The organism is Myxococcus sp. AM011, from assembly GCF_013372595.1.
Classification (GTDB): Bacteria; Myxococcota; Myxococcia; order Myxococcales; family Myxococcaceae; genus Myxococcus; species Myxococcus eversor.
Window position 1 is genome coordinate 1 of the sequence record NZ_JABXEM010000047.1, and the last position, 50,078, is coordinate 50,078.

The 50,078-nt window shown below is 68.4% G+C and carries 40 protein-coding genes and 1 pseudogene; 19 read left to right on the forward strand and 22 right to left on the reverse strand.

Going from position 1 to position 50,078, the window contains the following annotated elements:
- Both HUW62_RS48075 and HUW62_RS12565 read right to left on the reverse strand, forming a co-directional pair.
- A pseudogene (locus HUW62_RS48075) lies at positions 1-182 on the reverse strand (ATP-dependent helicase); the annotation flags it as partial.
- Positions 183-310: 128 nt separating this feature from the next.
- Positions 311-1,159: a metallophosphoesterase gene (locus tag HUW62_RS12565; protein WP_163867153.1), complete on the reverse strand. Its 849-nt coding sequence runs from the start codon at positions 1,157-1,159 to the stop codon at positions 311-313.
- A 192-nt stretch (positions 1,160-1,351) separates the two neighbouring features.
- Here HUW62_RS12565 and HUW62_RS12570 point away from each other — a divergent pair, with 192 nt between their 5' ends.
- Positions 1,352-2,812: a hypothetical protein gene (locus HUW62_RS12570; RefSeq protein ID WP_163867154.1), complete on the forward strand. Its 1,461-nt coding sequence runs from the start codon at positions 1,352-1,354 to the stop codon at positions 2,810-2,812.
- Between the two features lie 15 nt (positions 2,813-2,827).
- Here the strand turns inward: HUW62_RS12570 and HUW62_RS12575 are convergent, their stop codons facing one another.
- Complete coding sequence (locus HUW62_RS12575) at positions 2,828-5,584, reverse strand: phospholipase D-like domain-containing protein (RefSeq protein ID WP_176434573.1); 2,757 nt, start codon at positions 5,582-5,584, stop codon at positions 2,828-2,830.
- A 405-nt stretch (positions 5,585-5,989) separates the two neighbouring features.
- On the opposite strand from HUW62_RS12575, the gene HUW62_RS12580 reads away from it, so the two are divergent.
- From HUW62_RS12580 to HUW62_RS12605, 6 genes are all read left to right on the forward strand, one after another.
- A complete protein-coding gene (locus HUW62_RS12580; protein ID WP_176434574.1) occupies positions 5,990-6,490 on the forward strand; it encodes a hypothetical protein in 501 nt (166 codons plus the stop codon).
- Positions 6,491-6,629: 139 nt separating this feature from the next.
- Positions 6,630-7,139, forward strand: a complete 510-nt coding sequence (locus HUW62_RS49650) for a hypothetical protein (RefSeq protein WP_303626836.1) — start codon at positions 6,630-6,632, stop codon at positions 7,137-7,139.
- A 128-nt stretch (positions 7,140-7,267) separates the two neighbouring features.
- A complete protein-coding gene (locus tag HUW62_RS12590) occupies positions 7,268-8,020 on the forward strand; it encodes a PHB depolymerase family esterase (RefSeq protein WP_163867157.1) in 753 nt (250 codons plus the stop codon).
- A gap of 237 nt (positions 8,021-8,257) precedes the next feature.
- Positions 8,258-9,454, forward strand: a complete 1,197-nt coding sequence (locus HUW62_RS12595) for a TolC family protein (protein WP_176434575.1) — start codon at positions 8,258-8,260, stop codon at positions 9,452-9,454.
- Positions 9,444-10,517, forward strand: coding sequence for an efflux RND transporter periplasmic adaptor subunit (locus HUW62_RS12600; protein WP_163867159.1), 1,074 nt, complete (start codon positions 9,444-9,446; stop codon positions 10,515-10,517). Before HUW62_RS12595 ends, HUW62_RS12600 begins: the two co-directional genes overlap by 11 nt.
- The gene (locus HUW62_RS12605; protein ID WP_176434576.1) at positions 10,514-13,543 is read left to right on the forward strand and encodes an efflux RND transporter permease subunit; all 3,030 of its coding nucleotides are present in this window, start codon (positions 10,514-10,516) and stop codon (positions 13,541-13,543) included. The genes HUW62_RS12600 and HUW62_RS12605 overlap by 4 nt, the downstream gene beginning before the upstream one ends.
- On the opposite strand, the gene HUW62_RS12610 is transcribed toward HUW62_RS12605, so the two are convergent.
- From HUW62_RS12610 to HUW62_RS12635, 6 genes are read right to left on the reverse strand one after another with little or no spacing between them, the layout of a single operon-like run.
- The gene (locus tag HUW62_RS12610) at positions 13,540-14,550 is read right to left on the reverse strand and encodes an MlaD family protein (RefSeq protein WP_163867161.1); all 1,011 of its coding nucleotides are present in this window, start codon (positions 14,548-14,550) and stop codon (positions 13,540-13,542) included. The genes HUW62_RS12605 and HUW62_RS12610 overlap by 4 nt on opposite strands.
- Positions 14,543-15,301, reverse strand: coding sequence for an ATP-binding cassette domain-containing protein (locus tag HUW62_RS12615; protein WP_368670396.1), 759 nt, complete (start codon positions 15,299-15,301; stop codon positions 14,543-14,545). Before HUW62_RS12615 ends, HUW62_RS12610 begins: the two co-directional genes overlap by 8 nt.
- Positions 15,298-16,044 carry an ABC transporter permease gene (locus HUW62_RS12620; RefSeq protein ID WP_163867163.1) on the reverse strand — a complete coding sequence of 249 codons (747 nt, stop codon included), beginning with the start codon at positions 16,042-16,044 and terminating at the stop codon, positions 15,298-15,300. Before HUW62_RS12620 ends, HUW62_RS12615 begins: the two co-directional genes overlap by 4 nt.
- Positions 16,041-16,847, reverse strand: a complete 807-nt coding sequence (locus tag HUW62_RS12625; protein ID WP_240356531.1) for an ABC transporter permease — start codon at positions 16,845-16,847, stop codon at positions 16,041-16,043. Before HUW62_RS12625 ends, HUW62_RS12620 begins: the two co-directional genes overlap by 4 nt.
- A complete protein-coding gene (locus HUW62_RS12630; protein WP_176434577.1) occupies positions 16,844-17,542 on the reverse strand; it encodes an ABC transporter ATP-binding protein in 699 nt (232 codons plus the stop codon). The genes HUW62_RS12625 and HUW62_RS12630 overlap by 4 nt, the downstream gene beginning before the upstream one ends.
- A gap of 19 nt (positions 17,543-17,561) precedes the next feature.
- Positions 17,562-19,523, reverse strand: coding sequence for a putative metal-binding motif-containing protein (locus HUW62_RS12635; protein ID WP_176434578.1), 1,962 nt, complete (start codon positions 19,521-19,523; stop codon positions 17,562-17,564).
- A gap of 202 nt (positions 19,524-19,725) precedes the next feature.
- Between HUW62_RS12635 and HUW62_RS12640 the strand changes: the two genes are divergently transcribed.
- The 4 genes from HUW62_RS12640 (at position 19,726) to HUW62_RS12655 (ending at position 26,191) form a co-directional block, all read left to right on the forward strand.
- Positions 19,726-21,183 carry a TolC family protein gene (locus HUW62_RS12640; RefSeq protein WP_176434579.1) on the forward strand — a complete coding sequence of 486 codons (1,458 nt, stop codon included), beginning with the start codon at positions 19,726-19,728 and terminating at the stop codon, positions 21,181-21,183.
- A gap of 5 nt (positions 21,184-21,188) precedes the next feature.
- The gene (locus tag HUW62_RS12645; RefSeq protein WP_163867167.1) at positions 21,189-22,403 is read left to right on the forward strand and encodes an efflux RND transporter periplasmic adaptor subunit; all 1,215 of its coding nucleotides are present in this window, start codon (positions 21,189-21,191) and stop codon (positions 22,401-22,403) included.
- Complete coding sequence (locus HUW62_RS12650) at positions 22,400-25,534, forward strand: efflux RND transporter permease subunit (protein WP_176434580.1); 3,135 nt, start codon at positions 22,400-22,402, stop codon at positions 25,532-25,534. The genes HUW62_RS12645 and HUW62_RS12650 overlap by 4 nt, the downstream gene beginning before the upstream one ends.
- 198 nt (positions 25,535-25,732) lie before the next feature.
- On the forward strand, positions 25,733-26,191 hold the full coding sequence (locus HUW62_RS12655) for a DUF2267 domain-containing protein (protein WP_163867169.1): 459 nt from the start codon (positions 25,733-25,735) through the stop codon (positions 26,189-26,191).
- 61 nt (positions 26,192-26,252) lie between these two features.
- On the opposite strand, the gene HUW62_RS12660 is transcribed toward HUW62_RS12655, so the two are convergent.
- Both HUW62_RS12660 and HUW62_RS12665 read right to left on the reverse strand, forming a co-directional pair.
- Positions 26,253-26,804 (reverse strand): glutathione peroxidase, encoded by a 552-nt coding sequence (locus HUW62_RS12660; RefSeq protein WP_163867170.1) that lies wholly within the window; start codon positions 26,802-26,804, stop codon positions 26,253-26,255.
- Between the two features lie 47 nt (positions 26,805-26,851).
- Positions 26,852-27,976: a hypothetical protein gene (locus HUW62_RS12665; RefSeq protein ID WP_176434581.1), complete on the reverse strand. Its 1,125-nt coding sequence runs from the start codon at positions 27,974-27,976 to the stop codon at positions 26,852-26,854.
- Positions 27,977-28,155: 179 nt separating this feature from the next.
- Here HUW62_RS12665 and HUW62_RS12670 point away from each other — a divergent pair, with 179 nt between their 5' ends.
- From HUW62_RS12670 to HUW62_RS12680, 3 genes are all read left to right on the forward strand, one after another.
- A complete protein-coding gene (locus tag HUW62_RS12670; protein ID WP_163867172.1) occupies positions 28,156-28,851 on the forward strand; it encodes a response regulator in 696 nt (231 codons plus the stop codon).
- Positions 28,852-28,854: 3 nt separating this feature from the next.
- Complete coding sequence (locus HUW62_RS49955; RefSeq protein WP_163867173.1) at positions 28,855-30,141, forward strand: ATP-binding protein; 1,287 nt, start codon at positions 28,855-28,857, stop codon at positions 30,139-30,141.
- A 261-nt stretch (positions 30,142-30,402) separates the two neighbouring features.
- Positions 30,403-30,771: a hypothetical protein gene (locus HUW62_RS12680; protein ID WP_163867174.1), complete on the forward strand. Its 369-nt coding sequence runs from the start codon at positions 30,403-30,405 to the stop codon at positions 30,769-30,771.
- A gap of 188 nt (positions 30,772-30,959) precedes the next feature.
- Here HUW62_RS12680 and HUW62_RS12685 read toward each other — a convergent pair whose 3' ends face one another.
- The 5 genes from HUW62_RS12685 to HUW62_RS12705 form a co-directional block, all read right to left on the reverse strand.
- Positions 30,960-31,313: a DUF2019 domain-containing protein gene (locus tag HUW62_RS12685; protein ID WP_163867175.1), complete on the reverse strand. Its 354-nt coding sequence runs from the start codon at positions 31,311-31,313 to the stop codon at positions 30,960-30,962.
- Positions 31,313-32,416, reverse strand: coding sequence for a hypothetical protein (locus HUW62_RS12690; protein WP_368670397.1), 1,104 nt, complete (start codon positions 32,414-32,416; stop codon positions 31,313-31,315). The genes HUW62_RS12685 and HUW62_RS12690 overlap by 1 nt, the downstream gene beginning before the upstream one ends.
- Positions 32,417-33,237: 821 nt before the next feature.
- On the reverse strand, positions 33,238-34,179 hold the full coding sequence (gene hflC, locus HUW62_RS12695) for a protease modulator HflC (protein ID WP_176434582.1): 942 nt from the start codon (positions 34,177-34,179) through the stop codon (positions 33,238-33,240).
- Positions 34,176-35,243, reverse strand: a complete 1,068-nt coding sequence (gene hflK / locus HUW62_RS12700; RefSeq protein ID WP_163867177.1) for an FtsH protease activity modulator HflK — start codon at positions 35,241-35,243, stop codon at positions 34,176-34,178. The genes hflC and hflK overlap by 4 nt, the downstream gene beginning before the upstream one ends.
- A gap of 103 nt (positions 35,244-35,346) precedes the next feature.
- Positions 35,347-36,090, reverse strand: coding sequence for a hypothetical protein (locus tag HUW62_RS12705; protein ID WP_163867178.1), 744 nt, complete (start codon positions 36,088-36,090; stop codon positions 35,347-35,349).
- Between the two features lie 237 nt (positions 36,091-36,327).
- Between HUW62_RS12705 and gspG the strand changes: the two genes are divergently transcribed.
- Both gspG and HUW62_RS12715 read left to right on the forward strand, forming a co-directional pair.
- Positions 36,328-36,747, forward strand: a complete 420-nt coding sequence (gene gspG, locus HUW62_RS12710) for a type II secretion system major pseudopilin GspG (protein ID WP_163867179.1) — start codon at positions 36,328-36,330, stop codon at positions 36,745-36,747.
- Between the two features lie 241 nt (positions 36,748-36,988).
- The gene (locus HUW62_RS12715) at positions 36,989-37,318 is read left to right on the forward strand and encodes a hypothetical protein (protein WP_163867180.1); all 330 of its coding nucleotides are present in this window, start codon (positions 36,989-36,991) and stop codon (positions 37,316-37,318) included.
- A 543-nt stretch (positions 37,319-37,861) separates the two neighbouring features.
- On the opposite strand, the gene HUW62_RS12720 is transcribed toward HUW62_RS12715, so the two are convergent.
- Positions 37,862-38,011, reverse strand: a complete 150-nt coding sequence (locus HUW62_RS12720; protein WP_176434583.1) for a hypothetical protein — start codon at positions 38,009-38,011, stop codon at positions 37,862-37,864.
- 81 nt (positions 38,012-38,092) lie between these two features.
- Between HUW62_RS12720 and HUW62_RS12725 the strand changes: the two genes are divergently transcribed.
- Positions 38,093-42,796, forward strand: coding sequence for an AAA domain-containing protein (locus HUW62_RS12725; RefSeq protein WP_176434584.1), 4,704 nt, complete (start codon positions 38,093-38,095; stop codon positions 42,794-42,796).
- Between the two features lie 207 nt (positions 42,797-43,003).
- On the opposite strand, the gene HUW62_RS12730 is transcribed toward HUW62_RS12725, so the two are convergent.
- From HUW62_RS12730 to HUW62_RS12740, 3 genes are read right to left on the reverse strand one after another with little or no spacing between them, the layout of a single operon-like run.
- Positions 43,004-43,657 (reverse strand): polysaccharide deacetylase family protein, encoded by a 654-nt coding sequence (locus tag HUW62_RS12730; RefSeq protein WP_176434585.1) that lies wholly within the window; start codon positions 43,655-43,657, stop codon positions 43,004-43,006.
- Positions 43,654-44,196 carry a VOC family protein gene (locus HUW62_RS12735; RefSeq protein WP_163867184.1) on the reverse strand — a complete coding sequence of 181 codons (543 nt, stop codon included), beginning with the start codon at positions 44,194-44,196 and terminating at the stop codon, positions 43,654-43,656. Before HUW62_RS12735 ends, HUW62_RS12730 begins: the two co-directional genes overlap by 4 nt.
- 30 nt (positions 44,197-44,226) lie before the next feature.
- On the reverse strand, positions 44,227-45,054 hold the full coding sequence (locus HUW62_RS12740; RefSeq protein WP_368670398.1) for a fumarylacetoacetate hydrolase family protein: 828 nt from the start codon (positions 45,052-45,054) through the stop codon (positions 44,227-44,229).
- Positions 45,055-45,246: 192 nt separating this feature from the next.
- Between HUW62_RS12740 and HUW62_RS12745 the strand changes: the two genes are divergently transcribed.
- Positions 45,247-45,996, forward strand: coding sequence for a GntR family transcriptional regulator (locus HUW62_RS12745; RefSeq protein WP_163867186.1), 750 nt, complete (start codon positions 45,247-45,249; stop codon positions 45,994-45,996).
- Complete coding sequence (locus tag HUW62_RS12750) at positions 45,996-46,841, forward strand: alpha/beta fold hydrolase (RefSeq protein WP_176434587.1); 846 nt, start codon at positions 45,996-45,998, stop codon at positions 46,839-46,841. The genes HUW62_RS12745 and HUW62_RS12750 overlap by 1 nt, the downstream gene beginning before the upstream one ends.
- An 8-nt stretch (positions 46,842-46,849) precedes the next feature.
- Here the strand turns inward: HUW62_RS12750 and HUW62_RS12755 are convergent, their stop codons facing one another.
- Together HUW62_RS12755 and nhaA are read right to left on the reverse strand one after the other, a co-directional pair.
- On the reverse strand, positions 46,850-48,541 hold the full coding sequence (locus HUW62_RS12755; RefSeq protein ID WP_163867188.1) for an AarF/ABC1/UbiB kinase family protein: 1,692 nt from the start codon (positions 48,539-48,541) through the stop codon (positions 46,850-46,852).
- Between the two features lie 35 nt (positions 48,542-48,576).
- Positions 48,577-49,932, reverse strand: coding sequence for a Na+/H+ antiporter NhaA (nhaA, locus tag HUW62_RS12760; protein ID WP_163867189.1), 1,356 nt, complete (start codon positions 49,930-49,932; stop codon positions 48,577-48,579).
- Positions 49,933-50,078: the final 146 nt, after the last annotated feature.

Below are 50,078 nucleotides of genomic sequence, written 5' to 3' on the forward strand. Positions count from 1 at the left end.
CCGGTGCCGGTGGCGGCGATACCGAGAAGGTCCTTCCCTTCGAGCAAGGGGGGAAGGGCTGCCAGCTGAATGGGCGTGGGCTCCTCGTATCCGAGGGCACTGAGCGCCTCCACGAGCTGGGGCTTGAGGCCCAGGGATTCGAAGGAGGCGACGGGGGGCGAAGACGGCGGTGCGGAAGTCACGTCGGGGCTTGTACCACCGGCGTCCACCCTCGTGGATCTAAGAATCACCGTTCTGTCCCACATCTATCGCGGCCCTGGTGGGCGTTGGTGGGTGCGCGGGGCCGCGAGCAGCCCCTCCCGCGAGGGCCTCAACCCTGCTCCGGAGCCCCGAGCCGGGTGACCTCGTGGAGCCCCGTCGGGGTGGCGTGGAAGACGGCGAAGCCGTCCGCGCCCTGCTCGACGCTGGCGAGACAACACACCTGGGAGACACGACCCGAGGCGTGGGTGAGCGTGCCCCGGTAGCGCTTGTGCAGATGTCCACAGAGGACGAGCCGGGGTTCGAGCGCTTCGGCCACCAGCCGCGCGTAGTCATTGCCCACGGCCTCCGCGTTGGGACTGCGGCGCTGCTGCTCGAAGTCCCCGCGGTCCTCGGTGGCGATGATGCCGGAGGGCCAGTCATGCACCAGGAGGACATCCGCCCGCTCCAGGGACAGCGCGCGGTCGATGTCCTCTTCGTTGAAGCAGGTGAAGTCCTTGGAGGAGACAGTGCCCAGCAGGGACAGGGGCGGATGCGGCTTCTGGAAGCCGGCCTCGTCGTGGATGCCGGAGACGCCGACGACGCGCAGCCCCCTGGGCTCGATGACGCCCACGCGGCCCAGGTATTGGCAGTTGGTGGCGACCAGGGCGCCCTCGGGGGTGGTGTCCAGGTGGCCATGCGGCTCGTGGTTGCCGCCGATGAAGTAGACGGGCCACGGGAAGCGGCGGCGGTGCTGGTGGTAGTCCGCGAAGTCGCCCAGGTGCTTGTAGCGGGCGGGAGCGGCCATGGTCTCCAGGTCCGCCTCGTCTCGGTGCGGCTCGAAGTCTCCGACCTGGAGGACGAAGGCCAGCGGGCGGTTCGCGTTCTTCGTCCAGGCCTGGAGGAAGGACACCATCCGGTTCATCCGTCCGTGCACGTCGCCCACGGCGGCGAAATAGAAACCAGCGGAGCCCAGGGCCATGGTCGCCTCCCAGCATGACGCGTCCTGGCGTCGAGTGGCGCAGCGACGTGACCCTGGGGTGACGGCTGACCGGGAGTGGGAGTTGTCCGGGTTTCGCAACTTCTCCGAGGGTGCGGAGATAATCCCCTTGAGAAGTCGCGGCCGAGGTGTCCCTGGCGCCCGGCCGCCATTCAGACCTCCGGAGCTCCTCCCATGACGCGCATTTCCTCCACTGGCAGCACGCCCCCCCGTGCGTCCCGCAGCGAGACGTCCGTCCCCGTGGCGCAGCCGAAGCCGGAGGTTCGCAACGCCGTGGTGGCGTCTCAAGACAGCTTCTCCCGTCCGACGCAGAAGGGCCTGGAGCGAGCCGCGGTGGCCATCAACCCGGATGAGTTCGTTCCAGGGCCCACGCGTCGGGATGTCTACAACGACCTCGACGTCCAGAAGCTCCGCCAGCAGTCGAACGTCAAGAGCTTCCACGAGGGCGAGACCACCCCCCGCACGCGCGAGGACGCGCTGGCCAACGCGGACCGCCTCCTGGGTGGCGCGGACTTCCTGCGCTTTCGGGAGACCGCGCAGGGGGCCACCATCCTCCGTGACGCCAAGGACGTGAACGACGCGGCGGACACGGACCCGACGTCGGCGCGCCACCAGGCGGCCCTGGCCGAAGTCGAAGCCAACACGGCCCTGGAGCAGGAGGCGCTTCAGAACCTCTCTCCCGAGGAGCAGCAGCAGTACCAGGCGGTGCGCGACGGGTTGATGGCGGTGGCGCCCGCGGGCGATCCGGTGGCGGCGCTCGCGCTCCAGAAGCTGCTCCTGGAGGGCAAGCTGCCGGGGGCGGAGGCGATCGGCGGAGAGGGAAATCTGCTGGATCAGCTCCACACGCTGCAGACGCAGGAGCTGGGCGAGGGGATTGACCGGGGCGCGCTGCTGTCGGACGTGGTGCAGGAATTGGCGACGCCCGAGTCCGTCAACCAGCGCAACAAGGGCACGTGCGCGGCCACCGCGGCGTCCATCCAGCTCATCCTGGAGAATCCGGCGGAGTACGTGCGCCTCGTCGCGGGGCTGGCGAGCGCCTCGGGCGAGGTGACGCTGGCGGACGGCAAGACGGTGATGAAGCGCGAGGAACTGGGCGCCGAGGTCAAGGATGGCGAGGACGTCCGCTCGGAGAGCCAGGAGCTGATCGCGCCGGCGTTCATGGAAGTCGCGAACGGTGGCGAGTTGGACTACCAGGACAAGCCGGACGCCCACTACATCGACGGCAAGGAGACGCACAGCGGCCTGTACCCGGTCGAGTTCGACAGGCTCGCGGAGGCGGTGTTCGACCGGAAGGTCGACACGGTGTCTGGCATTGGCGGGCCCGAGGAGGAGGCGGAAGCGTGGGACCTCATCCAGGAGCGCACGGCCGCGGGTGAGACGGTGGCGGTGGGAATGACCTGGAGCACCGGAGGCCACCAGGTGGTGGTGACGGGCACGGGCGTGGACCCGGAGACGGGAGCCGAGTTCGTCGAGTACACCAACCCCTGGGGCCGCACCGAGCGCATGCCGAAGGACGAGTTCCTCAGCCGGCTCAACAGCATGCACACCCGCCCCGAGGAGAAGGTGAAGGAGAAGGACCTGGACCGCGCCCCGAGGCATCCGGAAGCGCCGGACCGCATCTCGAGGACGGGGTAGTCGAGCGGGCGAGGCTCAGCCGACGAGCGAGGGCCAGTTGCGGCCGACCCAGGCGCGCTGTTCGACTTCGTCGCGCCAGCTCCGGTCCTCGCGGTCGATTCTTCGCGACGTGGCGAAGAGTCCTTCGAGGGCCGTGAGCAGCCGCTCGGCGAAGGGCGCATCCTCCACGACGAGGAGCGCCTCGCTCTCCCAGTAGGCGGCGGTGACGTCCAGGTTGGCGCTGCCAATGGCGACGGCCGTGGTGTCGCAGACCAGCAGCTTCGCGTGGACGTGGGGAAAGAGCTGCTCCAGCTCCGGCTCCCACTCCGGCATGGCGGGCAGGGCCCACTCGTAGGCGATGCCGCCCGCCTCGATGACGGCGTCCAGCCGACTGCGGACGTAGCGGTCGGCGACCTCCCGAAGCGCGCCACCGGGGAAGTACGTCCGCGCGGAGCCGTAATGCGGCCGGACGCTGCCGAACAGCACCTCCACGCGGACGCCTCGGCGCACGGCGGCGATGAGCGCGTTCTGAAGCTCCAGCAGCAGGGGGAAGGTGTTCACCAGCACGAGCCGTGAGCGCGCATGGCGGATGAGCGCGAGCTGCGTGTCGAGCGTGTGCGTGTCCTTGAGTCCTTCGTGCAGGGCGACGCGGGCCGCCATCGTCCCCACGGGGGCGGTGGGCGGGAAGGCGTAGGGCTCGCCGCCCGCGCGAGTCCACTCGGCCAGGAACGCGCTCTCGAGGACGCTGACCAGCGGTCCCTCCAGGCGCGCGCCACAGTCGAGCCAGGGGATGTCGCGGTAGTGGGAGGTCCGCCGCAGGCCCACCTCGTCGAAGCCCGTGTAGTAGGGCGCGCCGAGATTTCTCCCCGAGACAAAGGCGCGAGCGGAGTCGATGACGGTCAGCTTGCGGTGGTTGCGCTGCTTGAGCTCGGAGAGGCTGGGCACGCCGACCAGGGGCGCGATGGCGCGCACCTCGACGTTGGGTGTCTTGGACAGCGTCACGAGGGCGGGGTTGAGCGCGCCGAAGGAGTCATGGCCGCTGTAGAGCGCGTCCGCGAGGAAGCGCACCAGGACACCACGCGCGGCGGCTCGCTTCAACGCGTCGGTGATGCGGGCGGTGACGCTGTCGTCCTCGACGATGTAGCACTGCCAATGGATTGAGGTGCGCGCCGCGTCGATGGCCGCGAGCACGGACTCGCGCGCCAGGCCGTTGTCGAGTTCGAAGTCGATGTCGTGCCCCTCCAGGCGAGGGCTGCATCCCGCGAGCGTCAGCTCCCGAGCCCAGGTGTTCGGCGCATCCGGAATGGGGAGGGGCTCCAGGAGGGTGGCTCTGGGCAGGGCCAGGCATTCCTGGGGACTCAGCGTGCGAAGGAGCGGGTGAACGGGTTTGAGCTCCTCTCGAGTCACGACGGCGGCGATGGCGATGCCCGCGGTGGCAAGACGCGTGGCGACTCGGAGGAGGCGCTGTCCATCGACCTGCTGGGGCACGTCATCGGCGCGAGCGTCGTCGAGCCATGCGCTGGCATCGAGCAGCAGGGGCCAGGGCGTCTCGGGCAGCAGCTCGCGGAGGTGGGCGCGCTGAGCGTCGAGCGAGTCCGTGTCGCGCAGCCGGACGAAGACCAGGTGATAGCGGTCCATCGCCAAGGCATGGGCCGCGGCGAGCGAGTCCTCGTCGAGCAGGCTGTCCACGAGGAGCAGCGGCTGCTCGGGCCCGAGCACGTAGCACGGCGACAAATCCCTGGGCGCGGTGGTGCCGGAGAAGGAGAACGCGAGCGGATGGAGTCCGCGCACGTGCTCGAGCCAGGACTCGCTCAGCGCGGCGGTGCCTCCTTCGTGTGGGGTGGTCCCCAGGGAGACACCGCCCTCGAACACGGACAGCGTGCCCGCCTCGGGGACGGAGATGTTCGACATGAAGCCGACGCGCTCGACAGAGAAGCGGGGCGCGAGGCCAGGGACGGCCACGGAGTCGGAGACCGCGTAGTGGTCCTCGAACAACACGGACGAGGTCTGCGTGCGGGGCAGCAGCAGCGTCGGGACGCGGGCGTTCTGGAGCGCCTTGGCGCCGAGCATCCCGAGCACCAGCGCCTCCATGTCCGCGAGCGCGTCGGCGGGGATGACCAGCAGGTCCGCGCCGGAGCGGACGGCCGCGACGTCGAAGGCCTCGACCCGGCTGTCGGCGGGGTTCTCGGTGAGCGCTTCGACGTGAAGCGTCTGGGAGATGCCCAGCGCGAGGGAGAGGGCCTGGAGGCGTGAGGCCTGCTCCGGGGCCGAGCCCGTGGTGAGGGCGATGAGCTCGGAGGGGAGGGGGCAGTGGGAGAGGACGGTGGCCATCGCGCCGAGGCCTCGCCCGTCCGGGGTGATGGCCACGGCCATGCGTGACGGCGTCGCCAGAGGAGCGGAGGGCACCCGCCCGATGGAGAGCACGGGGATGTGCTCCCTCAGCGCGAGCATCAGCATGGCCCCGACGCGGGCGCGTGGGGACGTGTCGAGGTGGGGCCCGAGGACAACGAGGTCGGCGCCGTGCTGCGTGGCGGCCTGGACGACGGCGCTGGTGTCGAGGTGCGTTTCGAGAGAGCCGCGAACGTCGATGGAGGGGCTCCAGTCGCGGAGCGCGTGCCGGAGGCGGTCCAGCACGGTGAGGCTGGCGGGAGGAGGGGCTTCCAGTTCGCTGCGCTCGGGGACCAGGCCGTACAGGTAGACGGCCTCGGGCGCGGCGCTCAGCCGCCTCGCGGCGTGAAGCACCACCTCGGACTCCGAGCCGGCATCGAAGACGATCATCAGACGACGGAACATGGCGCGCGCGGTTCCCGGAGTATCCGGTCGCCCGCCTTCACCGACTCACGGCTCCATCGGTCGACCCGGGAACCATCATGCCGGAGTTGGGGCCGGGTGGCGTCCCTGATGGGGGCTGTCCCCGTCGTGCCCCGCAGCGAGTGCTCTCATGCGGGGACCCGATATCAGTATCGAGCATGTGGTTTGTCTGTGATTTGCGGGCACGGTGTTTCAGTGTCGGCATGAATCGCCTTGTCATCCGGATTGGACGAGAGGGTGATTGTCCTTGGGGACAAGGAGTGTGTTGACTCGTCAGAGGGGTCTTGAGTCTTGAGTTGTGATGATTTGAGCAGGCTCCTACGGTTCAGCCAGGGAGTTGCCCGGCTCTCTGTGATTTATTTCGCCTGAGCGGGCATTGGAGATCGTATGACGTCGACTGGAGTTCGTGTTCTTGTCCTGGCGGCGGCGTTGAGTGTGGGGCTCGTGTCCACGCAGGCTCATGCTCAGCTCCGAATTCGAATCCCCGTGCCTGATGTGAGCGTCGTGGATTTGACCGTCAGGCTCGAGGTTACCGCGTTGGGGATTGTGGCCATCGAAGTAGGGCCAGAGGTGTTCGTGAATGACGCGGGGTTCCCGGCTGATACGCAGTTCCATGGGCAGGTGGAGACAATCTACCCCGCGGGTTGGGTGCTCTCCTCCGCCGATCCAAATTGTTCTGTGTCGGGAAATGTCGTCACCTGTGACGTGGACTCCGTTACGCAGGGCTCGGGCGTCTCCTTCAGGAGCATGGCGACCCCGCCGTTGCTCTGGATGGGTGTGAATCATCCCATCACGACCCGCCTGGTGACCGGCACCTCTGAGCCGAGCCCCCTCTCCGTGACCCGATACTGCACGGCAATCACATCCCTGATCGTGATCTGCCAGTAGCGTGGCCGCATCACGGAGTTGCCCCGGAGGCGTGCCGAACAGGGGACCGAGGTTGCCGAACTCTGCCCCTGCCGCGTTGCGACCTGGACGACGTATGTCGTGTTGAGGGACAGGGACACCGCCAGAAGAAGTCCAATCGATGGGCGTGGCCTACCCGGGCTTCCACACCTTCGGCTACGGCTTCCTCACCATGCTCCAGCAGCGGCTGGGCGTGCCCTGTTCGCAGCGCGAGCTGGAGCTCATCAACACCCTCTACCAGCAGCGCAAGCAGCACGCCGGCAACGCGACGAGGCAGGCCGAGCTGGACCAGGCCTTCCAGCACCTGGTCGCGCTCCAGGTCACCCAGGCGGAGGCCATCCTCAGCGGGGGCTCTACGCCGACCACCGTTCCGCTCACCAACCCCAGCTTCGAGTCGGGCATGACGGGCTGGTCCACGTGGTCCCCCAATGGCACGGAGTGGGCGGCCTTCATCGAGACGTACAACGGAGCGCGGTCCGGGGCCTACCACCGGAGGCACGCTGGAGCTGGGCTTCCACACGCAGGCCCCGGCCCAGAACGGCGCCAACTTCATCCACATGGAGTGCGTCGATCTGCGCAGGCAGTGAGACACGGCGCTTGCCCTGGTCTCCCCACATGGAGGCCAGGGTGAGGCGTGTCACGGAGGCGTGACGTCTCGATCTTGATTTATCTGCTTAGACTGGAAATCATGAGGACGCTGGATGTGATGCAACTCGGTGGCTAAAGTATCGGCTCCCCCCAAGTTGAAGAGGAGTTGCCATGTCGGCATCGCAGCGCATCTTGTTGGGTTGTGTCCTGCTCTTCGCGCAGGGCGCGTGGGCCGCGCAGGGGCAGATTCTCGCGCGTCCCAGGACGACGGTGCCAGGCATCAACTACGGCTATTGGGAGTACCTGCCGCAGGACTACGATGACAATTCCCAGGCGAGCCATCCGCTGGTCATCTTCCTGGGCGGTCTGGGGCAGGAGGGTGATGGAACGGCTTCGGCGACGGGTCTGGAGAAGCTGATGGAGGTCACCGCGCCGCCCCGACTCATCCGGAACGGACGGCACTTCCCGTTCATCCTCATCTCGCCCCAGCGTTTCAATGCGTGGTGGGGCAACAGCGAGATCGACGGCATCATCGGGTTCGCGAAGACGCGCTATCGCGTCGACCCGAACCGCGTGTACCTGACGGGGCTCTCCGCGGGAGCCATCGTCATCTGGTCCTACACCGTGGCGTTCCCGCAGAAGATCGCCGCCATTGTTCCCATCGCGGGGAACGGCAACGGGCTTCCCATCTGCGACATGTGGAACGTCCCGGTGTGGGCCTTCCACGGCACGGTGGATGCGACGGTGTCCCAGTATGGGTCCATCGAGCCGGTCAACAAGTTGAACAACGTCTGCAATCCGGCGGCGAATCCGCCCGCGCAGCTCACGCTGTACCCGGGCGTGGGACATGACTCCTGGTCCCGGACCTACAACGGCTCCGCGGGTCATGACATCTACACATGGATGTTGAGCCACTCGCTCTGAGCAGTCGTTGATGGCTCCAATCGATGACCACGCCCTGGCTCTCGACCTGAAGTGGTTGGGGGGGCCAGGGCGAAGTCGCGCCTTGTGTCGGAAATGCCATGGGGAAGTGATGGCGCGCCGACACCCCGCACGACTGCATGGCAAGGCCGTGCATGCTTCTGGATGCCTCGTGCGCGAAGAGGCATTGGGCGATGGCGGTTGCCGTAATCTCCGCCCTTTGCCGCGCACGAGAGGAGAATGTCGCCCATCGTCGTCACCCTGTTGGTGCTTCGTGGACTCGCCCCCATGGGCGAGCCGCTCACGTTGCGCGCGGCGCTCGGTGAGGCGCGGACGCAGGCTCCGGCGCTCGCACGGGCACGCGCACAGGAAGCGGTGGCCCGAGGAGAAGAAGAGGTCACTCGGACCTTCGCTCCATTGACCTTTTCGGTGGCCGGCGGCGGAAATGATCCTCGCTGGGCCGTGGGACTGACGCAGAGACTCCCGGTTCCAGGGGCCCGCGCCGCACGCGTCCTCGCCGCCGAGCTGACGACACGAAGCGCCGAGGATGAACGGCGCGCGAGCGAGGCCACGGTTCGGGCGGATACCCGACGCGGTTACTTCTCCCTCATGCGAGCCCGGCAGCTCGTGGAAGTCTCCGAGCGGGCCCTCTTGCTCGCGCGTGAATCCGAGGCGGCCGCCGCCTTGCTCTTCGAGACCGGCGCGGCTCCAGAGCTGGACCTCCTCCAGGCCCGCATCGCGCGCGGCACCGTGGAAGTCCAACTGCTGACACGCCAGGCGGAGCTGACCACGGAGTCGGCGGCGCTCGCCTTGTTGCTGGGGCGGGCGCCGGGCACATTGCTGGTGCCAGCCATCGAGCCTCCTCCTCCGCTGGTCTCGTTGGACGACGTGCTGGCGCGCGGCGCGCACTCGCCACTCGCCCAGGCACGCACAGCGGACGTGGAGGCGGCCGACGCGACGCTGCGGGCCGCGCGGCGTGAGCGTTGGCCTGTCCCCGTGGTGGGCGTCTCCGTGGAGGGGGATGGCCCGGGTGGGCGCGCGGCGTTTCTCCGCGGTGCGCTCGACCTGGACCTGTCCCTGCCAGGCCTGGGACGCGGTGAGACGGTGCGTGCCTCGGCCGCGCGCGAGGTCGCGCTCGCGGCCCAGAACGAGGACCGACGCTCCCGACAGACACAGGTCGTCTCCTCCCATGCCCGGTTGGCCGCCGCGCTCGCGGGCGCCGCGCTCTACTCGAAGCAGATCCTCCCCGACGTGGCGCGGACGGAGCGCATGGCCCTGGAGTCCTATCGCTCGGGTCGCAGTCCCCTGGTCGCGCTCACCGCCGCTCTCCAGGCGGCGGCCGATACACGCACCCAGGCCATCGAGGCCACCTTCGCCGCCCAGTCCGCCTTCGCCGACCTCGAACTCGCCGTGGGAGGTCCGCTGGATGAGCCCTAGACTCGCGCTGCTCTCCTGTCTGCTGGCCATCGGCGCGGGATGTTGGCGGACGCCGCCCGAGAACAGCGCGCCACCACTCCCACGCGTCCGGGTGGCCCCCGTGGCCCAAGGGCAGGCCGTGCGCGGGCTGCGCGTCACGGGCCTGCTGTCAGCTCTGCCTGGGAGAGAGGTGAGGCTCGCGCCTCCGGCGCCCGGTCGACTGTCGCTGTTGAATGTCTCGGAGGGCGACCGGGTGCGTGCTGGACAGGTCCTCGCGCAGGTGGACACGGGCCCCGCCACCGCCGAACTCCAACAAGCGGAGGCCACCCTTCGCGAGGCCACTTCAGCGCTCGCGGCCGCGCGGGAGAAGCGGGAGCGCACGGACCTCCTCGTCGAGCGCGGGGTGGCGGCCCGCCAGGAGTCGGAGCAGGACCACAGCGCGGAGGCAGCCGCGCGCGCGGCCCGGGCGCGGGCCAGGAGTGCCCTGGACCTGGCCCAGCGTGGCGTGGGGCGCACGTCGCTCCAGGCTCCCTTTGATGGCGTCGTGACGACGGTGTGGGTGAGACAGGGGGAGATGGTGGATGGGACCGCGCCGGGCGTGGTCCAGGTCTCGGCGACGGACCCGCTGGAGCTGCGCGCGTTCGTCACCCAGGAAGAAGCCGCGTCGCTCCACGCGGGCCAGCGCGCGAGCCTCACGGTCGACGGCCTGGAGGGAACGCGTGACGGCGAGGTCGTCGCGGTGGCCCCCTCCGTCGACTCGCAGAACGGAAACGTGTCGGTCCGCCTGCGCTTCGCCAACCCGAAGGGAGAGCTGCGACTGGGGGCGGCCGCGCGAGCCCACGTCGTCCTGGAGGACCTGGGCCCCGCATTGGCCGTGCCTTCCTCCGCGCTCCTGCCACTGGAAGATGGGGGTGTGGCCGTCGCGCGGGTCGTGGAGGGCCGCGTCCACACCGTGCCCGTCCACGTCGCGTCCGAGGACCAGGGCCGCGCGGTCATCCAGGGCCCGCTCGCGGTGGGGGAGTCCGTCGTCGTGGAGGGTGGCTACTCGCTGCCTGACGACGCCGGGGTGGAGGTCCTGAAGTGACGTGGCTCGCACTGCTGCGGCGCAACGCGCCCGGAGTGGTGGTGCTCCTGTTGGCCCTGTCACTGGCGGGAGTCTACGGGGCGACGAAGCTCCCTGGCGGGCTCTATCCGGAGGTGACGTTTCCGCGCATCGTCGTCGCCGCGACGCTGAATGGCGCCAGCGCGCAGACGATGCAGTTGTCCGTGACGCGCCCGGTGGAGGAAGGCCTCTCCACCGTCATCGGCGTGCGACAGGTGCGCTCCCGCACCATCCGCGCGGCGTGCGAAATCTCGCTCTGGTTCGACTCGCGCACGGACATGGAGCGGGCCCTGGGGCTGGTGAATTCCCGGCTCGGCGAAGTGCGCGCCGCGCTGCCACCGGACGTGGTGCTCACCGCGGAGCGGCTGACTCCGTCGTCCTTTCCCATCCAGACACTCGCCGTCACCGGGACGGTGGAGCCAACGCGGCTGCGCGACTTCGCCCTGTCGACGCTTCGTCCAGCGCTCGCGAGCCAGGCGGGCGTGGGACGGGTGGATGTGGTGGGCGGGGACGTGCGTGAGCTGACCATCACCGTCGACGCACGGCGACTGGAGCAGGCGAAGCTGGACCTGTCCGCGCTCGCCACCGCGGTGGGCAGCGCGCTCGTGCTCGAGCCCTCGGGCAGGGTGGACATTCATTACCAGCAGGAGCTGGTGGTGGTGCAGGGGCCGGTGGATTCCCCGGACCAACTGGCCGCGCTCGTGGTGGGCGGGACGCCCGATGCTCCCGTGCGCCTGGGCGACGTCGCGAAAATCGAGGAGGGCCATGCGGACCGGCTGTCGCTGACGTACGCGAATGGCCGGCCCGCGGTGCTCGTCAACATCGGCCGCAGACCGCAGGCGGATGCCGTCACGCTGGCCCGGGACATCCAAGTTGCATTGGACCAGGTCCGTGCCGGTGCGCCGCCGGGCATCGACGTCGAGCTGTCGTATGACCAGGCGGGACTCATCGCCCGGTCCGTGGCGCATGTGCGCGACGAGGTCGTCCTGGGCGGCCTGCTCACGCTCGTGGTGGTGGGCCTCTTCCTGCGCTCCTGGCGGGCCATGGTCGCCGCCGCCCTGGTGCTCCCCGCCGCGCTGGCGATGACCTTCGGCGCGCTCTGGCTCACAGGGGGAACGCTCAACCTCATGTCGCTGGGCGGGATGGCGGTCGCCATCGGGTTGGTGGTGGATGACGCCGTGGTCGTGGTGGAGGCGGTGTACCGCAGGGTCGCGGCGGGAGTGGAACGGTGGCAGGCGACCGCGGAGGCCCTCGGGGAGGTTGCCTGGCCCGTGACGAACTCCACGCTGACCACGGTGGTCGTCTTCGCGCCACTGTCGTTGCTGCCAGGAGTGTCCGGCCAGTTCTTCTCCGCGCTCGCCTTCACGCTGTGCTCCGCCGTGTTGTTCTCCCTGCTGCTGGCCGTCACGTTGACGCCCCTCTTGTGTGGGTGGCTGCTCGTCGCGCGCGGTGCCCATCATGCGCCAGAGCCGCGCGTTCCACGGCGCTTGTGGACGCTGTGGCATCGGAGGCCCGGTGTGCTCGTCGCGGGCGTGGCGCTGGTCACCGTGGTGCTGGCGCTGCTGGGGCGCGGCGTCGCCACGGGGTTCCTGCCCGAGTTGGATGAAGGCGCCTTCGTCGTGGACTACTTCACGCCGACGGGCACCTCCGTCAGCGAGGCGGACCGCCTGGGCAGGTCGCTGGAGTCATTGCTCGCGGAGGTCCCCGAGGTGGTCGGCACCAGCCGGCGTCTGGGCGCGGAGCTGGGGCCCCCGGCGGCCACGGAGTCCTCGCGCGGCGACATCACCGTGTCGCTGTCGCCGCTGCGAAAGCGTCACGGTGATGTCATCATCGAGGAGACGCGGGTGCGGGCCGAGTCCGCGCTTCCGGGCGTGCGACTGGAGTTCATCGAGCTGCTCCAGGACGTGCTCTCAGACCTCGAAGGCTCTCCGGACCCCGTCGAGGTCAAACTCCTGGGGCAGGATGTCCAGGTGCTGCGCGACTTCGCGCCACGGGTGGCCGAGCGGCTTCAAGACATCCCAGGCCTCGTGGACCTGTTCGACGGCGTCGCGGGATGCACACCGGAAGCCCACCTGGACGTGGACCTGGTGCGCGCGGGACGTTTGGGCTTCACGCCACGCGACGTGGCGACGCAGGTCCGGACGGCCCTGCTGGGGGAGGTCGTCGGCGCCATTCCTCGCGCGGGGCGACAGATGGACGTCCGCGTGCGGTTTCGCGATGCCGACCGCCTGGACTCCCAGGTCCTCCAGCACCTGCGCTTGCGGACCGCCTCGGGGCAGGTAGTGCCACTGATGCAGGTGGTGCGCCTGCGCCAGGAGTGCCAGCCGGCGGAGCTGGTGTCCGACGACCTGCGTCCGCTCGTGGCGGTGACGGGACGGTTGGAGGCGAGGGACCTGGGCAGCGTGACGGCGGATGTCCAGGCAAAGCTCGCCACGCTGAGCCCGCCCGCGGGGGTGGAGGTGCGGTTGGGAGGACAGCGCGAGAGCCAGCGTCAGTCCTTCCAGGCCCTGGTGCTCGTGTTGGTGCTGGCCACGTTGGGGGTCTTCCTGGTGCTGACCTTCCACTTTCATGGCGTCGTGTTGCCGCTGCTCATCCTGGGAGCGGTCCCCGTGTCCCTCGCCGCGGGGGTCGCGAGCCTGCGACTCACCGGCACGCCACTCAATGTCTCGTCCCTGATGGGCTGCATCCTGCTGGTGGGGCTCGTGGTGAAGAACGGCATCCTCCTGCTGGACCGCGCGGAAGTGGGCCGTGCCGAGGGGCTGGCCCCCGCCGAGGCCATCGCGCGCGCCGCCGCGGTTCGCCTGCGCCCCATCCTGATGACGACACTCGCGACGTTGCTGGGGCTCGGTCCGCTCGCGCTAGGCCTGGGAGAGGGCGGGGAGTTGCAACGCCCGCTGGCCATCACCGTGCTGGGAGGGTTGTCCCTCTCCACGTTGATGGTCCTGGTGGGGCTCCCGGCCGCGTATGTGCTGGTGCGCCGGCCCGCGACTCCCCCTGCGCCACGTTAGTCCTTCCACAGCATCTTCCACGGATGCTTGCGCAGGTCCGTCACCAGGGTGCGCAGCTCGTTGTAGAGGGTCGGGTCCTTGAGCACCGCGCCCACGGTGCCCTCGCCAGCCTCAATCTTCGCCAGCACGCGGTCCGCTCGGGCCGCGATGCTGTCGAGTTGCCCCACGGCGGTCGTGAGCCTCTCCAGGGCCAGCTTCACGCGCTTCCCATCCTCCGGGCCCAGCTCGCCCGTGACGGCCGCGAGTCCATCCAGCGTCGTCCCCGCCGACTTCGTCAGCCCGGGCAATTCGCTGCGCAGCACCGCCGCCGAGGCAGCCGCGTCGTCCAACAACCGCGCCGCCTTGCCTCCCGGCTGGAGTGACTCCCTCGCGAGCTGCGCAAGCTGCCGCATGTCCTTCGACGCCGCGGCCAGCTCCGACATGAGCACCTTCACGTCGCCCTTGTTCTCCGTGAGCAGCTCATCCAGCGTCCTGGACAGCCGGGAGATATTCGTCACCAGCCCCGTCACCGCCTCCGGGTCCTTCTCCAACATCCCAGACATCGTCTCCACGAACTTGGACAGGTGCTCCGCCAGCAAATCCAGACGCGGAGCATCCGTTCCCCGCAAGGCCTCTCCCGCGGGCCAGGGCCCCGGCTGAACCCCGGGATTCAATTCCAGATAGGGCTCGCCCAACAGGCCCACCGAGGCCACCGTCACCCGAGCATCCGAGCGCAGCGCCGCCAGCGACTCCGGCGTCACCGCCAGCTCCATGCGCACGGGCAAGGGCTGTCCACGGGCATCCCTGCGCTCCGGCTGCAGTCGAATCGCCTGAACCCGTCCCACCTGGACGCCGCCCAGCTTCACCGGCGCGCCCTCCACCACGTTGCCCGTGTGCCCGAAGTCCACCGGCAGCACCGTGGACGAGCCCAATGACAGCTCGCCCATCAACCACAGCAACACCAGCACGCCCACCACCGCCGCCAGCACCAGGGCGCCCACCTTCAATTCCAGCCGTCGCTCATCCATCCGTCGCACCCTCCATGAACGGCGCCGTCAACACCCGCAGCTCTGGCGCGGAGGACTCCAGGAAACCCGCCGGAGGCCCCAGGTACGCACACCGGCCTCGCGCCACCACCAACACCCGGTCCGCCAACCCCTTGAGCTGTCGATAGTCATGCGTCACCACCAGCCCTCCCAGTCCCCGCGTCCGTAGCGACGCGATGACCTCTTCCACCTGCGTCGCCGCCCGCCGGTCCAACCCCGTGGTCGGCTCGTCCAGCAGCAGATATCGCGGCTTCAATACCAGCGCCCGGGCAATCGCGGCCCGCTTCTTCGCCCCAGGCCCCAGCTCCGGTGGCAGCCGGTCCGCCCACTCCAACAGCCCCACCTGCGCCAGCGCCGAGTCCACCGCGTCCTCCGGCGCCTTCGGGTCCGCCAGTCGCACGTTCTCCCGCAGCGTCCGCCAGTCGAGCAGGGCAGGGCCCTGCACCAGATAGGGCGCGCGACGGCGCAGGCGGACCAGCTCGCGCTCCGGCTGCGTGTCCACCCGCTCGCCCCACAACTCCACGCGGCCCGCGTCTGGCTTCAGCAGGCCCACCGCCATTCGGCACAACACGCTCTTGCCCGAGCCGCTCGCCCCCGCGATGAACGTCAGCTCGCGAGTCGACACCTCCGCCGTCACCCCGTCCAGCACGCTCCGTCCGCCCTCGAACGCGACCCGCACGTCCGTGAAGCGGAGCGTGTCCTCGGGGCTCGTGGGGGAGTCGGTCGTGCTCACAGGCGCAGCAGTTGGAATGCGAGGGAGACGCCAAAGTCAATCAACAGACACCCCAGGCTCGCGGCCACGACGCCCTCGGTGGTGGCCTGGCCCACGGCCTCCGCGCCACCCCGCGCCCTCAGGCCCGCCACCGCCGCCGCCAGGGGAATGTACAGCCCGCACGCCACCGCCTTCATCCCCGCCGCCAGCAAATCCCAGCCATCCACATATCGGGGGTCCATGAAGGCCCGGCCGTCCACGCCGAACACCAGGCTTGCCACCAGCGCCGCCGACAGCGTCGCGGCCACCGTCCCCAGCGTGCTCAACAGCGGCACGCCCAGGAGCCCCGCCACCATGCGCGGTGCCACCAGGTCCGCGTATGGATCTCCAGCGGACATCTCCAGCGCCTCCACCTGCTCGTTGACGCTCATGGTGGACAGCTCCGCCGCGTGGCCCGCTCCCGCGCGCGAGGCTGTCAGCAGCGCGGAGACCACGGGCCCCAGCTCGCGAATCAGCAGCTCGAAGTACGCGGGCCCGAGCACCGCCACGTTGCCGACGAATCGCCGCGCCTGACTGTTGGCGATGGTGACCAGCACCGCGCCGAAGAAGGCCATGCCCGACACCACCAGCCACACGCTGCGCCCACCCAGCTCGTGGAGCTGCACCGCGCACTCGCGCCAGGACACGCCCTCGCGAGCCCCGGCGCGCACCGTGCGCGCGAAGAGCACCACCGGGGCTCCGAAGAACGACAGCACCCGGTTCATGCCATCCACCCCGCCAGCGCGAGCGTGAGCAGGAAGTCGATGACGAAGATGGCGGCGCACCCTTGCACCACCGCGCTCGCCGCGGCGCGCCCCACCGCCTGGGCGCCACCTCGCGCGGACAGCCCCACCGACGTGGACACCAGGGAGATGGCCAGGCCGAAGGCCCCCGTCTTCACCACGCCTCCGAGGATGTCGAGCGGGCTCAACATCTGCGCGAACGTGCCGAAGAAGATTCGCAGCGGCAGGCCGAGCGTGAAGAGGGCCGCCACGGACTCGAAGAGGATGGCGACCAGGAACGTGAAGGTGCTCATCGCGAGCATGCTCAGCTCCATCGCCACCACGCGCGGAGCCACGAGGATGGCGAACGGGTCCAAGCCGATGCCCCGCAGGCCCTCTATCTGTCCACCCACCTGCATGGTGGCCAGCTCCGCCGCGTTCCTCGCTCCAATCCGCGCGGACATGATGAGGCCCAGCAGCAGCGGCCCGAACTCCCACAGCACCCCGTAGCCCGCGGCCCAGCCGAGGAACGCCCGCGCGCCGAAGCGCTGGATGTAGAGCCCCGACTGCAACACGACGATGACCCCCGCGAGCGCCGCCGTGGCCAGGGCCAGGGGCAGCGAGTCGTAGCCGAACTGCACCAGCGCCCGCACCAGCTCGCGCCGCTCCAGTCGGGGGAGGCCGAGCACCGTGCGCGCCGCCACCAGCGCGAGCGCCCCGGTGCCTCGCACCGCCTCCAGTCCGAGGCTGCCCGCGCCGCGCACCGTCTTCAGCCCGAGGCTCGCGACGCGCGGCGGTGGGCTCACGGGAGCACCTCGTCCTGTTCGCGCTCCAACTCCGGCGCGGGAGGCCCGTCGTACACCAAGCGCCCACCGCGCAGATAGAGCCAGCGGGGCAGGGGAACGTCCAGCGGGGCCTCGGGCGCGGCGACAATCAACGTACTGCCCCGGGAGACCTCCAGAAGCACACGAGCCACCTGCCGGGCCGTGCCCGGGTCCAACCCCGCGCAGGGGTCATCCGCCAGCAGCACCGAAGGCCGCGCCGCCAGCGCCCTCGCGAGGCCCGCACGCTTCTTCATGCCCCCGGACAGTCGCTCCGGCATCGTGTCCGCGGCGTCGCGCAGGCCCACCGCGAGCAGCACCTCGTCCGCGCGCGCCTCGGCCTCCGCCTGTGGCACCCGTCGTCGGACGAGCGGCAGGAGCACGTTCTGCCGCACCGTCATCGAGTCGAACAGCGCATCCGTCTGGAACACCATTCCGAACGAGGACTGCCGCTCACGTCGCGCCGAGGGAGACAGGCGCGCCACGTCCTGGCCATCCCACAGCACCTGTCCGCCAAACGGAGCGACGAGGCCCGCCAGGGATTTCAGCAGCGTCGTCTTCCCCGAGCCCGAGCGCCCCAGCAGCAGCGCCTGGGTCCCCGGTGGCAGCGCACAGCGCACGTCCGCGAGGACCGTGCGCGCGCCGTGCTTCACCGTCAGGGCTTCCGCGCGCAGGTCCATGGGCCGTGGGTCCTCTGTCTCACGGCGTCCAGCGAAGCAGGGTGCCGTGGTGCCCCGTGGCCCAGACATCTCCGGGCCCCGAGCCTCCCAGCGCATTCAGCGTCGCCGGAGACGGCGTGACGGTGCTCCACGTCGTCCCGTTGAAGAAGTGCACGTCGTTCACCTCGGACGACACCGCGTAGAGCGCGGTGCGACCAAAGGCCCGGAGCGCTCGGAGGTTGGGAGTGGCCCCGCCCGCCACCGTCGGCGCCGGCAGGCGAGTCCATGCGTCCCGCGAGTGCTCCAACAACAGCGCGCCGTCACCCGCCACATAGGCCAGCCGAGGCGTGAGGACCTGGACGCCGTTGAGGAAGCCCGAGGCGTTCGAGACCCCCAGGTCCTCCTTTGTCCACGTCGTCCCATTCGCCGACGCGCGATACACCACGGGGCGCGGCACTCCGCTCACCGTCTCCGAGCCCACCGCGAGCAGTGTCGTCACGTCCAGGCCATGGATGGCCCTCAGGTTGGCGGGCACCTGGGCGAGGACCGTGGGCTGCTGCTGCGTCGAGCCGCCGTCGTCATAGCTCCAGCGCAGGATGCGGCCCTGGCTGGTGACGGCGTACAGGGTGACGACGTTGTCCTCCTCGTTCTCGAAGCCGACCATGCCGTTGATGGCTCCGGCATGGCCACTGCCGAAATCCTCGCAGGGGGCGGGCAGCTCATCGGGCCTCACCGTCCCGAACCGCCCCGCGCCGGAGCCCAGGAACACGCGGCCGTTGTTCGCGGCCCAGGCCGACTTCCATTCGCCCGGGCAGCCCGTCACGGAGGTGACGTTGCCATCCACCACGTGGAGCACCTGACTGGCCGCGCCAGCGAGCCATCCATGGCCCCGCGAGTACACCGCCACCGCGTCGAACCGCGCATCCACATCCCCCAGTTCCGTCTGCTCGTTCCACGACGTCGCGGCACAGCCCGCCACCCCGTCGTCCGTCTGGCCGTTGCAGTCGTTGTCCAGACGGTCACATGCCTCGGTGCGCCCCTGGCGCACAACCAGCGAGCCCTCGTCACAGTCGGTGTTCATCCGTGTCGCGCCCGCCTCGGGCGGCGTACAGCCGAGCCCCACGGAGTACCCGGCCTGGCCATCTCCGTCGTCGTCGACGAAGTGCTCCACGGGCTGCTCACTGCTGATGCAGGTGGAGGCGGACGCGCTCTGACACGTGAGCACTCCCGCGCAACCCAGCGGCGCCGTGCACGCCGTGCCCACGAGGAACGGGTCGTTGTCCGTCACGCCGTCGCAATTGTCGTCCCGTCCGTCGCAGCGGAACTCCGCCTGACCGGGATGCACGTCGTTGTCCGTATCGTCGCAGTCGTCATCGCTCGGCGCATAGCCCGCGGGAGCGACACAGCCGAAGGCCTGGAGTCCGCCCACGGCGCCGTGGCCGTCTCCGTCCGCATCCACCCAGAACGGTGTCTCGCCCGGGGCATCGGTCTCGCCCGCGGCGCAGTTGTTGTCGATGCCATCGCACAGCTCCGTGGCGCCGGGGTGGATGGCCGCGTTGTCGTCGTCGCAGTCCGTGCCGGGGTAGGGCTGCTTCGCGGCGAAGTAGCCGTCGTCATCCAGGTCCTCGGCGCGCAGATCCAACCCGAGGTCGGTGACGTTCTCCGTGGGGAACCGGGCCTCCGCGGACTGGCGCGCGATGATGGGACCGGCACACGAGCCCTCGTGCGCCTCGGCGGTCACCCGCAAGTCCCGGCTCCAACCCGCCTGCTCCAGGATGACGCCGGTGCGCGTGTCGCTCAGGCGCCCCGCCTCCACCTTCACCTCGCCCGACACGGTGTGCGACGCGTCGTGCACGTCGACCACCGTGAGCGTCAGGCACTTTGGCCGGAAGGTCGCATACGTGATGAAGACCCGGAGCGCGCCTTCGGTGACGGGGGTCTCCGTCTTGCAACCGAAGAGCGGAAGTGTCAGCAGCAGCACACCCACCTGGAATAAACGCATCGCCCGTGCATTCCTCGGCGCGCCGAGGCGCGCGCTGTCGTGACGTAACGCCTTAAAACTCAAGGACCTCTGGAACTCCCCCATAGACCGCCGCGCTGGCCATCGTCCAGAAGCCCCCGTCACCGGGTGCATCCTTTCGCTCGTCGGGCCCCAGCGCGCGCACCACCTCGTCTCCCCTGGCCCGAGTCCCGCCTCCTCGCTCATGTCCCTTGTTCGAACCGCCCTCGTCGCGCCCCTGTGTGCCTGGATGGTCTTGTCCCCGTCCGAGTCCCGGGCGGCCCAGAGCGACGCACCCGTGGCTCCCACCCCCTCGCGCAGCGCTGCGGATTCCGCACCCGGGGCTGCTGATTCCGCACGGCCCGCTGCGGATTCCGCACCCCCTCCGCCGACCGAGGCCACCGCATCGAGTCCACCCGGTGACACCGCGCCGCTGACGTTGGAGCGCGCCGTGTCCATGGCGGCCGAGCGCAACGAGTCCGCGCTCGCGGCCCAGCAGCGCGCCAAGGCCGCTGACGCTCGGGTGTCTCGCGCCCGCGCGTTCTTCTTCCCGGAGCTGACGGCGACGGGCACGTATACGCGCCGCTCCAACCAGTCGACGCGCGAGGTGGGCGGACAGCAGGTGGTGCTCCAGCGCTACAACGCCTTCGGCGCCAACATCGTCGCTCGCGTCACGCTCTTCGACGCGCGCGGCTTCCCCCTCTACCGCGCGGCGCGCCTGGATGGCGAGGCTGCGGGCCTGGAGGCCGTGGAGGCCCGGCGGCAGATTTCTTTCGAGGCCGCCAACGCCTTCCTCATCACGCTCCAGGAGCAGCAGGTCTTCCAGGCCGCCGAGCAGCGCATCGCCTTCGCGAAGCAGTCGCACGCGGATGCTTCAGCGCGGGCCAAGGCGGGCCTCGCGAGCACCAACGACGTGACGCGCGCGGAGGTGGAGGTGGCCACCGCTGAGGTGGATCTGATCAGCGCTCGCAACGCCGCCCAGACGAGCCGCCTGGAGCTCGGCTATCTGCTGGTGGAGCCGGTGGACGGGGCGCTCGTCATGCCGCGGACGCTGCTCGACGACGCGGCCCGGCCGCTGCAAACGCACGACGGCATCATCCCCGGCGCGGTGGAGCGACGCCCGGACATCCTCGCGTCGCGGCTGCGGGTGGAGTCGCTGGAGGCCAGCGCGCTGGAGCCCCTGGCGCGCACGTTGCCCGCGCTCAATGTGGGCGCGACGTACCGGCTCACGAACGAGGCGGGCCTTGCGGGCCGCACGGGAGATGGCTTCCTGTCCGCCGACCTCACCTGGAACCTGTTCGATGGCGGCGAGCGCTATGCGGAGCGCCACGAGCGCGTCGCCCTGGCGCGCGCGGCGCAACTGGAGCAGGAGGCGGGCACGCGGCGCGTGGACGTGGACATCCAGCGGGCCCGGGTGGCCCTGGAGAACGCGCAGGCGGCGCTCACCCAGAGCGAGCTGGCGACCCGCGCGGCAAGGCAGAACGCGGAGGAGCAGGGCATTCTCTACCGCCAGGGATTGTCCACGGCGCTGACATTGGCGGATGCCTCCCTCCGGTTGTTCGAGGCGGAGGTGGCCCTGGCGCGCAGCCGGTATGCGCTGGGCGTGGCCCTTCTGGGCCTGAGGGCGGCAGTCGGACTCGATCCCCTGGGGAAGGAACCGTGAAGGCGATGCGACGCGCAGGAACGCTGACGCTGGCCGTGGCCATGCTGGCCATGGGGGCATGCAAGAAGGACGGGGAGGCGGCGAAGGGCGGGGACGCTCCGGCGACCGGCAAGGCGGGCGGTCGTCCCGGCGGCGGCGGTGGCGCGGGGGGCCGAGGCCCCATCCAGTTCCCCGTCGAGGTCGCTCCCGTCGAGGCACGCGACGTCGAGTACGTCGTGAACGCGGTGGGCTCCGTGGAGGCCTTCGAGCGGGTGCAGATCACCGCCCGGGTGCCGGGCGCCGTGGAGCGCGTGCTCTTCATGGAGGGGCAGACGGTGAAGAAGGGCGACGTGCTCGCGGAGATCGAGCCCGCGCGCTACGCCATCGCCGTGCGCGCGGCCGAGGCCTCGTTCGCCAAGGCGAAGGCGTCGCTGACGGAGGCCCAGTCCGGCGCCGACCGTCGCACCGCCGTCAACCAGGCGAGCCCCGGCCTGTTGCCCGCCGAGCAGCTCGACACCTTCCAGGCGCGAGCGCGCACGGCCGAGGCGGATGTCGCCTCCGCGCGCGCGGCGTTGGATCAGGCCCAGCTCAACCAGCGCGACGCGTACGTGCGCGCGCCCATGGACGGCGTGCTCCAGACGCGCACGGTGCAGACGGGGCAGTACGTGCAGCCCGGCATCGTCATGGCGACGCTCCTGCGCAAGGACCCGCTGCTCCTGCGCTTCACGGTACCGGAGGCGGACGTGGGGCGGCTGAAGCCGGGCCTGTCCGCGCGGTTCTCGGTGCGCTCCGAGAGCGGCACGTACACGGCGAAGATCACCCACGTGGCGGAGGCCGCCGACGATGCCAGCCGCATGGTGCCGGTGACGGCCGAGGTCTCCGGTGAGGACGCGCACCGGCTGCGGCCGGGCGTGTTCGCCTCCGTGGCGGTGCCGGTGGAGACGCGCGGTGGCAGCCCGGTGGTGCCGCAGACGGCGGTGCGCGCCAGCGAGCGCGGCTTCATGGCGTTCGTGGTGGAGGGTGACAAGGCGCGCGAGCGCATCCTGGAATTGGGCATGCGCACGGCGGATGGACGGGTGGAGGTCCGTGAGGGACTCAAGGCGGGGGAGATCCTGGTGGTGCGTGGCGGCGAGGCCCTTCGCGAGGGCGTTGCGGTGCGCGTGGCCCAGGAGAAGAAGCCCGCGCTGACGGCCGAGCCCCGCGTCGAAGACGGCGGTGGCGGTGAGGGAGCGGGTCGATGAGCCTGACGGAAGCCTGCATCAAGAAGCCGGTCCTCGCCTGGATGATCATGGCGGCGACCATCGTCTTCGGCATCGTGGCGTCGCAGCGCATTGGCATCAGCCAGTTCCCGGACGTCGACTTCCCCACCATCAACATCAGCGTGACGTGGGAGGGCGCCAACCCGGAAGCAGTTGAAAGCGACGTCATCGAGCCGATTGAAGAGGCGGTGACGCAGGTGGAAGGCGTCACCAGCATCACCTCGAACGCCCGGCAGGGCGGCGCCAACATCACGGTGGAGCTGGACCTGTCGCGCAACGTCGACACGGCGCTCGCCGACGTGCAGACCAAGGTGAGCCAGGCGCAGCGCCAGCTCCCCGAGGACATCGACCCGCCCATCGTCACCAAGACGAACCCGGAGGACCAGCCCATCATCCAGGTGGGTGTGTCCGGGCCCTTCTCGCAGCAGGTGGTGAGTGACTTCGCGCGCTACCGCGTGAAGGAGAAGCTCCAGACGGTGCCGGGCGTGGGCGAGGTCCAGATTGGCGGCTCGCTGGAGCGCAACGTCCGCATCTGGGTGGACTCCAGCAAGCTGGACTCGCTGGGCCTCACCGTGATGGACATCTCCGCCGCGCTCCAGCGCGAGCACGTGGAGCTGCCAGCGGGGCGCATCGAGACAGCGGGCCGGGAAGTCAACGTGCGCGTGCTGGGCGAGGCGTTGGATTTGGAGACGCTGCGCAACATCATCATCCGGGAGCAGGGCGGCCAGCCGGTGTACCTGCACGATGTGGCGCTGGTGGAGGACGGCTTCGAGGACATCCGCCGCATGGCGCGGGTGAACGGCACGCCCGCACAGGGCCTGGGCATCAAGAAGCAGCGCGGCGCCAACGCGGTGTCCGTGGCGCAGGGCGTGCGCGCGGCGCTGGTGCGCATCCAGAAGGAGGCTCCGGAGGGCATGGACGTGGCGGTGCGCTTCGACTCGACGCAGTTCATCGAGGAGAGCGTCCATGAAATCGAGTTCGAGCTGCTCCTGGCCTGCATCCTCACCGCGTTCGTGTGCTGGGTGTTCCTGGGCTCGCTGTCGAGCACGATGAACGTGGTGCTGGCCATCCCCATGTCGCTGTTGGGGACGGTGGCCGTCATCTACTTCCTGGGCTTCACGCTCAACACCTTCACGCTGCTGGGCCTGGCACTGGCGGTGGGCATCGTGGTGGACGACGCCATCATGGTGCTGGAGAACATCTTCCGGCACGCGGAGGAGGGGAAGGACCGGGTGCGCGCCGCGCGCGAGGGCACCGCGGAAATCACCTTCGCCGCGCTGGCGGCGACGATGGCGGTCATCGCCATCTTCCTGCCCGTCGTGTTCATGAAGGGCATCATCGGCAAGTTCTTCCTCCAGTTCGGCGTCACGCTCTGCGTGGCGGTGCTGCTGTCGTACGTGGAGGCCATCACCCTGGCGCCGGCGCGGTGCGCGCAGCTCTTGAAGACGTCCCGCGAGGGCCGCAGCAAGATGGGCGTGTGGGTGGACAAGGGCTTCTCCAAGCTGGAGCACGCGTACGGCAGGGTGCTGGGCTGGGGGCTGAAGCGGCCCTGGCGAGTGCTGGGCGTGGCGGTGTTGATTCTCGCCGCCAGCGTGTTCGCGTTCCGCGCGCTGCCGGGCGAGTTCGTGCCCTCGCAGGACCAGAGCCGGTTGATGGTCCGCCTCCAGACGGCGGTGGGCAGCAGCCTGGAGGAGACGAACAAGATCTTCCAGCGGGCGGAGGCATTCGCGGCGTCCCGGCCGGAGGTGTTGGGTGTCTTCGCGGTGGTGGGCGGAGGCGGCGGCAACTCCAGCGTGAATGCGGGCATGTTGATGCTCACGCTGAAGCCACCCGACGAGCGCATGCCCCAGGCGGAGTTCCAGCAGATCCTCCGCAAGGAGCTCAACAGCTACCCGGGCCTGCGCGCGGTGGTGCAGGACCTGTCGCAGGCGGGCTTCACGGCGCAGCGCGGGTTCCCGGTGGAGTTCAGCGTGCGCGGCTCGGACTGGGACCAGCTCGTGAAAGCGAGCCAGGAGATGCGCGACAAGGTCCAGGCGAGCGGCAAGGTGGTGGACGTGGACACCGACTACCAGCTCGGCATGCCGGAGCTGCGCATCACCCCGGACCGGGCGCGCGCGGCGGACCTGGGGGTGCCCATCCAGGCGGTGGCGACGACCATCAACGCGCTCGTCGGTGGCGTGCGCGTGGGCAAGTACAGCACCGGAGGCCGGCGCATCGACGTGCGCATGCGCCTGCTCGCGGGCCAGCGCTCGCGCCCGGAGGACCTGGCGATGCTCAAGGTCCGCACGGCGAGCGGCGCGCTGGTGCCCCTGTCGTCGCTGGTGACGCAGGAAGAGCGGCCGGCGCTCCAGGCGATTACTCGCAGGGACCGCGAGCGCGCCATCAGCATCTTCGCCAACGTGGCGCCGGGCTCGAATCAGGAAGAGGCGCTGGCCACGGTGGAGCAACTGGCGAAGGACCTGCCCGGTGGCGTGCGCGTGGTGCCGGGTGGCGCGAGCGTGGCGTTCCGCGACTCGATGAGCAGCCTGTTCTTCGCGCTCTTCCTGGGGATTGGCGTCGCGTACATGGTGCTGGGGGCGCAGTTCAACTCGTTCCTGCACCCCGTCACGGTGCTCACGATTCTGCCGCTGTCGGTGGCGGGCGCGTCCTTCGCGCTCCTGGGCACGGGCAGCACGCTGAACATCTTCAGCATGATTGGCCTGCTGCTGCTGATGGGCATCGTGAAGAAGAACTCCATCATCCTGGTGGACTACGCGCTCCAGCAGCGGGAGCTCGGGTTGGACGCGGTGGAGTCGATGCAGCGCGCCGGCCCGGTGCGCCTGCGGCCGATTCTGATGACGTCCACGGCGACGATGATGGCGGCGGTGCCGGCGGCCCTGGCGTTGGGCGCGGGCAGCGAGACGCGCGCGCCCATGTCCATCGCCGTGCTGGGCGGCCTGTCCGTCTCCACGGTGCTCAGCCTCCTCGTGGTGCCGGCCTTCTACGTGGTCGCCGACCGCATGAAGACGAGGCTGGCCAACTGGAGGGGCAAGCGCCCGGATGACGAAGCCGGTGGCCCCGCGGCGCATGGGCACCCCGGTGGCGAGGAGCCTCGCCCGGCGGCGCACGGCTGAGCAGGAGAGGGCCCCGGCGGGATGCATGCCCGCCGTGGGCCTTGTCGGGCTCGGGGAGGTTCGTTTCCGGGAAAGCGCGGGGGCTGGCGACCTTCCCTCCGCGCGGCTTCCCGCTGAAGCGGGTGCGCGTCGTGGTCACTGTCACAGGCACGTCCGTGGTCGGGCAGGTGAGTCCACGGCGAGCAAGGAGATGACCCCATGGCGCAAGAGACCGAGCTTCCTCCCTCCATCACCCCGGTGAAGGAGCGCGACGAGTCGCTGGACCTCCAGGCGTTCCTCGACGAAATCGGCAACAGCCGCGAGGTCAGCGTCAACAAGGTGGAGGCGCGGGACGCGGCGCACGCGGTGTTGTGCACGCTGGCGCGGCGGCTGTCCGATGGTGAGGACGTGAAGCTGATGAACGCCCTGGGCAGCGACATCGGCGATATCGTCGGAGAGTGCACCATCCTCCGAGGCCCGTCCCATGCCCGGCGCATGCACCGCGAGGAGTTCATCTCCGACATCGCGGACCACCTGAAGATTCCGGTGGACCAGGCGGACCGGGTGATGAAGGTGGTGTTCACCGCGGTGAGGGACCGCATCCCCGAGGACGAGGTGTCCGCGGTGGCCTCTCAGCTCCCGCCGGACCTCGCGGACAGCTTCCGCCGGCCGGTGTAGCGAAGGCGGTGTGCCGACACCGGGCTTCCATTCACGGGAAGCCCGGAGCGGCTCACGACACTCAGGCGGACTTGGCCAGCGCGGCGTCAATGGCCTGGACCAGACGCGGGTCCTCCGCCGTCACGTCCGGGGCGAAGCGGGCGGCGACGCGGCCATCGCGGCCGATGAGGAACTTCTCGAAGTTCCACTGCACTTCAGGAATCGGATTCGCCTCGATGCCGTAGCCCTTGAGCTTCTGGCGCATCGGCCCTTCGCCGGTGGCGTCGGGGAAGGCGCTCGTCAGCTCGCTGTAGAGCGGGTGCTTGTTCTCGCCCACGACGGAGATCTTCGAGAACAGCGGGAACTTCACCGCGTACGTCAGGTCGCAGAAGTCCTTGATCTCCGCCTCGGTGCCCGGCTCCTGGCCCATGAAGTTGTTCGCGGGAAAGCCGAGCACCTCCAGCCCCTGGGCGTTCTTGCTCTCGTAGAGCTTCTCCAGGCCCTCGTACTGCGGGGTGAGGCCGCACTTGGAGGCGACGTTCACCACCAGCAGCACCTTGCCCTTGAACTGCCCCAGCGTCAGTGCCGCGCCGTCGATGGACTTCAGGGGGATGTCGTAGAGGTTCTGGCTCATATGGGCGCGGAGCCTCGTACTTTGGCCCCGCGCCCGTCAATCGCCGCCTACGTCCGGGTGATGGCGAGGCGCGCGAAGAGATGCCAGGTGGAGCTCTCGCCCAGCGGCGGTGTCGTCTTGTGTCGCAGGACAATGGTCTCCTCCTTCGGGTCGCCGCTCTGGTGCTCCAGGATGAGCCGGGCCTCCACGGGGGTGGTGAGCCAGGTCTGGAACACGCTGGGCAGGGCGTTGGAGGTGCTGATGCTCCCCACCACCAGGACGCGGGGGTCGTCGTTCTTGATGGTCTCCGAGTCGCCTCCCGCGTGCCGCAGCCGGCAGTAGCCTCCGTTCGCGGTGGGTGACTTGTTCGTCACCATGCCCTCCTCCTCCTGGCCGGTGAGGTAGACGGTGCTGGAGAAGCCGGAGATGTCATACGTGCCGGGGGGAACGGTGATGACGCCCGTCCCCAGGTCCAACCGGATGGAGCGCTCGGGCGAACACGCCTCCACGCGGGTGAACACGCGCGTGTTCATTCCCTTCTTCAGCTTCTTCGTCTCGGGCGAGTCCTCGGCGAAGACGGCGAACACGCGGGAGTAGCTCACCGGGGACGAGGTCCACTGGTAGCTCGCCTCGTTCTTGCCTCCCTCGCCGTCCAGGGTGCGCACCTGCTTGTTGCCGTCGCTTCGTCCGCCGGTGAGCCACCGGTCCTTCGCGCCGCCCACCTTCAAGTAGAGGGCCCGGCCCCGTTTGACTTCGCCGCTGCCCACGGTTGAACGGCTCTCCATCACCGTCCACTGGTAGTTCTCCTCGTACTTGCCGCCCTCACCGTCGAGCGAGGAGACGCCTTGCTGGCCCTCTCCGAATCCCCCCTTCAGCCACCGGAGCTTCTCGCCACCCACCTTGAGATAGACCTTGTCGCCGTAGCGCACGGGCCCGCTGCCCACGCTGTCGCGGGCCTTCATCAGCGTCCAGCGGTAGCTGGGTTCCATGGCGCCTCCCTCGCCATCGAGGGTGTTGACCTGGGTGTTGCCTTCACTCCGGCCCCCGGTGAGCCACAGGAGCTTCGTGCCGCCCACCTGGAGATAGAGCGTCTCTCCATAGATGAGTGTTTCGGTGGTGGGGATGAGCTCCGGAGCGGGGGAAGGCTTCGCTGGACCGACTTGCGTGGACTCGAGATTGGATTGTGATGACAAGGCATCCTCCTGTTGGGTGCGCTGAAACGATGCCATGCGAAACGGAGGACACCTCCCAGGGATACGAAGCGATACAAAGCGAGACGGCGCGACGCGCGCACCCTGGATGCCAGGGATAGGGTATGCTTCAGGGGCAGTGTTCCTGGCACGGGTGCCGCCCAATGGACTTGAAAAACCAGATGTCGACGCCGCGTGTCTTCATCGTGGATGACGACCCGCAACTCACGGCGATGATTGCCGACTACTTGCGATTGCATGGCTTCAGCGCGGGGTGTGAGGCCAGTGGAGACCGGGCGGTGCCACGGATTCTCGCCGAGCGGCCCGACCTGGTGGTGCTGGATGTGATGCTTCCGGGCAAGGATGGCTTCACCGTCTGCAGGGAGCTGCGCGGCGCCTATCCGGGCCCCATCCTCATGCTGACGGGGCGAGGGGCGGAGGCGGACGAAGTCGTGGGGCTGGAGAGCGGCGCCGACGACTACCTGCCCAAGCCGGTGCGCCCGCGCGTGCTCCTGGCGCGGCTGCGCGCCTTGCTGCGCCGCACCACGAGCACGGCGCCGACGACGGTCGAGACATCCCTCATTCGAGTCGGAGAGCTCACGGTCGACCCGGCGCGCAGGACGGCCCGTCTGCGAGGGGCGCCGCTCGATTTGACTTCGGGCGAGCTGGACGTGCTCCTGCTGCTCACGACGCACGCGGGCCAGGTCGTGAGCCGGCAGCTCATGTACCAGCGACTCCGGGGCGTGGAGCAGGATGACATCGACCGCTCCGTGGATCTGCGCGTCTCGCGGCTTCGTCACAAGCTGCGCGAAGCCTCCGGCGAGACGGACGTCATCAAGACGGTCCGCGGGGTCGGCTACCTCTTCACCGTGAGCTGACCCGTGGACCGACTCTTCCTTCGCGTCTATCTCCACATCTTCGCGGGCGTGCTGATCGCGGGCCTCGCCGCCAGGGTGTTCGTGATTCCGGTGATCAACGCGCAGCTCGCGCGGAACCTCGAAGCCACCTTCGCGGTGCCCGTCGGGTTGATGGCCGAGCTGTTCGAGGCGCGCTATCGGGAGCACGGCGACTTCGGAGGACCCGCCGAGCAGGCCTCCAGGCGCTTTGGTGTTCCCGTCGCGCTCATCCCCCAGGGGCGCATGCCGCTGGACGCTGAAAGCGCCGCGCGGTTGGAGGGCGGGCAGGTCGTCCGGGTGGGGCCCGTGTTCGCGTCGATGCTCTATGCGCGCCTGGAGGGGACGGGACACGTCCTCGAGGTGGGCCCGTTGCCGCTCAACTTCCCCCTGGGGGGCGCGCGGGGCCTGGCGCTCGGCCTGTGCTTCGTGGGTGGGCTCTCGCTGGGCGTCTTCATGCTCCTGCGCCCCGTGCGCCGTCAGCTCCTGGACCTGCGGCGGACGGCCGAGGCGCTCGGGAGGGGAGAGCTCGGCGCGCGGGCCGAGGTCGGCTCACGAGACGTCATCGGCGCGCTCTCCACGGCGGTGAACCACATGGGGGCGGAGCTTCAGCGCTCCATCACCTTGCGAGACGAACTGCTCCACAACACCTCCCACGAGCTTCGGGCACCGAGCCAGCGGCTGCACTTCAGCCTCGCGCTCGCGAGAGAGGCGTCCGAGCCCGCGGAGCGGGAGCAGGCGTTTGATCGGGTGGAGCGAAGCCTGTCGGAGCTCGACCAGCTCGTCGACGAGCTGCTGACCTATGCGCGCCTCAAGGCACACCGCGCGCCCAAGGAGGCCCGAGCGGACGTGCGGCCCGTCCTGGCCGCGCTCTGCGCGACGCTCGCCTCACTGCCGAACAGGGCGGTGCTGGCGGCGCCCGGACCCGGGCCCGGAGACGAGCCGCTCGTCGTTCGTGTCGAGGCACGCCTCATCGAGCGCGCGACGTCGAACCTGATTCTCAATGCCCTGCGGTATGCGAACTCCCAGGTCCAGGTCAGCCTGAGCCGGGAAGGGCATACCATCCACATTCATGTCGACGATGACGGGCCTGGGATTCCGCTCGCGGAGCGGGAGCGCGTCTTCGAGCCGTTCCATCGACTCGACGACGAGCGCCACGGCTTCGGGCTGGGGCTCGCCATCGTGCACCGCATCGCGGAGGTGCACGGGGGGCGGGTCTCCGCGCTGGGCTCGGTGCTGGGGGGCGCACGCTTCACGCTGTCGTTTCCCGCGTGAAGGCGTGGCCCAGGCCGTCGAACTCGCGTCTGCTTGGCCACGAAGCTCTTTGTCCATGGCACCGGGGGGCAGCTATCGCACAGCGTTCGCTCAGATGTCTCCCAACAACGCGCAGGGTCTGGTGTCCGACCTCTGGCCCCGGACGACCCACGACATTTCAACACCTTGCTCACGCGAAAACCCTGTCGCACGGAATCTGCCAGCGGAACTCGGCACTATCCGCTGCGGGTGTGCCGCACCCATTTCGCATCGGAGCTGCCAATGCAATTCGTCGAGTTCATTGTCCCGCCTCGCAAGAAGATCTCGCTCAACGTGTCGTTCGACTCCAGTTCCAAGGACGAGAACGAAATCATCGTGATTGAGAAGACGAGTGGTCAACGCCTCTTCAACACCATCAACTTCGAGCAAGAACACGCTCGCCAGTGGGAAAGCCCCGTCAACGACAGTCCGATACCGATGACCATCGTCGTCTCCGCGCAGCACAAGCCGGGCGGAGCCAACGCGGCTGCCGTGTGGGTGCCCAGCGCCCTGGTGGTCGGTCCGTCCAGCGACAAGGACGTTCACGTTGAAGTCACCAACGGCATGAGGTCCGGCACCAGCGTGTCCACCGCCAAGGTCAGCTGGCGCTGAGCCGGGCGACAAGATCTGAACCATGCGCTCGCTGACTCCGACGCTCAGCGGGCGCACTCGCCACAGCTTGGCCAGTAGGAACAGCGCCACGCGGGGCTGACTAGCGAACACGTGCCGCGTTTGTCCGGAACGGCCAGCTCCACGCCGCACCTGGCAGAAACGCCAGAGGGCGCACTGAGGGTACCCACCTACTCGGGCAGGTCGAGAGCCCAGACCCCGTTCTCCCAGTTCTTAAGGGTCTGCTGAGCCCCCATGGCGGCCATGCCTTCTCCCTTGGCAGCTTCCTCAAGTACCGCTCTCGCCTCCCCCGTCCTGTACCGCAGGAGGAAGGCCGCAGCAGTTACACGGACATCCATCCGAGGAGCCGAGAACAGGGCGGCCAGTGCATCGCGACCTACGTCCCCGTGCTTCCGCAGCTTCGAGAAGGCCGCAAGAGCCTTGTCCGCATGCCTGTTGCCGGTCTTCGCATCTCCTCGAAGGATGCAATCGGTCTGAGCAGCGATGTTCTGGGCAAACTGCTCCACAAGTTCGGCAAGGTCCATCACCAGTCCCCCTTCCTCACGTTCTCGATAGCCCTCATTCCGAAGTCCCTCTGCGCATCGAAGGGCTGGGTGCTCAGCCACTCTCGAACCGTCTTCGTAGTGCTCGTGATGTCGAACCGCTTGGAGGAATAGAACGCGCTGACCTTGGAGTGAAGTTCCTTGTCGAGCGCGACGATGTTCTCCGTGTTGTGGATCGCCTTCGGCCCGAACCGACCCACGTTGCCGTCCGTCTGCTCGACGATGTGGTGCCACTCCTTCCCCGGTCCTGCCGGCCCCATCGCTCGCTTGAAGGACTTGAACGACGAGTAGGACTTCATGCCGACAGGTCTCGAAGACCTCGTCACTCCCTCCCCTACGCGCTGGAGGATGATGGCCGCCCCAGGCCCACCGCTCAGTACCGCCGCGCGCCCCACCGGCACCGCGACATGTCCCATGACAAGCGCGCCCTCGGCGGACAGCGACAGGACCGGCAATTCCGCAGTAGCGAGCGCCGCACCTTGAAACGTGCGCGTTGCGGATGACACCGTGCCCCAGGTGGCGATGAGGTTCGTCACCAGTTTGGAGACAACCCGCACCTGCTCGCCGCGTGTCAGGTACTGGAAGCTCTCCAGATACTCGGGGGACGACTCCAGAAGCGCCGCCACGGCGGCAGGCATCTGTCTGAGCGCCGCGAGGTTGTCAGCGGGCGATGTCGAGAAGAACTGCCCCACCGCCAAGGCCAACCCGACGAAAGCCTCTTCGGCTCCGTCCAGAGTGCGGCTCAGGTAGTCGGCATCGTCGTGGACGTCCGCGAAGGCGCCTCCTCCGGTCTCCTCCAGCCGTGCGTTCAACTGCCGGAAGACACCGCCCTTGCCCGAGTAGAAGACGCCCAGCTCGAACTGGCCCGCTCGAAAGGCGCCGTCCTTCCACTCCACGGCGCCCACGCGCTGCTGGGTCTGCCCGCTGCGCACCCACGCGAGGCAGCCGTCAGGACGGAGGACCGCCAGTTGTGTGAAGCGACCCACCCGCCGCACCAACTCGGCGCGCGACACTTCGCTCGCGTCCAGCACCTCGCGCAGCATGAAGCCCACCGCGACGCGTGCCGGGAACTGCCCCAGCGTCACGTCCTTGACGGTCAGCGCCTTCAGCAGTCGCGCGGCGTGTGTCGGCGTGAGCGAACTGCCTGCAACGGGACGCTCGTCTTGGTCCCCGAGCCCCGCGTCACGAAGCAGCGCATCGAACGCATCGCTCCTCTGTCCTCGGAAGTGCCCCCCTTCCCCGAGTAGTGCGGAACGCTGCTGGAAAGTGCTCCTGCGCGTCGAGGGTTCAACGCCAGCGCATCCCGTCACGAGGAGAATGGCGCACAGCACCCAGAGGACAGCACGCATTCAGCACCCCCATGCCTCTCTCCAAGGGAGGCAAGTGGGTTGAATGCTGTCATTCCTATCTGACAAACGGATGGCAACCGACAGCGCGGAGGAATCTTACAACGTCACTCCGACATGCCTCGGAGCCTCCCTTTCAGGGCTCGAACCCGCCCGCGTTGCGGAGCCGGTTGGCGCGCATTGTCCACCCCCAGCCCCATCGAGGCGAAGGCGCCCGGCCTCAACGTCCCTTCCGCTGTCAGGAACAACAGGGTGCCGCTCGTGCCCAGCACGTAGAACTTCCCCCCGAGGAATCTCCACCGCACCTCGGCCGCGCAGGAGATGAATCCCATCGGCTGAACCCTCTCACGCGACATCTACCTTGACGCTCACCGCCTCGGGCCTCAGTGGAATGACCAGCGGGACGCGGTCCAACTCCTCGACACGCCGTTGCTGGCGTGGGGCAATACAGGGGGCAACGGCCGTGGGGTGAAAAAGAAAAAGGCCCGCAACCCCTGAGGATTACGAGCCATTTCCAGTGGAGGCGGCGGGAATCGAAACTGGGGCGCGGCCGCGTCCCTCTACTTCTTCGCGCTGCTGCGCAGGTACCGGTAGAACTCCGAGTCGCTGCCCAGGAAGAGGGACGTGGAGCGGTCCACCACCTGGGGGTAGGCCTCCAGGGTGCGCATGAACTGGTAGAACTCCGGGTCCCTCCCGAAGGCCTCGGCGTAGATCTTCGTCGCCTCGGCGTCGGCGGTGCCGGTGATCTCCTGCGCCTTGCGGTAGGCCTCCGAGCGGATCTCCTTCAAGTCCCGCTCCCGCTGTCCGCGCACTTCGGCCGCGCGGCCCATGCCCTCGGAGCGCGAGCGCTCGGCGGTGCGCCGCCGCTCGGAAATCATGCGCTCGAAGACCTTCACCTGGACCTCGTCGACGTAGTTGATGCGGCGGATCTGCACGTCCACCAGCTCCACGCCGAACTCCTTGACGATCTCCGCCGCGCGGTCGCGAATCTGCCGGGTGAGCTTGTCGCGGCCCTGGGAGACCTGCTCCAGCGACTCACCGCGCTCGGCCTCGGTCGTGTACTCGTCGTCCTCGAACGGCCGGTTGGTGGAGCGCACCGCTTCAATCAGCGCGAACGAGGCGATGGTGTTGCGCGTCTCGCCGTCGATGATGTCATCCAACCGGGACTGGGCGTTGCGCTCATCGCGCAGGCGCTGGAAGAAGCGCAGCGGGTCCACGATTCGCCAGCGGCCGAAGGTGTCCACCCAGATGTACTTCTTGTCCTTGGTGGGAATCTGGTTCGGGTCTCCGCGCCAATCGAGCCAGCGCTTGTCGAAGCGGTTCACCGTGTCGACGAAGGGCTGCTTGAAGTGGAGGCCGGGCTCGGTGATGGACTGGCCCCGGGGTTGGCCGAAGCGGGTGATGACGGCCTGCTCGTGCTCGCTCAGCGTGTACGTGCTGGAGAAGCCCAGCACGATGGCGACCACGGCGAGCGTGAGGAGAATCAGTGCGACGCGGCTCATCGCTGGGCCTCCTTCACCTGCGCTGCTCCCGCGGAGACGGGGTCCGCCCCATCCATCCGCAGGAGGGGCGTGAAGCCCTTGAGGTTCTCGTCCATCACGACTTTCTGTCCGGCGCCCGTGAGCACCTGGCTGACGGTCTCCAGGTACATGCGGCGGCGCGTGACTTCCGGCGCCTTGCGGTACTCGTCATAGACGCGGGTGAAGCGCTCGGCCTCGCCCCTGGCGCGGTTGATGCGTTCAATCGCGTAGCCCTCCGCGGAGCGCAGGGCCTCCTCGGCCTCGCCCTTGGCGCGGGGGATGGCGCGGTTGCGCTCGGCGTAGGCCTCGTTGATGGCGCGCTCCTTCTCCTGGATGGCCTGGTTGACCTCGTTGAAGGACGGCTTGACGGGGTCGGGCGGGTTCACGTCCTGGAGGACGACCTGCTGGATGTCCACGCCCGTCTCGTAGCGGTCCGCCAGGTCCTGGAGCAGCAGCTTGGACTGGGTGGCCACCGTCTGACGGCCCGTGGTGAGGACCTCGTTGACGGAGTGGTCGCCGACCACGGCGCGCATCGACGCCTCGGAGATGTCGCGGAGCATCCCCTCCACGTTCTTCACCTTGAAGAGGTACTTGTACGGGTCCTTGATCTTGTACTGGACGATCCACTCGACGACGGCGACGTTGAGGTCACCGGTGAGCATCAGCGACTCGCGCTTCAGGTCGGAGGTGCTCGCGGAGTAGGACGTGTTGCGCGTGCTGACCGACTCGGTGCGGAAGCCGAACTCCGCCTTGAGCTGGCGCTGCACGGGCACCTTGACGATGCGGTCCACCCAGAACGGCAGCCGGAAATGGGGGCCCGGCTCCACCGTGCCCACGAAGCGACCGAGCCGGAGGATGACGCCGACCTCGTCGGGCTCCACCTGCGCGTAGCTGGTGAACAAACCCACCACTCCGAGGAGCCCCAGGCCGCCCAGGAGGAGCCTGCGACCGAGGCCACGATTCAGCCTCCCGCGCAGCTCACGCAGGACGTCACCGGGGTCCCGACCACCAGGGTCGGGGTTCAACACTCGAGGATCCCATGCCATCCTTCAGTCTTTGGACTACATAACATCTGGATGCAAGCGGAACCCGGGCGGCGCGTGAAACGAGCCTGAACGCCTGGTGTTCGGGAGGGCCCCTCGCCGAGCTTCACTCGTCGCAGTGGGAGGACCTGTCCTGGATGAACTTTCTGGACACCTCAGGGACCAGTTTTTCGTTCTCGACGCGGTAGTTCACCCGGCTCTCGATGATGTCCGGTTGGGTCCCGCAGCCGGATTCGTAGATGAGGTAGGTGACGGTTGGCCCCGCTGCGTCCAGGGAGGCGCGGAACCCTGTCTCGCCCGTGTAGACAGCCCCGGTGGGGTGTCCGCTGCGCTCGTCCGAGCCCAGATGGCGCCCATCCGGTGCTCTCAGCGTCACGCGTACGCTCTGTTCGAAGGAGGAGTCAGGGAGGTCCTCCTTTTCGAGCCGCTCCAGCACCACGGCCGTCAGGGTGCCCTCCTTCTTCTTCCACGACTTCGACTGGAGGACTCGCCACGTGGGGCCGAGCTGGGGGCAGGCCAGCGGCTGCGCCCACGTCACGTTGTGCGCGTATGCCTCGGCCTCGAAGGCCTTGATGGTCTCCAGCACCTTCGGCGCCGCGGAGGGCTCGCAGGCTCCGAGCACCACCACGAAGCCCGGCTTGAGGCCCGGCACGCTGTCGCTCGGGACGATGCGTGGGTAGCCCTCGGCCACCTTCAGCAGCCCATCCCATTCGTTCGCCTTCGCGCGCTCCCGCCACCGAGCCAGGGCCGCTTCGGCCTCGGCCATGTTCTTGCCGCCTCCCCAGATGATGAGCTGGGCGGGCCGGGGCTCCGCGCTCGCCAGGCCTGCCCCTGCCAGTACGACAGCCACCCCAAGACTTTTCAAGCGCACGAAGACCCCCTTGGTGTCGCCGGCATCCTAGCAAGGCTTTGAGGCACTTCGTGGCGGCACGTGGCCTGCAATTGAGTCCCCCTGGGCCCGTCGCCGGTCGTCGGCGGAGGGCCCGGATGGGCAGCGCCATGCGCGAAGCCAGGGCTCTGAGGGACACGGCGACACGCGAGGCGGGGCAGGGGCCTGCCAGAACGTCACATGAGGTGAAGAAAAGTCATGAACCCGAACAAGTCCAAGCAGCATCGCCGTCGCAAGCGCGGAATGACGCTCATTGAAATCATGGTGGTCATCACCATCCTCGGCCTCATCGCGACGGCCGTCGGAGTGTCGGTCCTGGACTCACTGAAGGAGGCAAGAAGGGACAAGGCCTCGCTGGACATCAAGGCCATCGAAACCGCGCTCAAGCTCCACTACACGAAGACAGGCAACTTCCCAGACACGCAAGCGGGCCTCGGCGCGCTGGTGGAGAGCCGGGCGCTGGAGCAGCTCCCCAAGGACCCGTGGGGCCACGACTATGTCTACCTCAACGAGGGAGGCAGGCCCGTCGTCCTCTCCTACGGAGCGGACGGCGCCGCGGGAGGCGAGGGCGAGGAGACTGACATCTCCTCCGCCCCCGCGAACTCCCAGAAGGGCTGAGTCTCCCATCGCCCGTCGGCCCGCATCGGCGCTTCCGGTGCGGGCCGTGCCCCTTTCCACCCACCACTTCCACCGCGAGACGGCCGGGTGCACCCACCGGACAGCTTGGATGTTGAATGCCGGCATCCTGTCGCGTGTGTTTGTGTTTGATTGAGTTGCTGTTTAATCCAGCAAGGCGGGATGCGAATCGAGCCTCCCGTGACGCTCGCGGGCGTCCTCACATTCAAAGAAAGGCATGGCCATGAAGAAGCTGATCCTGGGAGTGTTCCTGGCAACGATGTCGCTCGTCGGCTGTGGCACCGAGGAGGCGCTCCCGCCGGAGACCGGTCAGGTGATGGCCACCGAGGATGGCCGCGAGCTCGTCATCGAGCAGCGGTCGGCCGAGCCGGGCGAGGAGGCTCCGGAGGTCGAAGCCGCCAACGTGAGCGTGGACGAGGACAGTCTCGCCTGTTGGGTGGTGCTCAACTACTGCAGGCACCCGCAAACGGGCCGGCCGCACTGCACGGCCACGGGCTGCACGGTTGCCCAGGCCATCAAGCATTGTCAGGCACTCATCAAGAAGACCTGCTGAGCTGACATCGCGGAGCATCCCAGGGGACCTCTCGGCCTCGGCCGGGAGGTCCCGGGGAGCCTTCATCACGGAGTCACGGGGGCTCACCGCCGGGCCGCGCATGACAATGAATGGCATTCTGGTTTTTCCGAGGTCGTCAATACCCCCGGGGAGGTAGATTCCAACCCAACTCATCTCTCCGCATGGCAGCGGGCGCTCTCCTCTTGAATCTCTGCAATGATTGAGAGGTCGGAATTTCATCTCCATCCGCGGACCGATTGTCAGAGGGGGCCCAGGGCGGCTTTGAATGTTGGCGGGCCAGGAGTTGTCAGCCCTGTCGCGATAGAGACAGAATGCGAACTCGGTCCCAGTCGCCAACCACGAGTCGGAAACGACATCGTCGAGTGAGCTCTCATGCCAGCTCCTGATTCCCTTCGCGTCGTGCACGACCGTGCGGCTCATGTCTTTCGGTATCTTCAAGCGCTGAACCAGCACAGGAATCCAGCGCCGCGTCAGGTGAGTGCGCAACCGTGGAGTCTCCGTCTCCAGTCTCTCCCGGTGCATTCATCCATCCAGCTCGTGCGCCAGGTCGGGACGGGACAGGAGGGCGGCGAAGGGACGGAGGTCTCTGACGGAGACCCCATCCTTCGTGTCCGTCGTCCCGTCTTCACGCCGCCGCCAGTGCCACCCCTGGAGCTGGCGAGCTGGCTTCACGTCGGGTGGGCGGACCCGACCAAAGCCGCCGAGGTCTATCTTTCGCGCAGCGAGTCTGACGCGACAGGGAACTCCAGGAGCGTGTCATTCGACGAAGACCCGGAGCGAGGCCGCATCTTCGCGTCCTGGAAACCGCTGCGCGAGGAATGGGCGAAGGGGGAGAGGGCGGCGCAGGCGGCCATGCGCGTCTTCGAGCAGCTCTACGCGCTCCATGGACGACTCGAGCGAGAAGGAGAGAAGCTGGAGTTGGTGCTCGGCGAAGGCATCCTGAGCTGGCGTCAGGAGGATGGAGGCATGTTCCATCCCATTCTTCTCCAGCGGGTCCAGCTCCGATTCAATTCATCCATCCCAGAGTTCACGGTGGGAGACAGCGGGCGTCCGGTCGACCTCTATTCGGAGCTCTTCAGCGGGCTGGAGGATTTGGATGGAAGGGTCCTGGCTCGCTGTCGAGAGGAGCTGGCCCAGGGAGGGTATTCGCCGCTCGGAGGCGCGGACACCTCCGGCTTCCTGAGGAGACTGCTGGTCCATCTCTCGGCGCAGGGTGAGTTCGTCGAGCACGGCCCTCCTCGCCCCAACGCGGAGCCCCCTCAGATAGGGCGTGATCCTGTCCTCCTTCTGCGCAACCGGAGCCTGGGGTTTGCCCGCGCCCTCGAAGGCATTCTGGAGAAGATGGAGGACCACGAGGAGCTTCCCGTCGCGCTCATGCGCATCGTGGGAATGGAAGACTCGTCGCGGCCGGCGGCGGCGGATGCCTCGCGGTCCGAGTCAGCCCGGGAGCCCGTGGACGTGTTGCTGAGCAAGCTCGCGAACCCCGAGCAGGAAGAGATTGCGATGCGGTTGGAGCAGCACGGCTGTGTGCTGGTTCAGGGCCCTCCGGGTACAGGCAAGACACACACCATCGCCAATCTCGTCGGTCATCTGCTGGCCCAGGGAAAGAGCGTCCTGGTCACCAGCCACACCACCAAGGCGCTGAAGGTCCTTCGCAACCAGGTGGTTCCCGAGCTTCAACCCCTCTGCGTCAGCGTCCTGGAGAACGACCTCGACAGCCGGAAGCAGCTTGAAGGCGCGATCTTCTCCATCGCGGAGCGGCTGTCGTCGAGCGACGGCGCGAAACTCGGCGCGGAGGCCGTACAGTTCGCCAGGCACAGGAGGCAGCTCCTCGCGCATCTCCAGTGTGCGCGGGAAGAGCTGCGCGAGGCACTGACCGATGAGTATCGGGATGTCGTGGTCGGGGGGGATGCGTGGCCTCCTTCCCAGGCGGCACGCCTCGTCTCGGAAGAGATGGAAGCGCACGACTGGTTGCCAGGCCCCGTGATGCTCGGCGCGTCATTGTCGCTGACGGAGGAGGACGTGCGGGAGCTGTACCGCACGAACACCTTGGTGACGAACCGGCACGAAGCGGAGTTGTCGCGCGCGCTGCCTCCGCTAGACGATATCCTCTCGCCTCAGGACTTCGAGGTGCTGGTTCAGAAGCGGAAAACCCTCGGGACGGAGAAACTCGACGTCCACGCGGAGCTGTGGCCGGGAGCGCCCCAGGCAGAGGAGGCCACGGATCTGGAAGGACTGGCGGACCGTTGCATGCGTGCCATGGCTCCGCTGGGCGGTGGGGAGGCGTGGAAGCTCGCCGTGGTGGCCGCGGGGATGGCGGGGGACGCTGAGTCCGCTCCCTGGAAGGCCTTGTTGGATTTGGTCCAGCGCGTGCGTGCCGAGGCCCTGGGCTCACGGGAACTCCTCCTTCAGCATGCGCCGACGACCGCCGCCGAGGGCTCCGTTGACGATCAGCTCCACGTGCTGGCGGAAATCGAGCAGCACTTGAAGGGGGGTGGAAAGCTGGGGGCGCTCGCCCTGCTTACGCACCCTTCCTGGAAGCGCATCATCCGAAGCAGCCGGGTCGAGTCAGGCGAACCCCGAGAGCCCGCCCACTTCCAGGCGTTGGCCGCCTTGCTGGGGTTGAAGAAGGCCCGCAATGTGCTTCGTGGCCGGTGGGACCGGCAGATGGCGACACTTGGGGCGCCGGCGGCAACCGACCTGGGCGAAGCACCCGAAGAGGTCGCCCTGCAACTGTGTGGAGAAATCGAAAGGAATCTCCAGTGGGCAGGCACGGTCTGGGCGCCGCTCGAGCAGGAACTGGACCGATGCGGTCTTCGATGGAGGGGCCTGGTCGATGCGGAACCCGTCAACCTCGCTTCCAATGGTGGGCTTCTGCGCAGGCGCGATGCGGTTGTCACCCAAGTGGTTCTCGCGTTGCGCACTCGAGCGAAAGGGGTCGCGCTGGCACGGGTGAGGGCGCGGCTCCGAAAAGCCGTGGCGAAGCTGGATGCCTGGGGAGGTCCTTCGGCGCCATCACCGATTGTTCGGGGGCTCGTGGAGTCGCTGACTGCTCGGAACGTCGAGGCGTATGCTCGTGACTTCGCGCTCCTCGCGGACGTTCATGAGCGAATGCAATGGCTCGTCCGACGGCGGGAGTTGCTGGCTCACCTGGAGTCCGTCGCCGCGGGGTGGGCCGCGGCCATCCAGGACCGACGAGGAGTCCACGGACAGGCGGTGCCTCCTGGAGATGCGCTCGCCGCCTGGCGCTGGCGGCAACTTCACGATGAGCTGGAGCGACGCGGAAGCGTCCAGCTCTCAGTCCTCCAGGCGAAGCTGGAGGCGCTCTCCGAAGAGCTCAGGCGCTGCACCGCGAACCTCATCGAGCGACGTGCCTGGGCCGCGCAGGTCCAGCGGACGACCTTGAGACAGCAGCAGGCGCTGGTCGGCTGGCTGGACATCGTGCGACGCATCGGGAAGGGGACGGGTGTGCGTGTCCCCCGCTTGCGCGCGGAGGCGGCGCGACTGATGGGCGAGTGCCGTGGAGCCGTGCCTGTCTGGATCATGCCGCTCGCGCAAGTCGTGGAGAACTTCGGTGCCTCCGCGCGTTTCGACGTGGTCATCATCGACGAGGCCAGTCAATGCGATGCGATGGCGCTCATCGCCCTCTACATGGCGAAGAGCGCGGTGGTCGTGGGCGACCATGAGCAGGTGAGCCCGTCGGCGGTCGGTCAGAACCTCGACATCGTGCAGCATCTCATCGATGAACACCTCGACGGTATTCCCAATTCGATTCTCTATGACGGGAAGATGTCGATCTACGATCTCGCGAGAGCCTCCTTCGGGGGCATGGTCTGCCTGACCGAGCACTTCCGCTGCGTCCCCGACATCATCGAGTTCAGCAACAGCCTGTCCTATGAGGGACGGATCAAACCCTTGCGGGAGGCCGCGAGTGCCCGGGTGAGCCCGGCCCTTCTCGTGCACCGGGTCGAGGGGCACGCGGAGGCCAAGGTCAATCAGACGGAAGCGCGCGCGGTGGCTTCCCTTGTCGTCGCGGCCGTGGCCAATCCCGCATATGCGGGCCGGACGTTTGGTGTCATCTCGCTCGTGGGGGAAGAGCAGGCCATCGAGGTGGAACAACTCCTACGAAACCACCTGGACCCGACAGAGTATGAGCGTCGCCGCATTCTCTGTGGAAACGCCGCGCAGTTTCAGGGCGACGAGCGTGACGTGATGTTCCTGTCCATGGTGGACAGTCCGCGCGACGGTGGGCCACTCGCCCTCCGGGCAACCCAGGAGTTCAAGCAGCGCTTCAACGTCGCCGTCAGTCGTGCGAGGGATCAGCTGTGGGTCGTGCATTCGCTCAACGCCGCCATCGACCTCAAGCCCGACGACCTCCGCCGAAGGTTGCTAGAACATTGCTCCAATCCTCCGGGGGTTGAACGAAGTCTCCAGCGGGCGGAGGTGAAGACGGAGTCGCCGTTCGAGCGAGAGGTTCTCGCCCGATTGCTCCGGGCGGGTTTCCGCGTGACACCCCAATGGAAGGTGGGGCACTACCGAATCGACCTCGTGGTGGAGGGCGGTGGACGACGGTTGGCGGTCGAATGTGACGGTGATCGCTATCATCCCATCGAGAAGCTTCCGGAGGACATGGCAAGGCAGGCCATTCTCGAACGGCTCGGCTGGCGATTCGTGCGCATCCGTGGCAGCGCCTTCTTCCGTGACGCGGACGCGGCGATGAAGCCGGTGTTCGCTCGGTTGGCGGAACTCGAGATTTCCCCCGAGGCTGGCAAGAAGGCGGATGCCACCGAGGAGGCTCGTGGCGATTCGCTTCGAGCAAGTCTCGTTCGTAGCGCGGAGGCGCTCGTGCGCGAGTGGACAGCGCAGACGGGGCGCACGGATGTCGAGCCGGAGGAAGGTCCAGCGTCGCAGCGCGCTCCTCGGGAGGCACCCCGGACGCCGCCGCAGCAGCGACAGCGGAACGTCATGGCCGAGGTGGATGCCGTCGAACTCCCTCCCAGAGGCGCTCGGCGAGCGGCTCAACAGGTCGGGCGCGTGGTCCAGGTCGAAATGCCGCTGTCCGTGTCCGCTGTATCAGCCCGGGGGAACGACATCCGGGGCGCGCCATCGAGGAGTGAGGAGAATTCCCTGACTGCCGCGGTGACGGCCGAACTCCCTCGGGATTCCTTCAAGTGCCTGAAGTGTCGAGGCGTGCGGCGGCTCTGGGTGGGAGAAAAAGGGCCCTTCTTGAAATGCGATGCTCTCTCATGTGCGCGATTGAGCGAGTACGTTGCCTTGGACGTCCTCGTTGCCGCACTCGCGCAACTGCGCGGTCCGTGTTCGTGTCGGGCACTTGTCCGGGTTTCACGTGGGCCGAGCGGACACGCGGTGCTCGCCTGTTCGGATACCAAGACGTGCAAGAAGTCCTGGCCATGGAGAGTCTATCGGGATTGGCTCAGGGAGCGTCCGTTGCACTGACGGGCCCCTGGTGACTCAGCCCGCAATCGTCCCGCTGAAAAGTCCCCATGTCTGAACCTCTGTGAACGGCGCGCGCTCGCATCGCATTGGCCCGACAAGAGGGCGACGCGGTGCAACCAAGAGGCTTGCCAGAAAGCTGGCCTCAAAGGGCGGGCGCCCCTTCGACGCGGCGGACCGGGAGCTGCCGCAGCGACCCACTGCCGCCGGTCACCCCAAGGGGCCCGAGACGAGCCCGCTCAGATCACCCGTGACGCGCCCATCGACGATGGGGACACACTCCGGAGGACACCGCGGCGTGAATTGAATTCCCAGGTCGCGGGCCCTCCGGAGGAAACCATCCAGTTCCTGAAGACACGCCTTCGGGATGTCATGCAGGACCATCAGGGTGTGGGGACGGCTCATGCAGTCCGCGAGCGCTCGTTCCGGCCAGCCCTCGGGGTCGAGCCAGTCGCCAGGGACGCTGTTCCAGAGGATGCACGAGTATCCATGCTCCTTCAGGTGTTCGACCGCGCGTGGACTCAAGAGGTGTGGCCCCAGCCGGCCTCCGCCTCCGAAGGGCCGGAACCGCTTCGGCCCCAAGCCCAGCGGAGCGAGGAGCGCCTCGGTCGCGGCGATCTCCGCCTCCACCGCGTCCGGACGGACATCCTCGCCCAGCGGCACGGCGTGCGTGAACGAGTGGTTCCCCACGAGGTGCCCCTCGTCCCGGGCCCGCTCGACGAGGCGCCGCCCCTCCGCCGTTCCCAGGTGTTTGCCCAGCACGAAGAAGTGCGCGGTGATCCCATGCGACGCCAGGACGTCGAGCACCCGAGGCGTCACCTCGGGGTCCGGCCCGTTGTCGAACGAGAGCGTCAGCAGGCTCATCGAAACCCGTTGTTCGAGGTGTGGTCACCCGCGAGCCAGCGCGACAGCTCCTCCCGCGCGCGGGCCTGGCGGGCCCGCATCACGTCGGGCTTCACGGCATCCGGACTGTCGTGCGTGAACTCGACGATCATCCCGTTCGGATCCTTGATGTAGAGCGAGCGGCAGTATCCGTGCTCCAGCACGTACAGCTCGGGCTCCGTATATCCCGCCGCACGCAGGCGCTGCTCGATGGCGCCCTGGGTCTCCACGTCGACGTTCAGCGCGATGTGGTGGAACGGCGTCGGAGGCATGGAGGGCCCGAAGAGCTCCTGGTCCGAGGACTTCTCGAACTGGAAGAACGCGAGTGCGCTCCCGTCGCCCAGTTCGAAGAATGTATGGCAATACGTCCGGAGGGCGCCGAAGAGCTCGTCTGATTCACACCAGGTCGCGATGAGCGGCAGGCCAATCAAGTCCTCGTAGAACCTCCGCGTCGCCTCCAGGTCCTTGGTCACATACGCCGTGTGATGAAGCCTGCTGGGTCGCCTTGCCTGGATTCCCATGCGTCCTCCTGCTGTCGTGGTTCCATCCGCTCAGGTGCGGCGCGCGCCGATGACCGGATTGCGCAGCACCCCGATCCGCTCGACCGAGACCTCGCACACGTCTCCCGCACGCAGGAAGCTCGGCGGATTGCGCGCGGCACCCACGCCACTCGGCGTGCCCATGGCAATCACGTCGCCCGGAAGGAGCGTCATGACCTCGGAGAGCCCGGCGAGGACGGTGGGGACGTCGAAGATCATGTCCGACGTGCTCGCGTCCTGCCGGAGCTCGCCGCCGACGCGCATCTGGATGCGCAATCCCAAGGCGCCCTCTGGCAGCTCGTCTGGCGTCACGAGCTCGGGGCCGAGCGCGCCCGTGCCGTCGAAGTTCTTCCCGAGCGTCCACTGCGGGGTGCGCTTCTGGTAGTCGCGCACCGAGCCGTCGTTGAAGAGCGTGTAGCCCGCCACCCACTCCAGGGCCCGCTCGCGAGGGATGTCGCGCCCCGGGCGCCCCACCACCACCGCGAGCTCGGCCTCGTAGTCGAGCTGCTTCGAGCACCTGGGCACTTCGAGCGGAGCCTCGTGTGCGAGGAGGCTCGTGGCGACGCGGGTGAACACCACCGGGTAGCGAGGGGGCTCGAAGGCCGCCTCCGACGCATGGGCGACGTAGTTCAGCCCGAGACAGAGAACCTTGCTCGGGTCCGGGACGAGCGGCCGGTAGTGGAGGGCTGACGGCTCCACCCGGAATCGCGCGGGCGCGTCGACGGCCCGCGCGGCCAGCTCGGCGAGTCCGCCGGGATTGCGTTCGAGCAGCTCGCGGAGCGAGCTTCCGACCGACGGGACGAGGGCCGTGACATTGACCAGCCCGTCTGGCGTTCGCACGCCGAGGGCAGGGGACCCGTCCACAAGAATCGAAGCAATTCGCATCGTCGCGCTCCTCCAACGGGGACCCTAGGTGAGTCAGGCGCCTTGAGTCAAATAATGTCGACAAAACGAGGACTGTCGTTGGTTTGACATATTGCATCAAATCTCCGCGATGCCCTATAGAGCCAGATATCCCCTGTGAGGAAGCCGATGGCCGCCCCATCCCGCATCGCTGGTCTCGCATCCGAACCGACCCTCACCTCGACGGTCGTGGACCGGATTCGCAACGACATCCTTCGCGGGGTGCTGCCTCCCGGGGAGAAGCTGAGGCTCGAGCATCTGGCGCCTCGCTACGCCGTCGGGCGGACGCCCTTGCGGGAGGCGTGTTGCCGCCTGGCGTCCGAGGGGCTCGTCACCATCGAGGACCAGCGCGGCTTCAGGGTCGTCCCCATCTCCCGGGCCGACCTGCTGGACCTGACGAGGACCCGCCAGCAGCTCGACACCCTCGCGCTCCGCGGGGCGATGGCTCGCGGTGACATCTCCTGGGAGGGCGAAGTCACGGCGGCCCTCCACCGCCTCCTCCGGAGGACGCCAGCCTCCAGCGACGGGACGCTCGATGATGACTGGGAGGCCGAGCACGGGCGCTTCCATGCGACCCTGTTGGGGGCCTGTGATTCCCCCTGGCTCCTCAAGTTCTGCGCGACCCTGTTCGACCAGAGCGAGCGCTACCGTCGCCTCGCGGTGTCGCATGGCCGGCATGCGCGCGACATCGAGGAAGAACACACCGCCCTCGTCCGGGCCACCCTGGCGCGGGACGCGGAGCGTGCCTGCGCGCTCCTGGTCGAGCACATCGCCAGGACGACGGAGCTCGTCCTCGCCGCCCATCCCGGCCTGAGCGTCAATGAGCCGGTTTCCGAGTCTTTGCCGACAAAACAACGAAGCGCCTCCAGGAAGGCCTGATGAGAACCCCATTCGTGGAGGGGCCGGACGGCGTCCGGCTCGCGGTGAGCGACGCGGGCCCCGTGTCGGGCGTGCCATCGGTGCTCTTCGTGCATGGCTTCGCACAGAGCCGTCACTGCTGGGACCCGGTGCTCGAGGGAGACCTCGCGCGGAGCTTCCGCCTCGTGGCGCTCGACCTTCGCGGTCACGGTGACTCGGACAAGCCCGAAGGAGATGCGCCGTATGTCGAGGGCATCCACTTCGCCGACGACCTCCATGCGGTGATTCAGGGCCTGGGCCTGGAGCGGCCCGTCGTGGTCGCCTGGTCCTATGGCGGTGTCCTTGTCGGCGACTACCTGCGCCACCGTGGGGATTCCGCGCTGGGCGGCCTCTTCTTCGTCGCGGCGTCGCTGAAGACCGGGAAGCCCGCCCGCGCCTTGTTCGGGCCGGGCATGCTCGCGAATGCCCGAGGCCTGCTGTCGGACCAGGAGGAGACCTACGCGTCGGCGGCGCGCGACTTCCTCCAGGCCTGCGCGGCGCGGCAAGTCCCCGGAGCGTTCGCCGACGAGAGCCTTCGCGACATGCTGCGCGTTCCACCGCATGTCCGCCGCGCGCTCCTCGCCCGCACGGAGGACTATTCAGCGGAGCTCGAACGCCGCACCTGCCCGGTGACCACGCTGCACGGTGAGCTCGACCAGGTGGTCCTCCCCGCCATGAGCTCCGAGCTGGTGCTGCCGCGCGTGCCCGGGGCCCGGGGCGTGTCGCTTCCCGGCGTGGGGCACCTGCCGTTCATCGAAGCGCGTCCGGACTTCGAGGCGGCGCTCTCCGCGTTCGTGACGAGCTGTCGCGAGGCCTTGGGCGGCTGAAGCCGGGCCTACCTCTTCGTCTGCTTCTTCAAGAACCGGCTCAGCCGCACCTTGCCCAGTCCGCGTCCGCCGAACAGGTACCAGGTGATGGCCGCGCCGAAGAGGCCCGCCGCCAGGGCGATTCCCACCGCTCCGAGCACCGGGATGTTCCCATACATCCACGGCTTGGGCGCGAAGGAGATGAACGCCCCCACGATGAAGCCACACGCGCACAGCCCCATGAAGGCAATCACCGCCGCGCTGCGCAGGTTCTCGTTCAGCTTCTCGAACTGGTCCGCGCGCACCGTCACGGTGAACTTGCCGGACTCCATGTCGAGCAGGATTTGCGACAGCTGCGTGGGCAGGTCCTGCGCCATCGACTGCAATCGCAAGAGTGTCCGCATCAGCCCGCCCTGCAACTGCGTCGGGTCATACCGCCCCGCCAGGAGCTCCTTCGCATACGGCAGCGCCACCTCGATGATGTTCATCTCCGGGTAGAGGCTGCGCAGCATTCCCTCGGTGGAGATGGAGGCGCGGCTGAGCAGCGCGTACTCCTTGGGAATCCGGATGCGGTACTTCACCGCCAGGTCCAGCAAGTCGCGCAGCAGCGTGCGCGCGTCCACCTGTCCCAGCGTGGTGGGCAGGTGCGCGCCGAGGATGCTCTCGATGTCGTTGCGGAACCCCACCAGGTTGGCCCGCGCATCCGGCACGCCCACGCGGTAGAGGATGCGCGCCACCGAGTCGCTGTCCTTCAGCGCCACCGCCAGGCACAACATCACCAGCGTCTCCTGCATGGGCCGCGTCAGCCGCCCCACCACGCCGAAGTCCAGCAGCGCCAGCCGGTTGCCCTCCATCAGGAGGAGGTTCCCCGGGTGCGGGTCGCCATGGAACAGCCCGTCGTCGAAGAGCTGCCGGAAGCTTGCCTCCAGGATGTTCTGGGCAATCGCCTTCCGGTCCTCCTCGGCCAGCGTCTCCGGCGCGATCTTCACGCCCCGGATGAACTCCAGCGTCAGCACCGTGCGGCTGGACAGCGCCGCGTAGACCCGGGGAATCTTGAGGTACGTCCGCTCCCGGTGGTTCTCCAGGAACGCGCGGACGTTCGTCGCCTCGTTGATGAAGTCCAGCTCCTCGTGGATGGCCCGGTCGAACTCGTCGACGATTCCCGTGGGCGTGTAGATGCCCGTCTCCTCCACCACGGCCTCCAAGAGGCGCGCCAGGCTGCGCAGCACTCCGAGGTCGGAGTCGATGCTCGCGGCGATGCCCGGCCGCTGCACCTTCACCACGACCTCCTCACCCTCCAGCGTCACCGCCCGGTGCACCTGGGCAATCGACGCCGCCGCCAGCGGCACCTCGTCGATCTGCTTGAACAGCTCGCTGGCTTCCTTGCCCAGCGATTCGCGAATCTGGGAGAGCACCTGCTCCAGCGGAATCGGGTCCACGTTGTCCTGGAGCAGCGCCAGCTCCTCGACGAACTCGGCGGGCAGCAGGTCCGCGCGCGTGGACAACACCTGGCCCAGCTTCACGAAGGTGGGGCCCAAGTCGTTCAGCAACATCCGGAAGCGGCGCGCCGTGGACGCGCGCTGGGCCTCCGGTGACACTTCCACCTTCTCCTGCCGACCCAGGATGCGCCACAGGCCCGCGCGCTCGAGCACCTCGCCAAAGCCATGTCGCGCCGCGATGACGGTGATCTGCCGCACACGGTTGAGGTCCTGGAGAATCACGGGAGGGTCTGTCTCCTTGCCACCACGGTCCGACGTTACGCCCGCGCCACCGGCTTCGCCACGAAGCGGAGCAGCACATAACCCACCACCGCCGACAGCAGCGAGCCCACCAGGATGCCCAGCTTGGCCTCGTTCAAGAGGCCGGGCTGCCCCGCGAACGCCAGCCCCGCGACGAACAGGGCCACCGTGAAGCCGATGCCCGCCACCACCGAGACGCCATGGAGCTGCGCGAGGCCCGCGCCTCCGGGCAGGGTGGAGACCCGCAGCTTCACCGCCACCAGGGTGAACAGGAAGATGCCCACCTGCTTGCCCACGAAGAGGCCCGCCATGATGCCCAGGGGCAGGGGGGCGAGCAGGTCCTTCCACCCCATGCCTTCCAACGAGATGCCCGAGTTGGCCAGCGCGAACAGCGGGACGATGCCGTAGCCCACCCAGCCGTGCCACAGGTGCTCGAAGCGGTTGAGCGGCGGCTCCAGCTCCTCGATTCGATCCTCGATGTAGAGCAACTGCGCGCTCCTCATCGACTCGTCCTCGGCGTTCTGGGTGCAATCGTTGATGTACGTGGAGAGCTCCTCCAACACGTTCCGTCCTGGCCGGGTGGGGCGCGAGGGGATGCACAGGCCCACCACCACGCCAGCCAGGGTGGCGTGGATGCCACCATGGTGCATCGTGTACCAGAGCGCCGCTCCGGCCAGCAGCCAGACGATGCCGTTGCGGACATAGAAGCGATTGAGCGCCACCAGCAGGGCGACCACCGCGGCGGCGGCGAGCAGCCACTCGACATGCAGCCCCGTGCCGTAGAACAGGGCGATGACGAGGATGCCGCCGATGTCATCGAAGATGGCCAGCGCGGTGAGGAAGACGATGAGCCCGTGGCCCACGCGCGCCTTCACCAGGGTGAGGCATCCGATGGCGAACGCGATGTCCGTGGCCATGGGGATGGCCCAGCCCGCCATGGCCGGAGTGCCCGCGTTGATGGCGGCGTAGACGGCGGCCGGCACCACCATGCCACCCAGCGCGGCGATGAGCGGCAGCATCGCGCGCGAGAGCGTGCGCAGCTCCCCGGCGCTCAGCTCCCGCTTCACCTCCATGCCGACCAGGAAGAAGAACAGCGTCATCAGGCCGTCGTTGATGAGCTCCTGGAAGGTGAAGGACGCCTGGGTGCCCGCCACCCCCAGTTCCAGGCGGGCGCCGAACAAGCCGACGTAGGAGGAGGCCCACGGTGAGTTGGCCCACGCCATGGCGACCACTGCGCACAGGGCCAGCAGGATGCCGCTGCTGGCCTGGAGGCGGAAGAAGGCCTGGAGTGGCGCGATGGCCACCCGGAAGAGCGCGGGCACGGGGGCCGGTGAACGGGTCCGGGGAGAGGGCGAGGTCGAAGGAGTCTCCATGGCGGGGGCCAAGATGCCCGCGCCTTTCAGTGGGCGCACCCGTTTTCGGACCTGGGTCCGCCGAAATGTCACCCGTGCGTGTTAGGGAACTCGGCGGGTAGGGTCAGCCGTTCGTTGATCCACGGGGCGGGGGCATGAGAGAAGGG

Excerpts from the sequence above, each read along its gene's own strand:
- HUW62_RS12565 (WP_163867153.1), bottom strand. The coding sequence starts at position 1,159 with ATGGCCCTGGGCTCCGCTGGTTTCTATTTCGCCGCCGTGGGCGACGTG.
- HUW62_RS12570 (WP_163867154.1), top strand. The coding sequence starts at position 1,352 with ATGACGCGCATTTCCTCCACTGGCAGCACGCCCCCCCGTGCGTCCCGC.
- HUW62_RS12575 (WP_176434573.1), bottom strand. The coding sequence starts at position 5,584 with ATGTTCCGTCGTCTGATGATCGTCTTCGATGCCGGCTCGGAGTCCGAG.
- HUW62_RS12580 (WP_176434574.1), top strand. The coding sequence starts at position 5,990 with ATGACGTCGACTGGAGTTCGTGTTCTTGTCCTGGCGGCGGCGTTGAGT.
- HUW62_RS49650 (WP_303626836.1), top strand. The coding sequence starts at position 6,630 with ATGGGCGTGGCCTACCCGGGCTTCCACACCTTCGGCTACGGCTTCCTC.
- HUW62_RS12590 (WP_163867157.1), top strand. The coding sequence starts at position 7,268 with ATGTCGGCATCGCAGCGCATCTTGTTGGGTTGTGTCCTGCTCTTCGCG.
- HUW62_RS12595 (WP_176434575.1), top strand. The coding sequence starts at position 8,258 with ATGTCGCCCATCGTCGTCACCCTGTTGGTGCTTCGTGGACTCGCCCCC.
- HUW62_RS12600 (WP_163867159.1), top strand. The coding sequence starts at position 9,444 with ATGAGCCCTAGACTCGCGCTGCTCTCCTGTCTGCTGGCCATCGGCGCG.
- HUW62_RS12610 (WP_163867161.1), bottom strand. The coding sequence starts at position 14,550 with ATGGATGAGCGACGGCTGGAATTGAAGGTGGGCGCCCTGGTGCTGGCG.
- HUW62_RS12620 (WP_163867163.1), bottom strand. The coding sequence starts at position 16,044 with ATGAACCGGGTGCTGTCGTTCTTCGGAGCCCCGGTGGTGCTCTTCGCG.
- HUW62_RS12630 (WP_176434577.1), bottom strand. The coding sequence starts at position 17,542 with ATGGACCTGCGCGCGGAAGCCCTGACGGTGAAGCACGGCGCGCGCACG.
- HUW62_RS12635 (WP_176434578.1), bottom strand. The coding sequence starts at position 19,523 with ATGCGTTTATTCCAGGTGGGTGTGCTGCTGCTGACACTTCCGCTCTTC.
- HUW62_RS12640 (WP_176434579.1), top strand. The coding sequence starts at position 19,726 with ATGTCCCTTGTTCGAACCGCCCTCGTCGCGCCCCTGTGTGCCTGGATG.
- HUW62_RS12645 (WP_163867167.1), top strand. The coding sequence starts at position 21,189 with ATGCGACGCGCAGGAACGCTGACGCTGGCCGTGGCCATGCTGGCCATG.
- HUW62_RS12650 (WP_176434580.1), top strand. The coding sequence starts at position 22,400 with ATGAGCCTGACGGAAGCCTGCATCAAGAAGCCGGTCCTCGCCTGGATG.
- HUW62_RS12655 (WP_163867169.1), top strand. The coding sequence starts at position 25,733 with ATGGCGCAAGAGACCGAGCTTCCTCCCTCCATCACCCCGGTGAAGGAG.
- HUW62_RS12660 (WP_163867170.1), bottom strand. The coding sequence starts at position 26,804 with ATGAGCCAGAACCTCTACGACATCCCCCTGAAGTCCATCGACGGCGCG.
- HUW62_RS12670 (WP_163867172.1), top strand. The coding sequence starts at position 28,156 with ATGTCGACGCCGCGTGTCTTCATCGTGGATGACGACCCGCAACTCACG.
- HUW62_RS12680 (WP_163867174.1), top strand. The coding sequence starts at position 30,403 with ATGCAATTCGTCGAGTTCATTGTCCCGCCTCGCAAGAAGATCTCGCTC.
- HUW62_RS12685 (WP_163867175.1), bottom strand. The coding sequence starts at position 31,313 with ATGGACCTTGCCGAACTTGTGGAGCAGTTTGCCCAGAACATCGCTGCT.
- hflC (WP_176434582.1), bottom strand. The coding sequence starts at position 34,179 with ATGAGCCGCGTCGCACTGATTCTCCTCACGCTCGCCGTGGTCGCCATC.
- hflK (WP_163867177.1), bottom strand. The coding sequence starts at position 35,243 with ATGGCATGGGATCCTCGAGTGTTGAACCCCGACCCTGGTGGTCGGGAC.
- gspG (WP_163867179.1), top strand. The coding sequence starts at position 36,328 with ATGAACCCGAACAAGTCCAAGCAGCATCGCCGTCGCAAGCGCGGAATG.
- HUW62_RS12715 (WP_163867180.1), top strand. The coding sequence starts at position 36,989 with ATGAAGAAGCTGATCCTGGGAGTGTTCCTGGCAACGATGTCGCTCGTC.
- HUW62_RS12730 (WP_176434585.1), bottom strand. The coding sequence starts at position 43,657 with ATGAGCCTGCTGACGCTCTCGTTCGACAACGGGCCGGACCCCGAGGTG.
- HUW62_RS12735 (WP_163867184.1), bottom strand. The coding sequence starts at position 44,196 with ATGGGAATCCAGGCAAGGCGACCCAGCAGGCTTCATCACACGGCGTAT.
- HUW62_RS12745 (WP_163867186.1), top strand. The coding sequence starts at position 45,247 with ATGGCCGCCCCATCCCGCATCGCTGGTCTCGCATCCGAACCGACCCTC.
- HUW62_RS12750 (WP_176434587.1), top strand. The coding sequence starts at position 45,996 with ATGAGAACCCCATTCGTGGAGGGGCCGGACGGCGTCCGGCTCGCGGTG.
- nhaA (WP_163867189.1), bottom strand. The coding sequence starts at position 49,932 with ATGGAGACTCCTTCGACCTCGCCCTCTCCCCGGACCCGTTCACCGGCC.